We start from the raw sequence: 56277 nt of genomic DNA on the forward strand, positions 1-56277 counted from the left end.
GTTTTGGCTAACCTTTAGACCGGACAATTGTCCCGCCGCTGCAGTAAGGTAGCCAAATACCGGAGTTGAGGCAATTGCATTGCCAGGTAATTTGGACACCGAAGCTGTGGAGTGCTGCTTAGGTGTATTGAAATAGATTAATTGATTGATGTTACTGATAGAATCTTGCTCTAGAGTTTTCTCTAAAGAGACATCTTGCTGCGCATAGCTCCACAAGGGAAAACAAAAGAGCATAGCATAAGCTGTCTTAGATTTAAGCAAACTTTGTAATTCTAACATTCCTTAATTGGTTTAAAATTGGTCTTTTAAAATATGATCATCACGAATTTCGTAGCTTACATGGAAAAATAATTCCCGCTATCTTATACTTGGTGTATAATAAAATAAGGCGCGCAGGTCTACTATATTCGGTTAGTCAATACCCAAAGATATTATAGTTGTATTCGGAAAGGTTTGCTGAACTGCTTTTTTTTTAATGAAACCGTTCCCAAATTTTGGGAACGGTTTCACGGTTAGAATGATCCGTTTTGGTGTTCGCGAATCTTAAGGGATCTATTTGAAAAATCAATCTGTCGGAAGAGGAGTGAGGATAGTTGGTTGCTTAATTTTTTCCACTGTTGATTATTAAAAGATTTCTTCCTCAACATCTGAAGGCTCTGTTGGCGGTTGAAGCGGCAGCCCTTCTGCATCATTTGCTTCTTCATTTTCAGATATAGATTCATCGTCAAATTCGCTTTCATCTTCAAAACCACTTTCTTCTGGGATATCTAGATCATCTTCTTCGGCGATGGTTTCATCGTCAAATTCGCTTTCATTTTCAAAACCACTTTCTTCTGGAATATCTAGATCATCTTCTTCGGGGATGATTTTATTGTCAAATTCACTATCTTCCTCAAAACCAATTTCTTCTGGAATATCTAGATCATCTTCTTCGGCGATGATTTCATCGTCAAATTCACTATCTTCCTCAAAACCACTTTCTTCTGGGATATCCAGATCATCCTCGTTTGGGATTTCTGGATCATCCTCGGATTCATATTCGAAAAGATCTTGATTGGGATCTTGTTGCGAGATAATCGCCAATGCAATGATAGGCATACCTTGATGCTGATCGTGCGTTATTTTTTTTACGTTCATATTAAACTTGTTTTATTCGTAGGACAGCGCATAATGGACAATTGTTGATCGATTAACTACGCGATAAATGCCACTTTATACCTGAAATTGCAGCTATACGCCTTTTACATTTTTTAATGGGCAACGTGTTTCTACTTTTTGTGACCGATTTATGCGTGAATTGACGAATCCATCATCTTTGATCGAACGAAAATACTGTCCCCGCTGTTAACTTTTTAAAAATTAATTTATGTGGAGAGCGTAAGATTAAAATTCGCTAACCTGAAATTGAGTCAGTCATTAAAAAATTTATAGATAAAATGGAAAAACCGGTAAAAATGGATAGACGTAAAGCTTTGGGAACAATAGGAACCAGTGTGTTAGCTTTAGGATTAGTGGGAGGATGGCAGCCAGCTAAAGCCCAGCAAGCTGGAAATGCTATTTTACAGAATCCAAATGAAAAATACCCTAGACCACCATTTCAAAAGCAAATCCAGCCCTGGCCTGGATTGAGCAGTAAAATGAATCCAAAACCCGACCACGGCGAAGAATCATATAAAGGAAGTGGTCGATTGAATGGTCGAAAAGCTTTAATTACTGGCGGCGATTCTGGAATGGGTCGCGCTGCGGCAATCGCGTATGCGCGTGAGGGAGCCGATGTGGCTATTAACTATCTGCCGGATGAGGAGGCTGACGCCAAAGAAGTTGTTGCGTTGATCAAAGCTGCAGGGCGAAAGGCGGTGGCAATTCCAGGTGATCTTCGGGAAGAAAAGTTCTGTACGCGTCTAATACAAGAGGCTACACAACAGTTGGGTGGTTTGGATATTTTGGTCAATAACGCTGCACGGCAGCAGACAAAACCTTCCATATTGGATATTACAACTGAAGAATTTGATGCCACCATGAAGACTAACATCTATGCTCCATTTTGGCTTATTAAAGCTGCTTTACCGCATTTGAAACCCGGTTCAGTTATTATAGGGACAACATCAGTACAGGCGACAGATCCATCGGAAGATCTTTACGATTACGCGCAGACAAAAGCCGCTACAACAAACTATATACGATCTCTCGCGAAACAGCTTGGACCAAAAGGTATTCGCGTGAATGGTGTAGCTCCTGGACCTATTTGGACACCGCTACAAGTGAGCGGCGGTGCAACACAAGAAAAGCTTGTGAATTTTGGAGGGGACACGCCCATGGGACGGCCCGGACAACCAGCTGAACTAGCATCGATCTATGTTCAACTTGCCGCATCAGATGCCAGTTATGCTAACGGACAGATTTATGGAGCAGCGGGAGGAGGTGGGCAACCTTAAGCTGATCCGCTCCATTACGGAATAAACAGTTTTATCAAATATCTATCTAAGTGTTGTCTTGTGTTGCAATCGGTGATAAGCTGATTGCAACTCCTTTTGAATATACACTTTGCCGGAACTAGCTACTTATCCATCACTATTTATAATGACAAACCTTGTGCAAGATAAATTGTTCTTGATGTAAGATAAATTTTTCTTCAGAAAAGGCGATTGGATAATGTGGCCGGCTCATTAGAATACCTTTTAAATAATTGGAACATGGATCAGCTTAGCTTATTTCAAAACGAAGGATATCGTTTTCCGGAAGAGCTCCTAGAATTTGAAGCGGATTTTCTGACACTAGAGGAAGCTGATGATTTATTTCATCGATTGCTCAAGGAGGTTCGTTGGGAGCATACATCTAAGATGATGTACGATCGAACGGTATTGACCCCTAGGTTGACGGCTTGGTATGGTGATGAAGATATCAGTTACCAACTCGCTGGAAAAACAATCGCTGTAAATCAATGGCTTGAACCTTTGAAAACTCTGAAGGAAAAGATCGAGCAGCGCTTTAATTATCGATTCAATTCAGTATTGCTTAATTTATATCGCGACAACAATGATTCGGTGGCCTGGCACCGTGATCGAGATAGCGAACTAGGAGATAGGCCTGTAATTGGATCGATAAGTCTGGGCCAGGCGCGTTTTTTTGATTTTAGGAAGGCAGACGATCATAGTAAAAAGTATTCTTTGTTGCTAAGTCATGGTTCCCTGTTGCTGATGAAAGGCGATTTGCAGGAAACTTGGGAACATCGTGTCGCAAAATCAACGCAAAAAATGAAAGCTCGTATCAATTTGACTTTTCGCTTGATTGGCGATGTACATTAGGTTTTTTTAAGATCTTAATCAGTTTTTATTAGCATCCCTCTATTTTGTCCATCCCACGCTTTTCTTCCACTCTTCCATTTCTCGTTTTCTCTTCATAAAGTCTTTTGGTGGCGACTGCTTTTCATGCACCGCCTGTGTCCTTATCACTTCAGTTTGCTCTTCAAGCGTGTTTAGCCCGATTGCTTTTCGCCGTTTATTTACTTTGATCACATCATCAACTGTATGCGCACTTAGATTTCCGTTTTCGTCCCAATCAAACTGAGTTCCATAACGTTGTGGCTGGTCTTGAAATATAGCTATTCGGTCTGTCAGATAAGCTAAGTTTCTAGGGTCGGCTTTATTACTTTTTACAGCTGTCTTCAGTAGTTGGGCACTTCTCTTCATGAATTCTGGTTGTTCAATTGCGTGCTGTATAATTAACCAGGTGGCGTCGCTCGCTTCTTTTCCCACTTTTTCTGCTGTAGGATAACCGATAGTGTTCATGATTTTGTCCAGAATCTTAGCATTTTTATTGTGTAAGGTCTTCATTTCTTCATTATACCCATCGCTTAGTTTACCCTCATTAATAAGCTTATCCCTTAATGCTAAGTCTGCATTTTTCAGGTCAATTATTTTTTTCGCAATGTCTTTATATTGTGTCATAAGTACCTTTTCGTAAATGAATGTTGTGATTGAAAATTTGAAGCATATTTATCATAGTAATATACAATTCATTCACTCATCAACACTTTTTACTATAATTAGATGCAAATTACCGACGGCCGTAATCCTTTATCAAATTTAATATGTAATTGTTGTATTATCAATAAGCGTTGAAATTCTGATGATCAAGCTGTTTATAAAATTTCCATTTACCAGATCATTGGGTCTCTTCTGAGTGAAGTATCTTCTTTCGATTGAACTTTTAGTAAACCTTTTTGTTTTGTAACTTTACCAAAACACGGCTGGTATCGCTTCCGCAATTCAGTATGTGTCGGTTTGATAATGACCAAATGGATAAGATTATGATAAATATCAAGGTATGTGTTTTAATTTTCTGTTATGCATATTTTTTCGCTCACAGCAATTGTAGTGCTCAGCCTACGAAGAAAAATCATAAGGCAAGTATCCAAAGTATCGAAGGTAATTGGTTCGACAAAAAAAATAAAAGACATCTATCCATCTATCATGAACAGGGACAGGATTATTTTACCATTAACGATTGGTATGACATCGGCCGGGGTAGAGAACCAATGATTGATGCCTATAGAGCTTGGCCAAGAGGGAATAAATTGATCATGCTGCAAAGTACTACCGATCTGAGAACCCCCTATGCAGAGATTCTGCCTTCTGGGAAGTTTCTTTTGTACCGTACAAAGAAGATGAATGATGAAAAAGGACCTTTTATAGACAGCGCTTTCTTCTCTAGGTACAAATAAGGGATTTTTTACCGTTCTATTTATGTCATTAAAATTGAGAGAACGATAAATTTATCGGTATTTTGTTTAGATTTTTTAGCGGCAACTGTTGTGGAATGAGTAAGTTGGTTGAGCTCGATTCCTAGTTGTTAATTGAGCTTTTAATACCTTTTAGAATTTCCTATAGCTTGAAATACATTTTTTTATTCGGTTAATTATTAAAGACGAAGGTAGCGAAAATCTTTTCCAATTATTTCAATAAAATAACACTACATGCTCAGCTCTGAGCATTTTTACAACTGTTACTGATAAGTATCATTCTTCTAGCCGCTACTGAAGCTAATTAATGAATACTGATTTGTCGATGTAAGGTCTGAACGTCAAATAATATTAATAAAAATTGGTAGCAAATTGAGACAGAAGGACTATTGAAATTTTTGCTTTTCATGTATTTTTCCGCAATTGTAAAACTTTACATGGAATCTCCCAATATTTGAGAAAAACCTCAGATATCAAGTGAATAATTTAAAGCAGGAAGTTCCATTTTACTAAATCGAACGTCTTTGCAGTAGTTTGATAATCTAAAATGATAACTTAGGCTTAATTAATCAAAGTAAGATCGTTCATAAACAATTGCGATCAAAATAAACCAAAAAAGTACCGCATGAGATATGCTGAAAACGTTAACATTTTTAACGGTAAAGTCGACGCTCAATTAATCAAAATAAGCTCAATTATGAAAAGAATGCTATTTATTTTAATCTTGATAATATCCGCATCAGTTATTATTCAAGCGAAGGCACAAACGCAAAAAAACAACAATTATGATTTTTTTGATACTGTCGTCAACAATCACAATCAGATCTTTGGGCCTTCAGGTATTCCTTCAGCTATCGAAATGGTGCTAAAGTATTGCAAAGCGGTAGATTTTAATTTCTATGACTTGCAACTTAAATGGCAGAATAAAATAGATGGCTCTTTCCGTGATTTTGACAAAAAAGAACTATATGGAATTACTTTTTCTCAGAAATTTGTGTTGCCCCGGGATGAAAGTTTTCCAATGGATAGTCTTTTTCAAACGATAGATAATGAATTGAAATCTGGGAAAAAGGTAATTATCGCACTTCAGGTGGAAACGGGCTGGTCGATTTTTGTGGTTTATAAAAAGAGTCCGGATGGTGAATTAGTTTCATATAGCAAATACGGTAGCCATACAACGATACTCAGAAATACAAAGGAGATTGTGAAAAAGTCTAATGGAACAGAAATCATGACGTACAGCATTTCGTCTAATGAATAGAAAAATATGATCATGTCTTGCGCTATCATCAAAAATAATTTAAATTATGAAAAAGATGCTCTTTATTTTAAGTGTGTTACTATACACATCTATCGGTTTTCATTTGAAGGCTCAAACACAAAAAGATGATGATTTTGAGTTCTTTGATACTGTCGTCAATAACCACAATCAACTCTTTCAAATGTCTTGCATCCCATCTGCTGTCGAGATGATACTAAAGTATTATAAAGTGGTTGATTTTGATTTTTACGGTTTACAAAATGAATGGCAGAATAAGACTGATGGTTCTTTTCCTGATTTTGACAATAGAGAATTATACGGTATTACCTTTTCTCAAAAATTTGTTTTGCCCCGGGATGCAACCTTTCCGATCGACAGTCTTTTTCAAACGATAGATAATGAGTTGAAGTCCGAAAAAAAAGTAATTATCTCACTTCCGGCAGACGGTGGCTGGCATATGTTTGTTATATGCAAACAAACTCCGGATGGAGACTTTGTATCCTATAGCAAACTTGGAAGTCATACGCTAATCTTTAGAAATACAAAGGAGATTGTGAAAAAGTCTAATGGAACAGAAATCTTAACTTATCGCACTCCTCCGGGAATGTAGCCTTTTAGAATTCTAGAAGAAATATTTGCGTGTTTTTCATGATTTCAAAGTGGTTTTTCCTCGTGGATATATATCCGATATGGAAATTAATTTATTGTTCGTGCCAAAGTACCGCGATTTGTTCCATTTTCATTGTAGTTTTTTATGATTTAAACGTACTATTTAATTTTATAGGAGATTATACTTTAAGGAAGGGAAATTTTAGCTATCCATTTAGTAATCCGATTGTTCAAAATCCAATACGATCTTTCTTATGATAGGTTGCAAGAATTCGACCCAATTGCGGATATCTCACTAATAATAGATGTGAGTTCTTCTTAAGAAAAATTTTCTATAACACCCTGTTTGGTTTAAAACAATCAAAGATGGTAAGATTGTCCAGCCAATGTGATTCCCAAAATCCCTCAATGATTGTTTTTAAATAGGTAATACTAGGTTTAGTGGAGGATTGTGCATCTTGTTCATTTGTTATGGCAAAAATAGGGAATCCGTTTTGTTCTCCTGGGTACAATAGGTCCCTGTAACAGGATGGCTGTGTAAAGATATCAGGGTCATTTTTAATTGCCTTTTCAAAGTCAATTTCTAAAGTGATACTTTTATTCGTCTTCTGTCTGGTCATATCTATCAGTCGGCCTTTTGTTACTAAATAAATTTTCCCCTAACAAGACGCAGTAGGAGCGAATGATGTTCACTTTTTGAAAGTGCTCTTTTTTCAATTGAAATACCTGGCAAACCTTTCAGACGCTGAGCTTGTTCATTTGTTGGAAGAATCGGTAAAAACTCTTTAGCAAAATGCCGATTATCTTTAATTTATCAATAAAGGTTATATAAGGTTACCAACACTATAAAGAATTCATATTTGCACTAACCTTTACAAATTTTCGAAATCAGATATTGTCTGGAATTATTTAAAAAAATGGTATGAAAAAAGCAGCAAGTAAAAAGATTAGACCGTTGCAAAAGCAGAAGCGACCCGGATTGGAAATAAATATGGCTCCAGTTCCTGACACTTCTCCGTTAACGTATCCTGCTGAAGGAAAGTTGAAAAACAAGGTCGCGTTAATTACGGGGGGAGATAGCGGCATAGGCAAAGCTGTAGCTTTGTTATTTGCAAAGGAGGGAGCAGATATTGTTATTGCCTATCTTAATGAAACAAAAGATGCAAAACAAACCAAGAAAGAGGTTGAATCCTTCTCTAGAAAATGTACGCTGATTAAAGGTGATTTGGGAAAAGAAAATCACTGTAAAAAAGTAATTGAGTCTACGATAAGAATGCACAAAAAAGTTGATATTATTGTTAATAATGCTGGGCTTCATTGGGAAACAGAATCCATTGAAAAAATTACTACTGAACAGTTACAAAAAACTTTTCAGAATAATTTCTTTTCCTATTTCTGGATTACAAAGTATGCCATTCCTTATCTTAAAAAGGGGGCAAGCATAATTAATACATCCTCTGTGACTGCGTATAGAGGCAGTCCAAAGTTGATCGATTACTCTGCAACAAAAGGTGCAATAATTTCTTTTACACGAAGCTTGTCTGCAAATCTTATTGCTAAAGGAATAAGGGTCAATGCTGTTGCGCCAGGCCCGGTATGGACTCCATTGATAGCATCCTCATTTGACGCTAAAAAAAACTCAGAATTTGGAAGCGACTCGCCAATGAGAAGGGCAGCGATGCCAAATGAAATTGCACCAAGCTTTCTATTTCTAGCGAGCGAAGATTCAAATTTTATGAGCGGTCAAGTTTTACACCCAAATGGAGGTGAAGTGGTCAATGGTTAGCAATTGCGCTCATATTTAAGATCCTTATTTATGTTGTTTTTTGCGAGCAATGAACTATTGCAGTCCGAGGAATGTTTACGGAATAAATGTGACAATCTTGTTTAGATTTAGTTATTTGGGAGGTTATGATTGATATAAGCAAAATATTCTCGGACGGAGTTGAAAGCTCGTTTCTTGTGGAAATTGCAGCGAGAACGATAATAATGTTTCTTCTGATTTTGATCATACTCAGACTTTCAGGTAGGAGAGGTGTTCGACAGTTGACTGTTTTTGAAGTGGCGATTATTCTCAGTCTTGGATCGGCCGCAGGAGATCCGATGTTTCAGGAAGATTTGCCAATTTCCTATTCGGTTGTTGTTTTTATTTGTGTTATTGTACTTTACAAGTTCATAACCTGGCTTACCTACAAGTCTGAGGTGATCACTCATTTATTAGAGGGTAAAGTTCTACCAATAGTGAAGGACGGAGTATTTCACATCAAGCATGAAGATGATGATAATTTTTCGAGAACGGAGTTTTTTTCAGAATTCAGAAATTTAAACGTAGAACATTTAGGGCAGGTTAAAGAGGGTGTTTTAGAGATTGATGGCACATTAAGCGTTTTATTCTATGCTGATGATGACGTCAAATATGGGCTACCACTGTTCCCTTCTTCCTATAAGATGGTTGATGTATCCAACTCTGAAGGGCCGTTTGCATGTATGTATTGTGGCCATGTTGTGTTTAATTTTGATAGCGATTCTCAATCCTGTACTCGGTGTCATCGAAAGGAATGGACTAAAGCTATAAATTCAAGAAGAGTTTAGCGTTGCCAGTTTCTGTAAAAATATTCATTCTCCGCGCAGACACCTCTATCTAAAGGACATGAACACAATTCTTTTAAAAGTCTATAAAAACTAAACAGTCGCAGTTTTCCCGTGCACCCCATTCTTCCAGAACAATCGCACGGTACAGCGACAAGGAACTTCTCTTATTATATACCGGAGACGCATTTACCGACCGCTATCAAAAGCGCGACAAAATCGCGTAGGCGCGGATTGATAACCAACGATATCCGCCGCTATGCAAAAGGCCGCAATTTCCTTGACATAGCCGAATTGGGAAGCAGCTGAATTTATAGCTACATCGAAGATCGACTGCACTTACTTTGTATAGCTACTTTTAGCCAACTAAAAAACGACAGCCAATTGCGCCTGTCTTTAAAGATATTGATACATTTAAACAATTCATTAAGAAGCTGTTCTTTACTAGGCTTTACAAGGTTTCCCTAGCTGTCTTTCCCTCAGTAGGTAGGAACTTGTAGCACATGATCTAAAAATAGCATTTGTAATTATTTAGTGATAAGTTTTGATAAGTTACCATATAATACGGATAAAAGTGTTGATATTCAAAGTTTAACATATCATTAATTATTCTTTAGATAAAACATTCCAGCTAGCGTTTCTTTCATTTTATTTTCGTACATTTAAAAACCTCCCTACGTGTAGCACCTTGTAAAAGATACAAGAAGATCGTATGCAAGGACTTCACTTAAAAAATCCAACATGATTTCACCGACAAAAAAAGGAGTTGCGTTCCTTTCCACTTTTCCTCCGCGCGCCTGCGGTATTGCAACCTATACAACAGATCTTATAAATGCTATCGCGAGTAAATTTGAAGAGTCGTACCGGCTAATTCCCATACCAATTGTAGATAATAATACATCTGAAGATGATAGCCCATTGGGGAATTTCGATATTTCAAATCCTCTTTCATTCGATAATGTCCTTAAAAATATCCTGTGTGATCTGGATATTAAATTGATTTGTGTCGAACATGAGTTTGGTCTCTTCATAGGTCAGGAAGCTAAATTCATATCTTTTCTTTCGGATCTTAATGCAGCACGACTTGCCACTGTTGTGACTTTCCATACAGTGTTGCCTGCACCAGATCCCAAGATGCTAGAAAACGTATCTACTATCGCTTTTCATTGCTCGCAAATCATCGTGATGACCCAGGGATCTGCCGATATCCTTATTCATACTTATAAAATTCCTGCCAGTAAAATAACTGTAATTGCGCATGGCACCCATTTAGCCCCAGCTAAGGATAAACATGCAATTCTTGAGCATTTTAGCCTCTTGGGCAAGAAGGTCCTTAGTACATTTGGTTTGCTGGGGCCCAGCAAGAGTATAGAAACCACCCTTTATGCACTTCCATCTATTATCGAACAAAACCCAAATGTAATATTCCTTATTTTAGGAATGACACACCCCAACCTGCTGCGAATTGAAGGAGAGACGTATCGAAACGAGCTGGAGGCAATAGTTGATAAATTCGGTATTTCAGCTCATGTGCGTTTTATTAACGAATTTCTTTCAACGGAAGATTTATTAGCCTATTTATCTATAACCGACGTGTATCTTTTTACTTCAAAAGATCCGCTACAGGCCGTTAGTGGTACATTTTCTTATGCGCTGAGCTCCGGATGTCCCATTGTTTCGACACCAATCCCCCACGTCAAGGAGGTCTTAAAGGAAGATATGGGTACTATAATTGATTTTGAAGCTTCTGATCAGCTCGCAGCTGCGGTAAACCAAATATTGAATGATGAACTTAAATTAAGTAAGATCCATCATGTTAATCTTCAAAAAATGGTTCAGACTTCCTGGCAAAATGTTGCTATCGCTCATGTATATCTTTTTGAGCTTCTGATAGATAAAAAAGGAAAAATGATTTACTCCATTCCACCGCTAAATTTGGACCATATTTTTCGGATGTCCGAGGAGCGCGGTTTTGTTCAATTTGCAGATATTTCCGCTCCGGATCTGTCAAGTGGTTATGCTTTGGATGACAATGCAAGAGCGCTTATAGCCATGTTACATCACTATAGATTGCACGAATCCTACGAAGACCTCGGTCTGATACAGAAATATCTGGATTTTATAGGCCATTGTATGCAAGAGGACGGCACCTTTCTGAATTATATAGATAACTACGGTAATTTCACGATACAAAACCAACAGGAGAATCTTGAAGATGCCAACGGTCGGGCAGTTTGGGCCCTGGGCGAAGTGGTAGGGATGGCCCATCTTTTGCCGGAAAAAATATTAAAACTTGCAATAGAACTGTTGGAGCGAGCCTCCAAACATGCTTTAGTGTATTTTTCGACAAGATCGATGGCCTTCACGATTAAGGGACTGAGTTTTATGAAGGGCAAAAATTATAAGGCTATCATCGAAGTACTTGCGGATCGATTGGCAGCCATGTTTAAACATGAGAGCGCTACAGATTGGCAATGGTATGAATCTTATATGACCTATGGCAATAGTGTTATTCCCGAAGCCATGTTAATCGCCTATGAGACAACTGGGGATTGCCGCTACAGAGATATCGCCTGTAAATCTTTTGATTTCTTGTTGAGCAAGATTATTGTTGACAATGAGGTTCACGTTATTTCCAACAAAGGATGGTTACAACGGGGCCAGCCGGCAATCACAACTAGGGGCGGGGAGCAGCCAATTGACGTTGCCTATACCATTATTGCGCTAGATAGGTTTTATAAGTTCACAGGAGATGAACAATATAAGAAGAATATACGAATCGTATTTGAATGGTTTCTGGGAAGGAATCATATTCGACAGATTGTTTATAATCCTGTTACCGGTGGATGTTTTGATGGTTTGGAAGAGCACACAATCAACATCAATCAAGGCGCAGAATCCACCATAAGCTATTTAATGGCCCGGCTCAAGATGGATGATTACATAAACGAAGCTGTGAGTTAGTTTATTTTAAAATATTGATGCCTGATTGGCAATTATTATGCGTATATTTATTATTGCGATCTACTATTCATCTTAACCCATTCAGTAGATCCAATATTTATCTTTAAATTCTCCACGCGATATACCTTTCGGAAATTTTCAGTTCAACAACTAGCAGTTTGCGTACTTCAAAGAGTAAATACGATTCAGCTTAATATTATTCCTTCCGATCAATCATAGCTATTGAAAGTAAAAGGACCATCACTTTATAAAATCCATATATCATGAGTAAAGACATTAAAAAGGAAAAAAGCACCAAAGAGAAAGTGCAATCTTCTTATCAAAAGGAAAAAGATACTGTTTCTAAAGACGTAACGGATAATGTTTTCCGTAAAAAAAAGAAATAGGCAATCGGAAAGGTAGCTTATTTTTTGCACTTGCACAAGGCAGATTATTTTGAAGCGGGTATACAGTCTGGATCATTAAACCAGGCTTTGCTCGCTTTTTTGCGTCTAACCTTTGTTTTGAAAGCAATAAGAGTTTAGCCACAAAGCGATGTTTTTATACGTCTTCGTCTGAATATACACGTGAAGTATAGGTAATCACTTTTGAAGTAGAACCAAGTATGTTCGATGGACGTTCAATTCTAAAAAGCTTTAGGGCTATAAACTTTCTGAACATGGCAACAACAACTAAAAGTACCACAAGTGACAAGTCTGAAAATGGCTCCAGGAAAAAGCAATCTACAGACAGTTCAAAACAAAAAGCAACAGCTAATGCCGCAAAAGATTTAGCAGAGGTTTTTGAACACGGTCTCAAAGACATCTATTGGGCGGAGAAGGCTTTATTAAAAGCATTGCCAAAGATGGAAAAGAATGCTACTGCCGAAAAATTAAAAAAAGCGATTTCTAAACATCTTTTAGAGACTGAAAATCATGTGAAGCGCTTGGAGCAGTGTTTTGAAAGTTTGGAGTTAAAGCCTAAAGCAGAGCGATGCGCAGCGATGGCCGGACTGATCGAAGAAGGTGAACAAATTATTGAGGATACGGAGGAGGGAACCGTTAGAGATGCTGGAATTATCGCTGCTGCTCAAAAAATCGAGCATTACGAAATTGCCACCTATGGCACGCTTGCTGCGTTTGCCAAGGTTTTGAAGTATAATGCAGTCATCCAGCTTTTGCGTGAAACCCTTGAAGAAGAAAAAAAATGTGATTCTGATCTAACTTCCCTAGCAGACACCAATCTCAATGCAAAAGCTAGATAATAGCCACCAAACAATGAAGGAGATGGATCTTGCGTCTGTAAGATCCATTTTTTTTACAAATGATACTTGCTGAACGAATATTTCAAAAAAGAAAACATGAAAAAGACAATTGTAGTGTGTGATGATGATAAAGAAATACTAAATGTATTTTCCCTTGTGTTAGAAAATCAGGATACGATTGTTATAACCGTTGTAAATAGTTTAGTTTTGATGGAAGTGTTAGATAGTATAGACGCTGATATACTCTTTTTGGATATACATATGGGGGCACGGAATGGAGACCTAATACTACGTGATCTCAAGTGTTCAACTAAATATGATAAGCTGCCCGTAATCATGATGTCAGGTCATATCGACGGAAGAACAATTGCTATCGAATGTGGGGCCGAAGGATTTTTACCAAAGCCTTTTGAACTGACAGATCTGGAAAACTACATACGAAGATTCGTTTATGGAAGCGAATTTTAATGTCATGAATGGTTCTAAACTATATCCTCAACTGTCCTGAAGGTACAAGCACTGCCATTGGGGGGCATCTATTTGTTCTCCTGATTAAAAGTATTATTACACGCTTACAAATTACTTCTTCAGATTTAGCTACAAAATTACCTACGTCAGGCAGGCTACTTAAGTTTTGGAATTTTAACTTTTCTATTGTAAATAATATTAACTACATTCTCAATAAAATCTTCCTTTTTTATCCGTTCACCGTTGGTATTATAAGCAATTGAAATATCCGCTTCCTTGTTGTATATTAAAACGGCATGGGATCCTAGCGTATCCCCACCGTGTCCATAAAATATGGTCCCTTCAAAATTCCATACTGCGATTCCTCTTCCCCATTCTTCTTTTCCTACTAGAGGTTGTATTAACTCCAGCGTTTCCTCTTTAATAATATTGTAGTGGAACAAATTATTTACAAAAATATTTAAATCATATGAAGTTGCAGCAATGTCGCCCACCCCTATAACATTAAGAAAGTCAATTTCTTTATCTAATAGATGCCAAGAGTTATCACTGAAGCGATAAGGTAGATAAACGTTTTTTTGATTGGGCCGGAAAGAAACTAGATTTTTTAATCTGAGCGGTCTTATAATTTCACTGTTTACAATTTTTTGATAGGACTTTTGGTATTTTTCTTCCAGGATTTTTGCGAGTAGATAATAAGCGGAATTCGAATAAAAGACCTTTTCATCCGCTTCAAAAATTTTCCCCTGTTGTATGATCAGGTCTATGATTTGTTTATCAGTTGCTTTCTCAGTTACCCATACTTCGCCATCTTTAACAACATAACTTCCTAGTCCGCTGGTATGGCCAAGAAGATTTTTTATGGTTATTTTATCCGAATTCGGAATTTGAGGGTAGAACTTAGCAAGTCTATCTGTCAAACGTAATCTGTTATCCTCGATTAATTTAAAAATTAGAACCGCTGTAATCATTTTGGTAACAGAGCCAACCCGATACTTTGTATTCTTATTGTAAACCAATCCAGGTATATTTTTTTGACCAAAATGTCTGCTGTATACCTCTTTCCCATTTTTAAATATCGATAGACTGCCAATCCCTAAATTTTTATTTTCTATTGAATTAAAATAAGTATCAAGTTTTTCGGAATTAATATTTTGCGCAAATAGAAAGGTTGGAAGGATAGCAAATACAAGTAAAGCTAATTTATTTTTCATTATAAATCTGTTTTTCTTAAATATTCTAATGAATATCAGCTATTGGCACATATTTCAATATCATGTATCTACTTTAGGTATGATAAGTTTCCGCAAATTTCTTATTGATTTCGAAAAATGCTTTGCCATAAAATGTTATTCACCTTAAAAGTAAGGAATATATTTCATTGAAATAGACCTATCTATTATTGTTGATCAATTTGTGGTGTCTGAGTTGGATCGCTCTATCTATTTTTGGCCACCGTAATAGAACTTATTTCTTCCCTCAGGTCTTGTGATAATCTAAGGGCAGTAAAAGTAAATCAGGTAGGCAATTCAAGCCTGCTGGTTTAAATAAATTTTATAGTAATTGGATGTATAACGGGCACGATGACGTGTTTACTATAATTTTAATAAAAGACGAATATTACAACACATTAATGGTGATAAATCAGATTTCGCAGATGGTTACCATTCCTATAAAAAAAATGGTGTTTTGATCGATGGTTATGATGTTGATGGTAAGACTATAACTACCGGATCTTTTGATAAAAAAATTAATAATGAAAATGTATTATCTTTTCTATTTAGAGAAACTAAAAATCGTGTTAAATAGTTTTATAGAACATTATGGAGTCGTTTGGTGGGGTTGTTGATTAATAAACTACTCGGAATAAAACACCTGCAAATGAACCCTTCGTTGAGGTATTATCAATTTTATCTTATCGCCTTGGAAGGTATCATTTTATCAGCTTTCCATCCGATTACAGTTGGCGCTTTGCCAAATTTCTTTTTAAAGGCGTTAGAAAAATGCGACAGGGTCTCAAATCCGAGATCGAGATAGATCGCGGATGGCTTTTTGTTTTTTCTTTCAATTAAATGCCATGCTTCAATCAGTCTCTTATCCTGTAACCACCTGCGTGGAGGCATACCGAAGGTCTTTTGAAAATCCCTTTTGTATCCCGAAAGGCTTCTTCCGGTGAGTTGTGCAAATTTCTCGATCGGGACATTGAAATGAAAATTGCTCAGCATAAATTTTTCTAGATCTATCTTATGAGGTTCTGAGAAATCGAACAAAAAGTTACGCAGTGCTGGAACAGCGATCAGTATCAGCTTGATGCCTTCTTTTACCTTTAAAAGACCCATCTCATCAGTCATTTCATCACCAGCACTTCGCGCATAGGGAATCACCGACTGGAAATAACCTTTGATAAACGCATTATTGGGCAGGCATATGTTTGGAAGTCCGATGTATTTACCCTGAGCCTCTATTTTTTCCTCTAGCGCTATCTGACGCATCAGATTTTCTTGTAGCGATATGACGATAGTTTCATAGTAACCATTTGGCTCCGGGGTTTTATTCAAGGTTCCCAGCTGATTTTTGTGAATTAGCAATACTTCTCCGGCAGATATCTTTACATGTTGCTCAGCGGTTTCGACAACCATCTGGCCCGACACCTGTAGTACCAGGGTATGGTGGTTCCAGACGCATGCTTTCTCTTTCTTTTGAGAAGAAAGGTAAGAGTAGAATATCACGCCGGGAAGTATTTCTGCTGGACTTTCCATTTATCTTTGTAAGTAAGTACCACCTTTAATAGCACCTATTGCAAATGTAGTGTTTAAAATTTTCAATTCCTCTGGGCTAAATACAATTTCCATCGCGTCAATATTTTCGGGTATTCTTGATCTACGGCTCATGCTCACCAGTGGCATTATATTGTCGCCCTGTTCTTTTACCCACGCGATCGCGAGTTGTGTAGGGTTGACATTTTTACGTTGAGCAACTTCTTTTAATACTTCCACTTTTTCAAGATTATGGATTAGGTTATTACCCTGAAAACGGGAAAAGTGATTTCGATGGTCATCGGCAGAAATTGGAGCTTTCAGGTCACCGGTTAACAGTCCCTCGGCCGTATTGGCAAATGCCACTACACCAATCCCTAGTTCTTTAGCTGTAGGCAATAGCTCATCTTCGATCTGACGGTCGGCCAAAGAATAACCGATCTCCAGTGCACTGATGGGATAAACGCTGTTGGCTTTACGGAGTTGATCGGCGGTGATTTCCGATACGCCTATATGACGTACTTTTCCTTCATCTACCAGACCGGCAATCGTTCCGATAATGTCTTCTATCGGCACACTGTCGTCAATTCTAGAAGGTTGATATAAGTCGATAGTTTCAATACCCAAACGTGTCAACGAATAGTTGACAAAATTCTTGATCGCTACAGGACGAAGATCCAAGCCGATCCATTGGCCGTTGTGGAAAATAGCCCCGAATTTGACACTGATGAAAGCATCGTCCCGTCTTCCCTTAATGGCTTTCCCAATAAGCATTTCATTGTGGCCTGCGCCATAAAAATCTCCCGTATTCAGGAAGTTGATCCCGCTGTCCAATGCTTGATGGATAGTTAAAATGCTTTCGGTTTCATCGGGTATCGCGCCACCCCATATTGATGACATCCGCATACATCCCAGGCCAAGTTTTGAAACCGTGGGGCCGTTTTGGCCCAATTGAATTTTAGTGATTTCAGACATTTGATTGATTTAATGTTATTATACAAAGGTCCCGATTTAACAATCAGGTTACTTTCTTCTGGGGTTCAATTTACTTGTCTGTATGGTTCATTCATTAGTAAACTAAAGGCAATTCCTAGACTCATCCATCCAATTGTATAGTAAATACTGGTAAATCCTTCATATTTTTAAAAAAGGATATCCAGTTTGAATGTAACGTGTGGGGTCAAAAGGAAGTTGTTGTGGTGTCTGTTTTGCATGGCGATGTAATCCTGCAAATTATGATTGATCGGTTTTTGATAATGGATTTAGATTTTCGCAATGGCAAATGCTATGTAACAATACGAGCTGGTTGACAACCGTTGAACTTGCTATTATTCTTGAAGAGTTGGGCTATGAAGAATAAAAAAACCTTGAGTCTGGGAGGATCTCAAGGTTCCTAATTACTACCTATTTTTGAAAAGTACTATTAATACAATATCAAGCCCTATTTAGTTTTAAAAAAATAAAAAAAGCTGAGTTGCCATTACTGCGTACAAAATAAATGCTTAAGGAAGGCAGTCTGCAAGAATAAAAAATTGCAGTATATAACGAAAGTTAATCGATAAATCATTGAAAAATAATCTAAAAGTTTATAGTTCCCTTAATACCCTGGATTTTGGATTAGGTTAGGTTCGACTTGAAAGCTACTCTCATGGAAGGGCCAGAGGTATTGATGTGTCAAAAATTTTCTGTCTTCAATTTTAAGCACATCAGGTGTACCGTCTGTACGTTGTCGCATATGACCCAATGCAGGTTGATTAAGAACCACTTCTGCTATTTTCCATCGTAGGATATCACTATAGCGCAGGCCTTCACCGGCAAATTCGACCCTTCGCTCATTGCGAATTAAGTCGATCCATTCCTGTTGAGATTTTACCGTTAAATTGACATCCGCTATACGCATATCAAGTCCTGCACGTTGTCGAATCTGATTGATACAGCTTTTTGCTAATTCATCTACATTATTTAACATAATTTTGGCTTCCGCATAGGTCAATAATACTTCAGCATAACGAGCCAGAGGAAAGTACATATTTCCGCCCGTCCGAAATGCATCAGCTTCATCGACAAATTTCTTAAACCAATAACCAGATCGGCTGCTTCGCAAATTTTGATAATAGAACAAACTCTTTGAATCATAAATATCTATTTTCTCATTGTTGAATAGGTCGCCCTGTCCAAAAATGCTAGCAGCATAACGTGGATCTCGATTTAATTTGGGGTTGAGCTCATATTCCTGCTTACTGTGTAATGGGCATTTATCGATTGGCCGCCCTTGTAGTGTCCAATAACTATCGACCAACGACTTCAAAGGAACAACATAAGATTGTCCATTTCCAGTCTTATATTGTGGCGCAAGATGCTCAAAAGAATTTGTAGCAGAGTTATTGTGGCTTTCCATGTCAAATTTGATGATAAATTCCTTATTGGTTTTATCCGCCTGGTAATTGAATAGGCTAGCATATTGGGGGTGAAGTTGGTATTTTCCACTATCCATTATTTCCTTCGCAAGCGTTGCGGCAAGATCATAACGTCCATTATAGAGAGCGTATCGCATGATCAATGTTTTGAAGGAGTATTTGTTGAACATATAGGCGTTTGTAGTACCTTCATTTTCAGGGAGCCTGTTTGCCACATCGTTGCTCATTTCAAATAGTTTGTTCAGTATTTCAGCTTTGGGTGTTACTGGAGGCGTAGCTTCTTCAAGCGTAACCGGTACGAGGACAAAAGGCACATCACCCCAAACTTCAGTGATTCTGAAATAATGCCAGATGCGCAATGCCTCCAAGATCGCTTTATATTTTTGTCGTATCGACTCATTTTCCACATAGGGAATATCAATATTAGCGATGTAAGTATTGATCCGCCCGACGTGTTTATTATATAGTGTCCAATAATACTCCGCCAAACGTGCATTGCTTGTCATATTACCATTGGCAATGACCATATGGTGGTCTGTCTCTATTCGTGCATAGGCGTTATCGCTACGGCCATCTAACATATAAAAGAGTAGGCGGCGATCACCAGGTTCCATAAAAACATCCAAATAGCTACTGTATACTACCCGACGCAGATCTTCTTCGGTGTTGAAGAACTCGTCGAAAGATGTTGCGGTAGGATCTCGTTTATCCAGAAATTTTTCGCAGCTGCTTAACGTTGCTAGCGTAATTATCAAGGTTAAAATTTTCTTTTTCATTAGTATAGTTTTAAAAAATACTCGCACTCAGTCCAACACTGTAAGTTGCCATACGCGGATAATTTCCGTTCCCATCATTTGTTCCAGGGCTATCGACATCAATACGTTCGGGGTCAAGGCCTTCCCATTTCGTGAACGTGAACACATCTTGTGCATTCACATATATTCTAAAATTTTTTATGCTTTTACCGATTTTAGGAAATGTATAGCCAAGCTGAAGAGACTTGATGCGGAAAAAGGCTGCGTTGCTAAGCCAAACATCACTGAGTAGCGTATTGGGGCTTGGGCCTGTCCATAGGCGTGGGAAACGGCTATTCGGATTGCCGGGACTCCAATGGTTTGCTACATATTCAACGCGTGGTGCACCGAGGTCGTTACTATTTCCGTCAACGTAAACCGGATAGGCTTCTTGCCCAATCAAGCGGCCCGTGCGCTTTCCTATTCCCTGGCCCAGGGCGGAGAAATCCCAACCTTTATATCGAATATCTAGGTTTATTGCATAGTTATAATGGGGAAGGGGATCGGCCAGGTAGCTTCGGTCTTCATCGTTGATAATACCATCCTGATTTTTATCCACATAGCGGATATCCCCAGGTTTTGAATTTGGCATTTTAGCGGGAGTTGCATCTACTTCCGCTTGGGTTTGGAAATAGCCGTCAGACTGGAAACCATAATAGTTATTGATTGGGACACCTTTATACCATATCCGGTTATTATCGCCTTTAAAGATCAATCTATCGTTTTCATTGTAACCAGCTTTGAGCATTCGGTTGCGGTTGTCAAAAAGCATTCCACCGATGGTATACGAAAAATCGTCCTTTTTGTCTGACCAGCTTGCAGATAGTTCCCAACCATTATTTTCCACGGCGCCGATGTTGATTGCAGATTCAAGACTATTTGATCCCGTAAGTGGAGGAACGGCAAATTGATCATAAATAAGGTCGTATGAATTTTTATGATAAAGTTCAGCTGTAAAGGATAGTCTATTTTTAAATGCATTGACGTCTAGGCCCAAGTTCCATTGCTTCTGTTTCTCCCAGGAGAAATTTGGATTGGGAACACGTATTGTCCAGCCCCAGGTGTCTACAGATTCCTGCCAGAGGTATGGTGCTACATTTTCGTTTCCGATAAGTCCATAAGATGCTCTTACCTTAACGTTATTAATCTCGCCCGACTCAAGAATACGTTTGAAAAAATTTTCGTTATGTAAGTTCCAGGCGAAAGCTCCCGAAGGAAAAAATCCCCAGCGATGGCCAGGGGCAAACTTGCTACTTCCGTCTGAACGTCCGGTTAACTCCAAAATATAGCGGTTATTAAAAGAATAGTTTAGTTTACCGAAAAAGGAAGCTTTGCTGATTTCTCTAAAATCGGTGAAGGTATAATTCATCACTTCTGACCCTGCCGTAAGATAAATTTTGTCTTTGTGCTGGCGGAGCTCCTTGTTGAAGTTAATCAGCATCCGTGCGGTGAGCTGGCTTTCACTAACACCTTGTGAGGCATTGACATCATTTCCCCAAATTGCTGCCGGAGCGCCATTTTCATCAAAAAACTTGTAGGTCAGTCTTTTTTGTTTATTGGCCGACTTGTTAATCATGTAGGAAACGTTTCCCTCGATATTGAGATTGCTGTTGATGTTATATTTTGGACGTAAATTGATGGTACTACGATCATACATATTGTTTTTTGTACCACCATGTTTTATAGACGCGATGGGGTTGATATTGTTATGCAGAATATAGTGTTCGGGAAGTTCAGAATCATAAAAAATTTGTTGCGTTGGGTTCAACCGCCAAGCCTGTTTATAGAGGCCGTGTCCATCATCGTTTGCCAAAAGGCGATCGACCTGCAAACGGTGTGCGTAGAAGTCTGCCATTAATACAAATTTATCGGCAATGTTAATATTCGTATTGAAGCGGGCTGAAAACTTTTGAGTACCTTCAATCTTATTGAGACCATTTTCTTTGATATGGCCGAGCATTAAATTAAAAGTACCGACACCACCACCACCGGATATACTCGCGTTATTATTAATCGCTGTCGACGTTCGTTCCATGACCTGATCGAGCCAATTGACCTCCTTTAATTCTCCGGAGGCATATTGGTTGATTGTTTCTTCGGGGTAGATTGCAGGTTGCCCCTGTTGGATTAAGGTCTCGTTTCGCAATTTCATGAAATCGACAGCACCAACAAATTTCGGAAGATCAATCGGTTTGTTAACTGCAAACCAGTTGTTGGTGACGACTTTAAATTGTCCCGTCTGTCCACGTTCCGTTTCGATGATGATAACACCATTTGCACCACGGGAGCCATACATGGAGGCTGAAGCGGCATCTTTTAAGACGGTAATGCTTTTAACCTGATTCGGGTCAATGTCATGGATGCTCTGTTCCATTCCGTCGACGATGACCAAGGGATCTGCATTTTGTAAGGTACTTATTCCGCGAATGGAGATGGTACCCGGAACACTTCCCGGCATACTGTTTCCGCGCATCATTGTGACTCCTGGGATCGTTCCTGAAAAAGCATCTTGCATTTTAAAAATTGGGCGATTTTTAATTTTCTCCATATCCATTTGGGATACGGAAGATGCAATATGCTTTTTGTCTACTTCGGAAAAGCCAACGACGACAACTTCATCAAGTCCCACTTCATCAGCGTCCATGATAACATTCAGCTCCGATTTATTGTTAATCGGGATTTCAAGCTGTTTGAATCCTACTGCACTAAAAATCAGGGTTCCTTTTTTGCCATCGGGGAGTGTCAGTTGAAACTCTCCTTTCGTATTCGATGAAGTTCCAGTGTTGGAGCCTTTTAGCAAGATGCTGACTGCACTCAATAGATTTCCCTTCGTATCATGTACTTTCCCTCTTACGACTTGTTGCTGCAGGTTGGATATGCCGGATGTACTTTGTTCTGGCAGAGCAACATCGCCATTCTTACGTTTGATGACAACAGTGCCACGATGTAACATGTAATAAAAAGCGCTACTCTTGAAAATTTGATCCAAGGCCTTATCGAGTGATACATCTGTGATTTCAACCGTTGCTTTTTCATTTTTCAGCAATCCTTCTTTAAAGATAAAATGTATACCAGTCTGTTTGGTAATGCTTTCCAGCACAGTTTCAATCCTGGTATTCTGGGCATGTAAAGTAATCTGAGCGGAGCTTGAAGCATAGGCGCCCATCATTGATGTCGCCAATAAGATTCCTGTCAGTTTCATTTTTAATAAATGGTTCAGAGTTTTCCCTTTGTCAACGGGACATAAGGTCCCTTTTGAATAAAATAAATTATTCATAAATTGGTATAGAATTAATGGTTTATGATCAGTGTTAATTCAAATTTGATGCAGGAGTATTTGCCGTACTTCTGCATTTTTTTTTATTAATTTAGGTTTTTCGCTTTTTTACATACAAAGTCCTCCTCAATAAGTTTATTGGTTTACAATTAGTTATCGGTTTACAATTAGTTTATCCTTGTCAATGGTCAATTTATAACCTGTCAAATCTTTTAGTACATTACAAAGTTCCGCCAGCGTTACATCTCTTTTCATGCTACCTTCATATCGTTCATTATTTAAAGGTATCTTGCAATCGACCTGAATTCCATACCAGCGGCTTATTTCATCAAGTATCTGTTGCATATCTTTATTTTTAAAATAAAAATAACCGTCTTTGAAGGCTGTGGCTTCGGCTTTACTGGCTAAAGGAAAAGTCTTCAGTTTTTTTTCGATAATCTCCGTCTCGCTACCGGCATTCATATAGATTTCGTGTTCTTCGTTGCTGACTTTAAGCTTTCCTTCTGTCAATGACACTCTCGTATTTGCACGATAGGAATTTACATTGAAAGCAGTTCCGATCGCTTGTATATTGATATGATTTGTTTCAACGATAAAAGGCCTATGTACATCTTTCGCAACTTCAAAATAGGCTTCACCTTTTAGTATCACTCGCCGCTCTTTTTTATCAAAATTTGCTTTATAGCTGAGTTCTGAGGCAGCATTTACCCACACTTTAGTGCCATCGCTAAGAGTTAATACCATAGTAGACCGTTTGGGAACTATTAAGGTGTTACGTAGGTTTTCTGTTGAGTTCGATGCGTATACAAGTTGCCCATCTTTTAATTCGATACCCTGAGCAAAATATTGGATGGCTTTTTTTTCGGTCAATCGTATTTCTTTTCTCCCCTCAATTTTTAAAATTGCACCTGCTCTTCCGGGAAGAACATCATTTTTGTGTCCATATATCTTATCAGGAATTAAATAGCTTACCGAGTTTTCGTCCTTTTGTTTTTGCCATAACAGTGTTAGGGCAAGTATTACAGCAGCCGCTATTCCAATAATTTTGTAAGGTATTTTGTTTAAGGAGAGGTATTTCTTTTTTGGTTGTAGAACAGCCTTCTTTGCCGTGAATTTTTGCTGTGTGATTAGCCATTCTTTGTTTACATCTATTTTATGAAGATCAAATGGAGCATAAATATCAGTATGTGATAGCCGACGAGACAAGCTATCCTTTGCGCTGGGATATTTTTGTAATAGATTTTTTAACTGGTCTTCTTTGTCGGATGGTAGCTCACCATCTTTTAATAGAAGAGCAATCAGTTCTGCTAATAATATTTTGTCGGTTTTTATCATAATTCATAAGCTAAATAACTTGAAGGGTCGATATGGGTGATCGACTCATCGAAAAAAGTGGAAGATTATTTTTAAAGCGTTGTATGTTAGAGTGTAAAAAAAATATAAAGTATGCTTAGAAATTTCCTTTTGAGCAGATTTATCGCCCGCATCCGTTGTGTTTTTACCGTATTTACCGAAACATTGAGTTCCTGTGCCACCTCCTCGTACTTCATTCCGTCCAGATAGATTAAGCGGCAGACTCGTTGACAACCTTCGGGCAGTTCATTGAGTTCCCGATGAAGAGCTCCGATCAATTCTGCATTTATTAAATTATCTAGGATATCGTTTTCATCCGGTTGGTCCGTATTAAATTGGCCCCGTACACGATCAAATACCACATTTCTTCGCTTGATATTCATCGCTAAATTTTTTACAGCGCTATAAAGGAAGCTTTTGATGACGGGCTCTCCCTTTAGTAGCAAGTCCTGTCTACCCATTAGAACGACAAATGCGTCCTGCACGATGTCTTTTGCAATTTCCTCTGAGCCAACCCATGGAAACGCAAATACACTGAGTTGCAGAAAATATTTGTTAAAATAATATTCTGTGGATAACATATCGTTTGCTTTTTTATGTAAAATATAAATTTTAAAAGTGATTTAAAGAATAATATTAGAGATTTTACGTAGGTAAAACCTTTTACAATTTTGAAGGTTCATGAGTGCTGGTCCACTTGTCAGCAGCATAATTCATCGCCTTTACGAGCTGGCTCTTGGTTGAAGTGTTCTTTATTTCCTTTGCGAACCGTATTCCGATTTCATTGCTCAGCGGAAAACCGAGGATTATTTTTGAAATTTATGCATAATCATTTGGTTAGTATATATTTATACTGGTTGTATGGTACTTAACAATGTATACGTGGAAATAACCACCCTTTCGTGGAGTTATCTCAAAAACCTTAGATTCCATAGGCATGCCAGGTCATCATTTATTATAGTCGTTCAGCCTCCCGTACCCAGCTGGTAAGATGTGGTTGGCGAAGATACAATTGCGGACACTATATTGGACCGGATTGTGCATACTTCACATCAAATTGAACTAAGGTTTATAGTTTAAGAATATAAGCGTAATATTGTCAGGCTATTGGTGAAAATCCCCCAGATCACCAAAATCTGACGTGTCAGTATTGCCGGAAAGGGAATAACATCATCGGAATATGCGATACACTATCGAAACCTCCAAATCGATAATGATCTTGTCGGAAATGCAATTGGACCTGGAGTTTTGGGACGGAGAAGGCCTTTAATAATGATTTTTCTGTAATTCATTCAACGGATATAAACGTGAAAATGGATATCAGGTTCTTGCTAATGTATCAACTATAAAAATTGGCTCGTCAAAGATTTCATCATCTTCCAGATACCCAGAATAATTGGCTCCGTTAAATTCTTCTATCTCTTTATAAGCGATTTCCCGTGGCAACCATTCAAGATCTATGAATGGCATGATTACCATGGTATAAATACAATCAATACTATTTGATTCGCCCTGTTCAATATATGTTTTCGAAGAAAAAGGAATTTCATTACCTAATTTCCATGCGAGGAAAAAGTTAAAAATACTCACCCAGATCACATACACCTCTGATGCTCCAATACATACTTCAAAATTTATCCCACGATCTTCTTTAATGAAAGGCCTAAACCTCTTGATCTGATATTGTGGGAAATCGTTGTGAAACTTATCCAAAATTTTATTCACAAGATCAGGATTTTCCTGTTCGAATTTGTCACTCCGCTTATAGATATCTATTAATTTAGGAGATCCATTTTCATAGTGTTTCCAAAAGAAATCCCTATCAAAATAATTATTAATTACGCTCTTAATTTTTTCCATATATAAATTATTGACAACCTGTCATTGGAATTTCGAGACCGTGCGGCCACTCAGATTCGAAGATACTGTTACTTCTGCACATATTTCTTATCTGCTATCCCATTTTGTTATGATATATACAGGAAATATATGCTTAATTGTATTTAAGGCGATTTTATTAGTTACTTTCAGATGATAATAAGTCATGTTAGACTTTAAATGAAGTGTATTTATATAAGATTAGATTATAAAACATTACAACAATACTATAGTGAAGTTGGTGAATATGGCCGCAAACTATATTTAAAGAATGAAGCTATCCGTGCAGGCAATTGGGATTTGTACGAAACGACTTTAAAAAAAGAATTTCCTGCTGATGGTGACTAAGAGATAAGAGAAGCCAATGGTGCTGGAAAAACAGTAGGAGTAAATTTAGTTCCGATAAAGGCAATACCTCCGTTTCAATATCTCGAGACCTTCGCGAAATATAGCGTTGCGGAAATATACATTTCTTCACTGTCGATCGTCGTCGTCTAATCCTCACACCCAATATAGGATGTGTTTGCACTGGCGGGCTGGCCGCCTTGTATGTAGCAAAGAAACCTTTCCTGCAGCAGGTCGGATCCATAACAATCATACCAAACTTTTTCGTTTAAGCTTTCCATAGATTCCTATTTACGTGTTGAAAGTTGTCTTCTCAATTTAAAGACGGTATATCCGATCAAGGGAAATATGGCTGAGAGAATAATATAGATGCATTTCGCTTGAAATTGCCAATTTATATTCATTGGGAACGGAATTTCTTTGAAGAAACCAGCTATTAAAACATCATATGCTATGTAATAGGCCTCAGGAATCACCCATAGAATGGTGATACCTATATTTATGTTAAACTGATAATTTCCCGTTATGAGTATACAAAATATTAACATCAGTAGTCCAATCAATGCTGGCTAGAATATGGGGGATATCTTTCTATTTCTCTGCGCCTGTAGGTATCCTGCATAAATAAGTGCTGCAACTTGAAATCCAAATATAATCAGGTTAAAATTTAAACTCCCCGTAAAATACCTCAGCCAATCTCCGTCTGTTAAGACAACATAAAATGTCAGAGCCATAAAACTGAGATGTACAAAGAGTGGAGCGTTAATTCTCTTCATTATCTACATTACGTTTGTGAAATCTTAATGTCTTTATCGATTTAAGAAGATCCTGTTCTGTTTGCGCTTTCAGGTTTGAACCATGAAGGTTAAATCGCACTTTTGAAGGGTCTCCCCATAGGTTGCCGATATACACTCCGGTGGTTCCTTTCCCGGATATCCTAGGAAAGACGATTTTCGCTCTTTTGTTATCAATGGTATCCCATGATACATTTTGTTTTCTGTATAGATCGGCATCAATATTCATCGACATCATATCTTTAACAACAATGAAATTGGAGGAGTCTAAGTTATATTCCTCTATCATCGGTCGAGTGATAACCTGAATATTTGGTTCTGTCAATGTATTTGAATACATGCCCAGATCGAAGTAAAGCGTATCCGTGTTGTCTACAGCAATTGCTCCGACGTAACTGTCGATTCCATTTTGTTTGACCTGCTGCCATTTATAGGGAACTTCAAGCGTAAAAAGACCAAAATCCATTCTTTTTGTGCGAGATGGATCTTTGCACCTAATAGCGAGTATAGTAAGGGCAGAAATATGGAATAGTTTTATGATCAGTTTCATGCTATGGCTTATGCGTTGAATCTACAAAATCCAGCTGAAAAGTATAAGGAGTTATTGAATTAAGAAGGTTATTTATAGCTCGATAATAAGGCTGTTATTAAATCCGTTATAAACTTCATTAATATAACCATGCGGATTGCAAATGATTTCGGTGTCACCTATTGAATAACGTGGCGGATCATGTACATGGCCATGGATCCAATAGGAAGGTTGATGCTTTAAGATAAAGGCTTCCATATCCGTGACGTAGGCAGCGCTGAGCGGATCGTCCAAATACTTCATTGGCAGTGATCTTATACTTGGCGCATGGTGTGTTATTACGATACGATGTTTGGCTTGGTTGGCGTTAAGACTTTCCTCCAGCCATTGTCTCGAAGTTTGTTGGATTCTAAACGTATCAATACTTCTCAATTTGGCATAATGCTTCCCCAAGCTGATCTTCTTATAATCATTCATACGGCTTTGGCATAGCGATCCATAGAACGCAGGATTGCCCATTAAAGAAAAATCAGTCCATAGTGTGCAGCCATGGAAACAAACGTGGTCGATCTCCAAATATTCATTTTCCAGCACATGTATATTTGAATTGTTTGCAGCATCCTTAATTTTATATAGTGTCTTCGGATATGCGCCCTTGTAATACTCATGATTGCCCAGCACGTAGATGATGGGTATATCCAAAGAAAGTGATTTGAGCCAGCCGATCCCTTTTACTCCTATATCAGTATCTCCAGCCAGTACAAGTACATCCGCTACATTCAGATTGAAATCGTTGTATCCAAATTCTCTACGTAGGTCGCTAACGATGTGGATTTTCATCTTTGTCTTGTTTTGTCTCAGATTCTAATTTTAACTCACCAGCACTGAATGAGAGGGGGTATGTATAGCCGCATTTTACGGCATGTCCAATTAAAGTTGTCAGAAAGGGTATTACTTTCCTATCTATGTTTTTTTTGCTAATTAATTTAGTATTTTTTAATTTATTATTGTATATTTGCCTAATAACCAATTAATAAATATTATGGCTAGATCAAAAAAACATTTGGGTAGATATGTAGATCCACGTACCGATTTCGGTTGGAAATTTTACTTTGGTAGAGAGGACAACAAAATCTTACTAATTGAGTTTCTCAATAGTCTATTTCATGGAGAGAAGACAATTTCGGATCTAAGATATAAGCCTGTAGAACAAGATGGCGATTATGAGGAAATGCGTCGTGTTGTATTTGATTTACATTGTATTGGCAGCGATGGTGAGGTTTTCATCATTGAGATGCAGCAGCTCTTTCAAGAATTTTTTAAGGACCGCGCGGTGTATTATACCTCACGTCTCATCAATAAACAATTAGCGCGAGGTAAGAAGGGTAGTGATTATTACCTACCAGAGGTTTACTTTATTGGTATTTTGGAGTTTGACATGGATAGAAATAGAAGTTCTGGTATATCCCGTGTCACAGAGCGTCCTTATTTCTATGATGTGGCGCTGTGTGACAAATTGACCAAAGAAATATTTTATGATAAATTGGGATATAAAATGATTTCGCTTCCATTATTTAATAAACAGCCAGAAGAGCTAAAGACAGTTATGGATCAGTGGTTGTACTTACTTAAACATTTGAGTACCATGGATAGATTGCCAACATTTTTGGATAAAAGAATATTTGGTCTTATCTTTGAGATAGGAGAGATAGGTAAATTAACTGAGGAGGAACTAATGTCATACGAAGCAAGTTTAAAACATAAGCGTGATGCTGAGAGCGTATTTAATTCGGCTAAGAAATCCGGAGAAGCTTTAGGTCATGCTACAGGTCTAGCGGAAGGTCACGCTAAAGGTCTCGCTAAAGGACTAGCAGAAGGTAAAGCCAAAGGACTAGTAGAAGGTAAAGCCAAAGGACTAGCAGAAGGTAAAGCCAAAGGACTAGCAGAAGGGGAACGCAAAAAAGCTCTTGAGACTGCTAAAGCATTTAAGGAAATGGGGCTACCTATAGCTGATATTGCTAAAGGCACAGGGCTTTCAGTCGAAGAGGTCGAAAAACTCTAAGGTTCGCTATTGGGTTTCTATGTATTCAACATTGCAGATGTAACTGTTGAAATAATTGTATCTAAATTCTCTATGCAAGTATCTAATAAGATGGATTTTCATTTTAGATTATATTAGTCAATTAAATGCCAGTCGCAATAACAAAAACGAAATTGTTTTACTGTTTGAGTTCTGGCTAGCTTCCCACTATTACACCTAATGATGCTCTACCTTGAAAATTAGCGGGGTCTTTATATAGAAAACATTAATTATAAGGCTAATGAAGACAATGAATATCAGTCGAACTTTTTCTCCCTTATTGCCTATTAAAATCCGATAGATAATATTTTAAATTCTAATTCTAAGATTAGATATACCTAGTGGCTAACACTAAGTATATCATAAACCGCGCATATTTATCTGCGAATGGTAACACCGCCATCTACCGCCAGATAAGAACCTGAAATATAAGAGGCTTCGTTTGAAGACAAGAAAACAATTGCGTTAGCAATTTCTTCCGCTTGCCCGATTCGTTTCAATGGAACTGCTGCTGCTATGGCATTTTTTATATCTGGAGGCGTTTGCTGATTCATAGGTGTATCGGTCAATCCGGGAGCAACCACGTTTACTCTTACTTTTCTGTCTGCCAGTTCAGTCGCTGCGGTTCGTGCGATCGCATCGACTGCACTTTTTGTAGCTGCATAAGCACCCATTTGTGCATACCCGCTCACAGAGACTCCAGATGAGATAAGAACAACAGAAGCTCCTTCTGATAAGTGAGGGATTAATTTTTGCAAAGTAAAGAATAGTCCTTTAACATTGATGTTATAAAGGTCATCAAAAACCTCTTCGGTTGTATCTTGTAGGAAGTATTCAATATTACAGCTTCACTAAGCAGTTCAATTACCACCTTGATGACAATTGCTTATTGACCGATGATCACGTGCAGAAGTATATAGCCATTATCCAGGCGTGGGGAATTAAAGTGGATAAAGGACGATATTCGATGAAAAAGTATATAAAGGAAAAAAAACCTTGAGTCTGGGAGGATCTCAAGGCTTCCTAATTACTACCTATTTTTGAAAAGTACTATTAATACAATATCAAATCCTGTTTGGTTTTTAAAAAAATAAAAACGGCCGACTTACCGCTACTAAGTATAAAGGAATAAATATTATGAAGTCTTTTTATTAAATTACAAATCACTGCAAATTGCAGTAATGACAGGGAGTGGTGCGATAAGTCATATACTTAATACCGAGGGTTTCATTAATATTGTATTTCTATACCGGGGGTACATTCCATTCATAATTATTTATCAGAAACTAGCATTCCATATCTTAAATCAAGTTTAATATGATATTTATTATAATTATTTTAAAAATATAAAACTGCCATTATTCAATCGCTCTCAAATACAGTGCTTATTGATTAAAATTTGCTTAACAAAAGATAATTTTAAACAGAATATTTTCATTTTTTTGAAGAAATGATGGTATGATTCGTCAAATATAGGGGGATAATTCGCTTTTTGTAGATTATCAGTAATTTGTTTATGATTAAATTAATATCTTAGTTTTGAACTCAATTTAAATTATGATCTCAGTTATACACATAAAAAAATCATTTGTAAGCAATTCTTCTATTACTATTTGCGAATTATTGCTTTACTTAAATGTTAAGCATACTAGAAACCTGTAGCAAGTCAACTCTATCTGGTGGTTTGCAGATCTGTATATGTTCGTTGTCAGGAGGTATTTGCTATCCGTAATCCATATTGGGCGCTATACTTTTAGCGCCTATTTTCCAACTATTATAAAAAACATATGCGTTTACTTCATTTATTGTTATTTCTCCTAATTTCTTGTCAACTTTTATGGGGGCAAAAGAACGTCAAGCTTAAAATCCACCTTGAAGGTATACATAAAGAGGTATTTAACATCCATTTCTATGATGGTCTCGTGCAAGATTTTATTGATGCTAGTCAGAAAGATACCTTGATGCAGCTAGAGAGACTCACTTATACACCTTATCCAAGGATCTTGATTTCTTATAAAGGCAAATACTATAATTATCTTATTAACAAGCAAACTTCTACCATAAATATACATTATGATTCAAGTAAAGCGGATTTTCCATTTTATTCTGACCAAACTGATCATATTACACCGATATATGATACACTTTCAAGTCCCATTTTTCGCGAATTAAGAAGCTGTTTAAAAACTGAGCGATTGCAACTTATTGATTTATATAGCAAACATGGATCTGAAATTCGCACGAATGATTCAGTCAAGTTTGTGTTGAGGAATTTAACTAAAGAAATGAATTCAAAAACAATGGATGTATTAACGTCTTACCCAGACGATTTTTTCTCTTTTTTATATTTTAAAGAGCAAGTACTCATTCCAACACTGTTAGTCGAAGATGATTCTGAATACTATAATAATCTATTGGCTTACTATAACCGCACGTTTCCTCGCGAATTTAGACTTACCGTTGAAGGTAAACAGATAGTCAAAGATATGGAACAAAAAATTACTCCAATACTTATCAAAGAAGGTGAGATGATGCCGGATATTTATTTTAAAGATATTTATGGGGATACAATTTTTTTTAAGAATCAATGGGAAAGCTTTGTGTTACTGGATTTTTGGGCAAGTTGGTGTGGGCCTTGCCTAGAGCAAATCCCTGACATAAGACTTTTACGTAATACTTTTTCCGAGGACTTGTTGAAGATTGTAGGCATTTCAATAGATCGTGATTCAGTAAGCTTTTTAAAAAGTATCAAAGAAAATGAGATGAGCTGGGTTCACAGTTTTGATCGAGGAGGTGTACTTAGTGGTTCATTAGGTTTTACCAGTATTCCAAGGATAGTACTGCTGGATCGAAATGGTAAGATTGTGTACTATAAACATGGAGGACATATTGATATGCAGAAGATAAACGCCATACTTCGGGAAGACTAATGTCAGTTTAATCAATTTTCTGGATGGGCAGCTTGCGAACAGGTGTTCTAAGTCCTCTGTGTCTAATTCACTTAAGTTTTGTAAGCTTTAAGTATGCTAAGAGCCTGTAAAGTAACTATTTTGGTAACTTCATAAGTAGTTCCTTTGCAGGCACTTCTTGAATTTTACCATCAACTTTTACTACCAAACTCTCACCCTTTGCAGCACTTTCTTCTGCCAATTTTCGTAAAGCCTTTTGCACTCCTAAACGAATTCGTTCAGCAAGATTGATATTTTCACTATTTACCTTATCGTTCATTATGGTATTTCGATTTTAGTGTAGACCAAATTTCGCTATTTGAAACGAATTCTTCAAATTTATCACCTTGAGCAATTATTTCGGGTATTAGATCCATGGTAACACGGTGTAACTAGCGATTGTTTTTCCTGCTCCGTTGCAGCCAGAGATAATTTAGATATTTGGCATATGCTTTTGTTGTTAAAATAGCGAAAATTGATTAAATTTTAATTTCTTATTTAAAATGGGTTATTTTAGTAGCACTAGTTTATTCACTTCAAAAGCGGAAGGAGCACAAAGTTCGAGTGGGCTTTTTTAACAGCCTTACAGTGTCCCCTAAACAGTTCTACTTTCAAACTCATACCTTAGCCATATCAATTTATAATCATCTTGAAAGTTAATAGCTGTAAACATATTAATTCAGCATAAATAATGTATATTAGGCTTGGGTATTAACCTTGCCCGATTGAAAAGAAGCATGTCATGATAGTAACTAATAAAAGTAGCATGTATTTTGATTTTAATAGTTAAAAAGATGATCGCTATATTGGTCGAAAGTCTCATAGCTAATAGCAAGGAATGTATAAATCAATTTTACAAGCTTCACATTGTTTAATTCAAAAACTGACACCACAAATGAGAAATAAGATATTGACGCTATTACTTTTATTAACAGCCTTAACATCCTACGGACAAAAGAAAATGGAACAGACATTCTTCACTTGGGACAATTTTGTTAGCGGTTTTGCCAAAGAAATGGTTTCTGCCGAAGACGTTTTTAATAGTATGGTCAAGAGTGGTCTTAAAGACAATTGCTTAACAAAAATGGACTTCACTTTTATCTCAGATAAAAGCGAGAACTTACAAAAGCTTGGAGAATTTATTAAGGTACACTATCCATACACTGTTCAAGAAGTTAAGAAATACGGAAAATTGTGGGAACTAAACTGCGAGACAAATGAAATTCCAATGACAGCCGACAACTTACTTTTTTGGGGTTTGGATATGTACAAAAGAGGTTTTGAATTTGATACAAAACTTGACGCTTATGGGGGACCTTTTGACCCGAAGGGACAGAAATTTCCAGTAATTGACACAACAAAGGCGGACTATTATTTTGACAAAGGTTTAGCATGTTATAACAATGGAGATTTAAGCGGAGCAATATTTAATTGGAACATAACAATCCAAATTGACCCAAAAGACCCAAATGCTTACTATTCAAGAGCCATCGTAAAAAACGAGCTATACACTTGGAAATTGGCACTTAAAGACTACGACAAAGCCATAGAAATTGCGCCAAAATTTGCGAGTGCTTTAATAAATCGTGGTGGACTTAAAGATGAAAATGGAGATTACGACGGTGCAATCGCTGACTATGAAACGGTTTTGCAACTTGATAAATTGGAGCAGGAAGCAAAACAACAAGCATATTTTAATTTAGGGAACACTTATTTCAATATAAAAGACAAAAAGAGAGCTTGCGAAAATTGGAATAAAGCACTGGACAACGGAGCAGAATATGCAAAAGAACGAATTAATGAATACTGCAAATAGAAAAACTGCTTATAACAAGGTAGTTCTAAGAGTGGGGTTTAAAGGCTTCTATTAAAATTAGCGCAAAAATGAACGAGTGACACAGTTTGAGTTACACTCCACACTTCCCCATTTAGATGTTTTCTTAAATATCAATTCTTCAAGAATTTACTACTCCCAATTTGTCAAATGCCATTTTGCCAATTCCCAGTTATCGTCAGGATCGATTCGATAGTCAAACTGTCTAGGGGAGGAGTTAGCTGTAATAATTTATTGCAGAAAGCTATTTGAGATTTCAGGATCGTAGACTCTCCAAATTAATTCTCGAGTTTTATTCAAAGTTATTCTTGCAAGAAATAAGGCGTTAGGCCTGTCCTTATTTTTCCTTTTATTTCAATATCTAAATAATCGCCATATTTGTCAATTACTTCAACTTCACTTTTTGAAGGCATTCCATTGTCGATTAAATCCTCTAGATCTATCATAATTGATAAATGCCATGCGAAAACTATTTTTGGTTCAAATTCCTTTAATGAAGTATTGACGACGGCTACTCCAGGTAAACCATCTTGTTGAAAATTAAGCAAGGAATAGGATTCATCGAGTAATATTACTTTAAAATCTGTCATATATTTTATAACCTTAACCTTCTCTCAGTGATCATTACCTTTATAGATCCACATCGGTTCTGTTTGACCAGCTCGTTCAAAGCCATTCTTTTTATAAAAGTCGATAGCATTTCCATCAGCAGTAAGCATGTGCATATGAAAATCCTTATAGACCTCTTGCATTTTATCCATAATCAAACGCCCAACCCCTTTGCCTTGATAGGAGGGTAGCACTAGTAGATGCGGATAATAAACGACTAGATATCCATCGGAAATGGCATTCCCCAAGCCTACCAATATTGCACCATCCCAGGCAGTAACCAAAGAATGCGAATTTAAGAGTGCTTTTATCAGTAGTTCTGGTTTATCGGCCGCACTCCATTTATTGGCTGCGTAAAGTTTCAGTATGTCGTTTTCGTTCAAATCTCCGTTCAGGATAATAGTTATGTTCATATATTATTCTGCAGTTTTTGTTGGTATATCTAGCAAATGTTCTTCGCTGGTAAACATGCGGACGAGTGGAAGGAATGGTTACTATTACTCGTAAACTTTCGCACCTTTGAAAATATCAGCAAATGTTGACCACTCAGCTTTTTCAGCATCTACATTTGCCTCTGTATTATCATAATACCCTTGGATATCTTCTGCGTATAAGGCCAAAGCCTCCAGAAAGTCGGGTAAAGTTTTGTTTTCCCAAGTTTCAGGATTTTGGAGCAGATCCTTATGCAGAAGACCAAGAAATTTAATGAAGCTTTGTCTGTCTGTGACTTTTAATTCGTACAATTGATTATCCATGTATTTTTACTTAATTGATTATAACACTTTTACCAGTTTAATAAATAAATGTCCTTTATTATCAATTACTAGTCAATGTTACTTGCAATATTTTGCAATAAGACTGGGTAATGGCGAGCGAGCTTACGGCAAGCAAATTAAGCACCACCGTTATATGCTGTGCTTCCTGTCATTCTGTAGTAGGTAATAGTTTGTCAGCTAAATATTGTTTCCATTTTTTCCCAGTAAACTCTCAATTTCCGCTTTGGATTTGAGCATTCGGAAGGTCTGCAAGAATTGCTGTTAAGTCGTTCCAAACATTTTTCAATTCATCGTCCTTGTTCTCAAAATTCAAACTAAATTTTCCATTTTTTACTTTTATATGCTTGAGAAAAATACCTTCTTTTGTCGAGCTCATTCTGTCCGCAAGTTGTATATAGTAACCTTGATAGTCTGGATAAGGAACTTGCTCCGGTTGTCTTTCTTCCCCTGAATAATAACGAAACAAAATGTCGTGTCCGTATTTGCTTAATTTTTCTTTCCAAAATAATGGTCTCGGAACTTCAGAAAGATCAGCGGTCAAATATATTTCTTTCTCGCTTGTCCAAGGCTTAAATGTTGTTTTTATTAGTTCTTGTTCTTCAATTTCAAGGCTGTTTGTAACTAGTCGAAAAGTCGCAGGAGTATAGAACTCTAAGCAAATTCCATTTTCGACTTCTCGTGCTTCGATATATTCAATGTAGTTGTCGTCACCAACATTTGTGAAATCTATGTCAAAAGTCCATTCGTAAATTTTTGACGGAATGATTTTGAAAGGCAAAATGTGTCTTTCTGAATTTGCCTTATAATTTGCTTTCACATTATAACCAACAATAATTTCAAGCGGATTTTCTTTTATTGCCAAAACGTGTCCGTCTTCAAAATAGAAGTTGTCGGACAACCATTTGTCAAGGTCGTTGAATGTATGTATGGTAGTTTTTAGCATTGTATATGTAGAGCGGCGACTTTGCGAAGTAACGTAGCCATATTGAAGATACGAAAGTGGAGCTGTTTTGCCAAGTCGGTTGTGGTATGCTGTCTTTCCTCAATCTTTAATAATTGCACCTACCTTAAAAGTTTTCTGTCCTCTGTCGGGCATAACGGAATTAATTCTATTTGAAAAAAATCCTTGATTAATTCCCAGTTACTTATATTCATACTACCATTCCCGTTTTTGTCGAGGTGGTCAATAACATTTAAAGTACCAATAATTTCAAAATTGTCTCGAAACTTCATAAAGTCTTTTCGGAAAATTAAAAATCCGTATGAACCTAAAAAGTATGGCCGAGTCTCAGGATGAATTGACCACATTTTATCAAGTTCGTTATCAGAATATTTGAAGTATTCACACTTTCTATTTCCTATTCCGAAGAATTCGATTTTATTAATGTTTGAAGTCGTCGGTTTTTCGAAACTGTCGTAGGTCAATGCCGCGAAAGTAAACCATTGCGGACTTCTGTCCTTGCGCGTATTCGTACAAAGCAACATTTTATATTTATTGTCAGCGGCTTTGAATGTTAACAAGTCTCCTCGATTAATATCTGTTATTTTTGCCATAGAATGGTTTGTCTCTGCATTGCAGGTAACAACTGTTTTTGTCAAACTAATATATAAAAAGTTAATAGATTTTGGCAAGCCGATGTCATCTGCTTTTTTTTAATAAAAGTCACAGTAGAAATTCCATTCTTCTGTTTTCGCATTTTTAGCAAAATACATCGTTCCGCTATCAACTATATTCAAATTTGCTTTGTCGTCGGATGCAATTTGAAATACAAATTCAAAGTCGTTGCCAAAATATACACTTGGTTGACAAAAGCTTGGATAACCTCCAAGTTTGTGTCCATATTGATTTTCAGCTATATCATAATAACCTTCAATTATTCCCGAATCTTCAAGTTTTAATATTTCATCTTCCATTTCACTTGTTAAACCACCTCCGTCCCACACAGGATAATCTTCTTCTATTTTTGAAGGTTTTAGGGGGAATGGTTTTAGCACTGAATCAGGATTGTTTAAATCTTTAATTATTAATTTGTCTGATTTTTTATATTCTCGCAATACCCATTCATTTCCGTTGGCTGTTATATCCATTGGAAGTTCTTCTGCTATAAAAACAGTAATCACCATTGTATCAGCTAAAATATCAGGTCTAATTTCAATATCTTCTAAGCAAAGCTGAAACAAAGGAAACATTAGATTTCCATTTTTGTCTTTCGGAATTTCTTCATCTTCTTTGTATAAGTAAACTTTTCCTATCCAACTTTCAGAAATAGAATTTGTTGGCGTAAAACCTCCTGTTTTAAATTCTATAGCTTTTCTTACAATCTGTTGTTTTATTTTATTTACTTCATTCATTGTGAATCGCGTTTGGGCAATTGCAGGTAATAACTGTATTGGCGAAACTAATATACTAAAAGTTTCGCCTATCCATCCTTATATATGTATTTCCACTACCGTCCCAGACGATTAGACAATTTGTATCAAAAAATGACGCATAGTGTTTTCAGTCAGCTTAGACCGGGATAGTGGAATCTGTCCAATCTTATAAGCTTGATACGTATGAAAATATTTGTGAAGAGGCTACGCTTTCCAGTAAACAACCCTACATGCAAACAAATACCTCAGCCCTGCAATTTGTAAATCTTAAAAGTTAATAGCTGTAAGCCTATTAATTCAGCATACTAAAGCCAATTGCATATAAAAAATGGGAAACAATAAATATCTCTACTCTACACAATATTACTAATATTATTAGTAATATTGTAAAATGAAACCGCTAGAAATCTTTTGCCGAAATCGGGTAATGCACGCTCAAATTACCGTGCATGATAAAAGCATGGGCATGAAAGACTATCATCTCTATAACAAAAATGGTCTTGCTTTTTATGTTTTCAGGAAATTTCAGGGCGTGTGGCAATTGGCATACGGTGTACTTGCCGATGACATCAAGGAAGCGTGCATTGACGCCCTTATACTTCGCTTTGATACCGATGTGCCTGATTTGTTTTATCATCATGGAAAACGGCAGGTAGTGGAAGTTAGGGCCAAGGAATACAGCCTTTGGCATATTTATCTCAATAATGCTTATGTAGGGAGTATTCAATATTATAGCTTTACTAAGCAGTTCAATTACCACCTTGATGACAATTGCTTATTGACCGATGATCACGTGCAAAAGTATATAGCCATGATCAGACGCGGGGAATTAAAGTGGATAAAGGACGATATTCGATGAAAAAGGATATAAAAAGAATAAAAAACCTTGAGTCTGGGAGGATCTCAAGGTTTACAAATTACTACCTAAATTACTACCTATTTTTGAAAAGTACTGTTAATACAATATCGAATCCTGTTTGGTTTTAAAAAAAAGTATTTCTAGCTGTTGGGCACGGAGTACTAGCTGTCAAAAAGTTTTCTGTTACCGGATTTCTAACTATAGATGATCTAAGCATTAAAAAATATTTCACGTTGACAGACCAGGTTTGGATGATTTGGAGTACTCGTCAGGCTAACAATAATATTCGATGAAGTGAAATAGCATTATAAAATCAATTTTTTATCAGTTGGCAAGTTTTGAACAACAATCATCTATCGCTGTGTATTGATAAATCCCAGGAGCTATTTTACAGACGTCCATTTGTACGCGATCACCCGGTATTGGTCGGTTATAACGAGTCTGTCTTTTACGATAGTATCGCTTAAGTTTTAAATACTGTTTCTATTTAAATCTCCAAGCATCATTTTATAATTTGGTTAATATTAAGGTAGTTAATATCCCTAATGATTCAAAAAGGGATTGCTTCCTACCTGAAATAGCTCACATTTTTCTCTAATTTAAATAAATTAGTCCTACTTTGCACCAATAATAGACCTGAATTCCTCTTCAGAATAATTTTCTATAATACCGTGTTTGGTTTTCAGATAATCAAAGATAGCAAGATTGTCCAGCCCATGTGATTCCCGAAGTCCATCAATAATTGTTTTTAAATAGGAAATGCTAGGTTTAGTCGAGGATTGTGAATCCTGTTCATTTGTTATTGTGAAAATAGGATAACCATTATGTTCACCCAAGTATAATAGATTACCATACCATGAAGGCTGTTTAAAAATATAAGAGCCCTTTTCTATAGCCTTTCCAAAGTCAATTTCTAAGTTGATGCTTGTATTGGTCTCCTGTCTAGCAATATCTATCAATTGGCTTTTTGTTATCAAATATATTCGTCCATAAGTAGATGCAATAGGAGTAAATGTAGTTCTGATAAAAGCAATACCCCCGTTCCAATTTTTCGAGACTTTCGCAAAATAAAGTTCAGCGGAGATATACATTTGTTCACTGTCGATCGGAAGCGTTTTATCATTACATCCATTGTAAGTTGTGTTTGCACCAGCGGGCTGGCCTCCCTTTATATAGCAAAGAAACCTTTCTTGCAGCATGTTGGAGCCGTAACATGCATACCAAACTTTTTCGTTCAGATTATTCATTTTTTAGTGTTTTTGACTTCTTTCAGATGCCAGCGCAATTCCTCAGGAACTAATGCAAAGGCATAGCTAGAGATCCCAAAATCTTTTGAGAATAGTTCCCTATCATTTTGCCAAACTGTTATTTGATCCCAATAAGCCAGGAAGAAATCTCCTTCCTGAATAAAGTCCATCCAACCATCTGCTTTAATTGATGCTTGTTTGTCGATCAATATGATACCCGAGTAATTTTCTAGACTACTATCCAGAAACATTCCATCATGGCCTTCAATACATGATTCTGACCAGTCAAAGTCAAATTCAAAGCTCATACTCAACAAACTATTCAATTCATCAACAAGCTGGATTTGCACTAGTTTCCTTAATTTTGGCCCCATAGAACTTGAAAATCCATATTTACTCCAATTATCTTCCATAGATTCCTATTTATGTGTTGAGCGTACTCTTTTCAATTTAAATATAGTATATCCGATCGAGGGAGATATGGCTGAGAGAATAATATAAATGCATTTGGCTTGGAATCCCCAATTTATATTCAATGGGAGTGGCATTTCCTTGATGAGATGAGCTATTAAAACATCATATGCTATGTAATAAGCCTCAGGAATTAGCCGTAAAATAGTGATACCTATATTTGTGTTAAACTGATAATTTCCTGTTATGAGTATACAAAAAATTAATATCAGTAGTCCAATCAATGCTGGCCAGAATATGGAGAAAATCTTTCTATTTCTTTGCGCCTTTAGGTATCCTGCATAAATAAGTGCTGCAACCTGCAATCCAAAGATAATCAGATTGAAATTTAAATTCTTCGTAAAATACCTCAGCCAATCACCGTCTGTTAATAGTGCATAAAATGTCAAAACCATAAAACTGAGATGTACAAATAGGGGAGCGTCAATTCTCTTCATTATCCATATTACGTTTGTGGAATCTCAATGTCTTTATCGATTTAAGAAGATCCTGTTCTGTTTGCGCTTTCAGGTTTGAACCATGAAGGTTAAATCGGACTTTTGAAGAGTCTCCCCATAGGCTGCCGATGTACACTCCGGTGTTTCCTTTTCCGGATATTCTCGGAAATACGATTTTCGCTCTTCTGTTATCGATAATATCCCAGGATACATTTTGTTTTCTGTAAAGATCAGCATCGAGATCCAAATCCAATATCGGCATATCTTTTACAATAATATAGTCCGAAGAGTCCGTTGCACTTTCCTCCATCATCTGTCTGGTAATGACTTCTATGTTATGCTCTGTCAAACTATTGGAATACATCCCCAGATCGAAGTAAAGCGTATCGTTGTTGTCTACAGCAATTGCGCCGACATAACTGTCGATTCCGTTTTGTTTGACTTGTTGCCATTTATAGGGAACCTCAAGTGTAAATAGACCAAAATCCATTGTCTTTGTGCGAGATGGATCCTTGCAACCAGTAACGAGGATAGTAAGGGCAGAAATGTGGAATAGTTTTATGAACTGTATCATGCTATGGCTTATACGTTGAATTTACAAAATTAGCATGGACTATCCATCTATGGCTAGTATTTTTTATTATTAAATCGTAAACGGGTGGAGTGGAAGTGCCAAATTAATCATTAGCTTCGTGCAACATGATTTTCTTTTTAGATATAGACGGTGTCATGGTACATGCCAATCCACATAGGTATGTAGAGCAGGCAACTGATGACTTCTATGTATTCAGTAGTGCTGCTGTAGAGATATTTAATACAATATTCATTGCAGAGGAAGATCAGGTGATCCTCTCCACCTCGCACCGTTCTAGATATACAATAGCAAAATGGAAAAAGATATTTCTTGATAGGGATATTCGAATTGATTCACTTCAACTGTTGGATAATACTGAACAACATTTGATTGATCACTATACGCGAAAGATTGAAGACTATACTCAATAGGTAATTTCCTATTAATAGTTGTCGTATTGATTATAAGTCAATCAGAGAAAAACTGGAAAGCTGGATAATCTTTCAATTTGATAAAGTCAAATCTGTAGTAACAATTCCAATAGCTTATTATTCTACTTCGGATCGCCCTTTCATATAATGTGTTTTCAGTAAAGAATTCTTTGATCCAACTCTTTTGCTGCGGGGTAATGCATGCAATAATGGTCAAATGGATTTCCATAACATACTCACCTAATAACTGCACTACATATGGAATGCTTTCCGAGGGAAAAAGATTCATTAGTTTCGCTATTGCTATTTCACGAATGTACCCATCATGATGACGGGTCATGAGACCTAGTTCCTCAAAATCCTTCATCGTTTCAACGTCATTTTTCGTTGTGGATCTATATATCCGATATGGAAATTGATTAACTTTTCCCTGCCATAGGACGTGGATTTGTTCCATTCTCATTGTTGTTTTTTGTTCATATCTCTATAACAAGGTTCTTATTAAACCCATTATACGGTTCATTGATATAGCCGTGTGGATTGCATATAATTTCAGTGTTACCGATTTTATAATTTACGGGAGTATGTATATGACCATGAATCCAGTAGGAGGGTTGATGCTTTAAGATAAAGGCTTCCATATCCGAGACGTAGGCGGCGCTGATCGGATCGTCCAAATACTTCTTTGGTAAGGATCGCATGCTCGGAGCATGATGCGTCACTACGATGTTATGTTTTGCTTCGCTGACACTAAGACTTTCCATCAGCCATTGTCTCGAAGTTTGGTGGATTCTAAACGTATCGATGCTTCTTAATTTTACATAATTGTCACCTAATCTGATCTTCTTATAATCATTCATACGGCTTTGACATAGCGATCCATATGCAGCAGGATTGCCCTTTAACGAAAAATCAGTCCAGAGTGTGCAGCCATGGAAACAAACGAGGTTGATCTCCAAAGATTCATTTTCCAGCACATGGATGTTTGAATTGCTTGCAGCGTCTTTGATTTTATATAGTGTTTTCGGATATGCGCCCTTATAATACTCATGATTTCCCAGCACATAGATGATCGGTATATCCAATGAAAGTGATTTGAGCCAGCTGATCCCTTTTACCCCTAGATCCGTACCTCCAGCCAATACAAGTACGTCTGATAATTTCAGATTGATATCGTTGTATCCAAATTCTCTATGCAGGTCGCTAATAATATGGATTTTCATCTTTGTCTTTTTGTATATCCTTATCTAATTTTATTTCACCATTACTAAATGACAGGGGATATGTATAGCCGCATTTTACCGCACATCCATTTTGATATCCCGGTTTCCATGGACTTGATTTTCGAATCAATGTTATTAATGCTTCACCGGTTTGATAACCAATATCTTTGGTTATCCGAAAATTACTGAGCCGTCAATCTTTCTCAATCGTAAAATTGATCATCAGTTTGCCGTTTACTTTTGCTTTCTTGGCTGCCGTTGGTATCTTATAATTTTTAACAATCCAATTTTTAAATCCGTTTGTGCCATAAAGTGGCTCAGGAAATATTTCAATCATGTGAGGAGGAATATCCGCGATTGAGTCATCCAAAACAAGGGACTGACCGAAAGCCTGCGATAACAGGCCTATTGATAAAATACATGTAAATGATAACTTACGAACCGATAAAATCCCCATTTTATTAATATATAATTCAGTAGCTAATTTACATATCTAATTTGTATCTTGATGCAACATGATTAATCTAGTTATAAGGAAAGTATTGAACAATTATGTCACTTTCATAAACGATTTCAAATATCAGTTCTCTCCAAATATGGATGAATTTGAACAAAAGAGCAGTCGAAATCGCTCGGGACAAATTGGTGGATTCAATTACCAGTTTCATGGTGCGGGCTGCCGTTTAGAGAAAGACGGTATAGTATGTGAATTTGACTTTATGCCAACCAATGAATATCCCATAAAATTTTCTTTATGGAAAATGAGCGAATTTATTTTGACCAACAAGGTATATGGAATAGATAAATTAGAGGAATCGGAATTACATGAGGTACTACATACACTGGTTGAAGATGGGACTCTTGTCAAATTGGTATTAGGTGGCGTGATTTCGGAAATATACCAAATTTAACGCAAAATTCTATTTTCGGATATACTCCTTAGGTATAGGATGTTTTTTCAGAAAATCAATAGCATCTTCGTTTTTTTTCTTAAAAAATGAAGATGTATTATAAATATTTTGGCGATCTTGAGCCGTCATATCATGATTATTTTTATCTTTTTTATTCGTATTTGTGCTCATGTTTTAAACCTCCTGATACAAAGTTCGTTATTATTTTTTAAATATAAAAAACGCATCATAATTTTTACCTCTCTCAAAGGATTCCCACTTGTCTTTATAATAGGCTTTCACTTCAAATATTTCTTGAATATCTTCCCAGAATTCCGCTATTCCCATTTGATACAATCTCGTTCTGGATGCCGTACTACCTTTTGCCATTACGATGACTTGAGGATGTTTATGAATAAAGTCTAAGACAGCTCTAGCTACAGTAGTAAGGACCTTTTTTGTATCTAAATTATTTGATGTTGTTAGATCACTTATCTCTTTTGTACTAGGATCAAAATCTCCAAATCCAAGATTATATACGTTTTCCTCAATACTGATCTGTTGAAACTGAATTACTTTTCTTATGTTACCTTTTGGGCCTATACTGAAAAATTCGTAATAGTGTATGTCAGGCGTTTTTTCAAAACTATAATACTCCTCATGCATAAAAAATTGGTTATTTATCCAAATAGGTTTGATAATCCTGTTACTCTGGACTGGTACAAAAATACACAATTTCTCGAAAGCTAAAAACACGCAACTTTATTCATCATAAAAGTTTCCGCTTTGCGTCCTCAAATTCGGCTTGTGTAAGTATTCTTTTTTCCATCAATCCATGTAATCGCTCTATTTCAGTAGCAGCATCCTTTTGGGGAATGGGGGAGTTAGGCACATAATTATAAACGATGGGCTGCGAAAAATATATACGGTTATATTTCAAATCAAAACTCTCTTTATTCATGGAGAGAAAAACGATAAAGTCAATCAAAGCGATAAATGCGGGTATAAGCGTCCAGCAGAAAAGGAGATAAAGGAAGCATAATCCGGTCTGCCCTAGGTAAAATCTATGTGCACCAAATCCTCCAAGGAAATGAAAATGTATTATCTTTTCGATTTAGGGAAACTAAATGTGTAATAATCTTGAAGTTAATAGCTGTAAGCCTATCAATTCAGCATACCAATTCCAAAGTTCCAATAGCTGCCAACGTTGACATCGGTACCACTGTCTTTATCGAAATAGGCGCGAGCAATGTCAATTTCTTTGGCGGTCGCTCTACCAGCTATGAGAAGAAGATGCAGGAAATGTACAATCGTTTCATAGAAACGCTCAAGCAACATGTCCACGCAATTCGTTCTGATGCTATTATCGCGCTATGAGAGGCTTCACTCATCCAACTGCATATAAAAAATGAGAAACCCTAAATATCTTTGCCATATACAATATTACTAATATTATTAGTAATATTGTAAAATGAAGCCACTAGAGATCTTTTGCCGAAATCGGGTAATGCACGCTCAAATTACCGTGCACGATAAAAGCATGGGCATGAAAGACTATCATCTCTATAACAAAAATGGTCTTGCTTTTTATGTTTTCAGGAAATTTCAGGGCGTGTGGCAATTGGCATACGGTGTACTTGCCGATGATATCAAGGAAGCGTGCATTGACGCGCTTATACTTCGCTTTGATACGGATGTGCCTGAGTTGTTTTATCACCATGGAAAACGCCAGGTAGTGGAAGTTCGGGCCAAGGAATACAGCCTTTGGCATATTTATCTCAATAATGCTTATGTAGGAAGTATTCAATATTATAGCTTCACTAAGCAGTTCAATTACCACCTTGATGACAATTGCTTATTGACCGATGATCACGTGCAAAAGTATATAGCCATGATCCAGCGTGGGGAATTAAAGTGGATAAAGGACGATATTCGATGAAAAAGGATATAAAAAGAATAAAAAAACCTTGAGTCTGGGAGGGGCGAATCCTGTTTGGTTTAATAAAAAATTATTCCTTGATGTTGAGAATGAAGAATTAGCTGTCTAGAAGTTTTCTGTTACTGGATTTTTAACGATAGATGATCTAAGCATTAAAAAATATTTCACGTTGACAGACCAGGTTTGGATGATGTGGAGTACTCGTGAGACTGGCAATAATATTATGCTCAATTGCAGAACAAAAGACAGCTCTTGGTCATATCAAACACAGCAGAGACTGCTCTCATGAGGTTCAAGCTTTCATCATTAAAAGCAACAAAGGGCTTATTTCCGAAATAGATAAACAAATTGCCCAATGCCTGGCGGAGATCAAACGACTTGTAGATCTTGAAAAAAATTGTGGATCAAGACAATTTATACAGGGTTCGGGACTATTTAATGCATAATAAAATTCATTTGCATGAACGATTACAAGAAATCAATTTATTATTGATGAATTACTTTGAAGACAATCCTATATGATAGGATTGTTATTTGTTAGATAAAATACTCTCCATTTTAATCGTTTAAGGCAGTAGCTATGCAAGGTCTCTAATAACGTTAACCTATTGTTTCCATAAATTGGCCTAAATTATTGGTGGAAGGTATAATAATCTATGTGAAATGATCACTCGTTTACTAGCCATTATTGGGGGAAATTTATCTATTGCTTAAGAGCAGACAACTCACCCAATCTCCTTGCCAACCTTTCCCGTTCACCGCTACCCGTGGTCGAAAAACAAAGTAGGGGCAGACCGTACTTTTCCAGTATGGCATCTTTCATCGCGTCGCGTTCCGATTGTTTTCCTTCGACGGCGTGATAAGCATAACCATCCACTTCGATCGCCAGAACCGGATTCTTGCCAAGTTTGTTGTAGATCAGAAAATCAAGGTGCGTCATGTGATGACCTGCATATTTTGCTTCTGCAGGCGTCATGAGTGAATAGTCGTCAATCAGGCTCCGCAATGGAAAATGGAGAAGCACATCGTATTTTGAAAACCTGTCATCAGTTAATACCGAACGCACCAGCGTATACATCAAATTTTCACTATCAAATACCGATTTGATACGTTTCTGCGACAATATCCTTCGTCGCTTTTCCTCATAGCCTTTGTATAGGTAATCAAAGATCGAATGCAGCTTACTCTGGATGATCGTGAAGTTATTGTATTCAATGTAACGAATCAGATCTGCAATATTGCTTTCATTTTCAGCATCGTTGCCATGTACCAATAGGATCAGCTGATCTTTAGCGCGGGAGATGGCCACATTTAGCCGGTTAGGGTTATCTGTAAACTCGGAGATTTCATTGTCGACCGTTGAAAGAATAATCACATCACTTTCCCGACCCTGAAATTTATCAACCGTATCAGCTATAATCTCCGTACCCGCAAATGTTCCCTGCAAGGCATTTGTCTGATTACGATAAGGCGTCACTATACCCAGGTCAACCGAAGCAAGCTGCTGCTGCGGAATGATCTCCTGTAGGATAACATCGATCTGCCGTTGGTTCATACGTGCCCGCGCATGGTTACCGGCCACTGTCCGGTAGACCAGTAGCGGTTCGCGCTCTGACGTTGGCTCAGATAGGATAATGAGCTGATCGTTGTAGAATTTACGGTTACAGAATTCAATGATCTTTGGATGGCAACGGTAATGTTCTTTCAGCAGTGTTTTATGGACATCAGGGAACAACTGTGTGATGGATGCAAGTAAACTGTTTTTCGCATAATGATAAGGCTCAGACAGCTTGAATGCATGGAAGATTGCATCTGTCTTTTGGGCTATTGTCGCATCTACTACATTCGGCAGCTGCTTGAGGTCACCGACAATAACGGCACGTTTGGCGCATGATAGGGCCAATGCACCTGTCGCCAGATCCACCTGCGAAGACTCATCAATGATTACATAGTCATAGGTCGTATGCTCAGCCAGGCACCTGCGCAGCGAGTATGTAGTGCTCATGATGACAGGGTAGTCTTCGATGAAACTTGTGGACTTACCACGCAGATCAGCCTCCTGATATATCGGACGATCCTTATGCTGATACCTGTTGTAAAGTACATTTTTAAAAAGCCGCATCGCGATTCCCGTATACTCACGCATCTTTGCGTCAAAGGAGAAATTGTGTAAATCCTTTTCCAATGATCCGATACGAGATGCCAGTTCAGCAATCTTGGTTCGATAATAAGCCGATTGAGCGATCCTGATCATGTCCCAATGCGATAGGGTATAAAAGCCCTTATCTTTGATGCGGTACCTGAAACGATAGATTAGTTTCTTCCACCAGTTAAACTGTTTGCCAGTATGTTCCTGATCGGAGACGGAATTCCAGAGTGCCAGTAGCCGATCTGATGAGAGGTTACTATTCAGTTTAAAGTCTGCTATTGATTTCACAGTATTCAGAAAATGCTGCTGTTCCGTTTGTATGTTTTCAATAAGGAGTTTCAGCGTGGCCAGCTCATTCTTCTGTGCTAGTTTTTCGGTGAGCTGTAACAGGAGCTCGCTATTCTGTTGTTTCAGTTGAGTGAATACTTTGTCATTTAACTGAAACTTGGATAGGTCAGGAATGTCCGATTGCGATTCTATAAATTCTCTTTTATTCTGGTTGCTTCCCAGTAAAGCAGCGATAAAGGAGAGCCCATTCTTATGCAATTTTTCATACACATTTTTCGTTGCCGAGTTATTGCTTGACACCACAGCTACACTTTGACCACGCATGATAGCGTTGGCGATTATATTTAGGATTGTCTGTGTTTTATCTGTACCAGGAGGGCCCTCGATAATACTCAGTGGGTTGGCAAAGGCATTATTTACTGCCTGTTTTTGACTTAGGTTGAATCCAAAAGGAAAGATTTCAACAGGAGCGAGAAGATCACAATTTTTGGGTTGTGTTTAATCCAGATAGTTAGAGAGGACGGCATACTCAGGGATAAATGATATTCTGTCGTAGCTATCCGATAGAATGTTTTTTCCTTCATCGGATTTAAGTCCAACGGCATCTGCAATCGCTTTTAGATAGTTGAAAGTTGTCCGGGCTTTTTCGCTCTGCAAAGCAGATTTGATGATCTGAACTTTATCTTTATTGTACGTATATTTTTTATTACTGCTTTTAAATGCCACAATACATTTCTCGCCCACAAAAGAATAGGACTGGATATCGCTTGTCTTGTCCCTTCCATCGATATAGATGGCTTCTTTCTGTGAGAATATATTTGAATTGTGCATTAGTTAGTAATTTATATTGAAGTCTAATTTATATTGAAGTCTAATTTATAAATTTACCCTTTAACTGCCTCAACCATTTTTGGCGGATATTTTCAGCACAATTACTCCCATTAGCTCAAAATTATACAAAAGCCCATTATGCTATAATATATCTGATTTTAAGAATGTCAAAATCAATATTTTAAAATAGAAGGATCTATGAATATAAATGGGTAGGTAGCGACTAGTCCTAGTTGATCATAAATTTTAAGATCCCCTGTATTTGTGATCAATAATTTTTGATCAGGAATATTAAGGTCAATATAGGCTTCGCCATTATATGCAATTTCGGTATATGGTACAATAGACTCGCTATTTAATTCTAAAGACTCCTTGTCTATGTCACAGGGACCAAAATAAAGTTTATTATCCTTCAAAACCACTTTTTGGCCTATTCGTAATTTATAGTTTTTTGAGCTATGAGAATCTAGCCAAACACCAACTAAACGCCCACAATTTTCATTATCTAAATCACTTTTGAGATTTTTTGTGATTTCATTATCTGTATTAGGAATTACTTTTTTTTTAGCCACTCCATTAATACAACTTATTAGCGTTAAAATGTTTAAAACAAATAATGTCACTATAATAATAATCTTTGTCATACTTTTATAGATTGCCCAATCAATTACACATGCTTCTGTCAACATAAGTCTTGTTGCCATTGGAGTTAATATAATAACAGCCTCCACGAGGGCCACGGATATAATTTCTGGAAGATGAACTACTTTTAGATTTATTTGTTTTGCGCGGCGAAGGGGAGGAGCTCGTACTTTTAAATTGATTGATATTTGATGATGTAGATTTGTCTTTTACATATTCCCAGGTTCCGTCGCTTTTTAATAATACCGTTTTTCCATCCGTCGTTGTTGCATATTTGTTTTGCGCACTTAGAGATAACGTCAGGATTGATAATATAGCGAATAGTATTTTTTTCATCATGTTGGTATATTAAACTGAGCTAAATGCTTCAATAGGTTTATAATGAGGACTTATAAGATTAAAATAGTAAATAGCAATTAGCTAAAACAATATCAATCCTACTAGTTCCTAAAGCATTGAATTTAATTTATCGTTGTCCCACTCAAAGAAGAAATCGCTACCATTAATTTCAACTTTCATCAAAAATGAATTAATGTCTAATCTAAACGGAATATTACAATAACCACTATACTCAGTGTTTGGGAATATTGTGTTCATCTTTATATAGCCATTTTGAATAGACGTAAGCCGATCAACCTGTTTTGCTTTCAAACTTTCTAAGTTTTGGCGGGCGTATTGAGCGGCTATATAAGCGTTGCCACCATTAAATACTGTCGAATTTGATTTTGTATTTATGGAACCTGTCATGGACGTAGAACTAGTTCCAGCGTACATATTATTTCCGAAAAATCCATAATTAAGAGAGCGACCATTTGCAGTTACATATGTGTTCGAGTTTGAAGATATAAAAGAATAACCAGCTGCAACAGCTGCGAGCCCCTCAGATAGCCCATTCCAAAACATCTCACTCTTTTGGATTTTCTTGACCATTGAAAGGTATTTTTTATAGTCAAAAATTGGAGCAGTAAAGAATTTGGATTTCACTTCATATTGAGCATATATTTTGGATGGATCTAACAATATATCTTTCTTGTTGTAATTTTGTACAAAAATCTGTGGCTGAAAAAATTTCCCATAGTTTTCTTCAATGGCCAATTTAATCGCGATAATCATTCCTTTGTATGCATACCGTAGTACGGGGGAGCCTTCATTGTAGAAGATGTAAAATTCTCTCGAAGGTGTTTTACTGATGAATGCATCAACATTTAAAAACTCTGTTGATTGTGAACTATCGACCTTTAAATGAGGAAAATTGAATTTCTTAATCGTTGCGCTTTGGACAGCAAAGGCATCGTTAACATTATCTATTTTTTCAAATTCAAGTGAAAAATTTAATTTTTCACCAGAATCGTTGAATAAATGTTTCTTTTCATCCAACGGGAGATTGTAGCTATTCAATAATTTTTTTGCCTTTCCGTTGGAAATAAGTTGTATATCCTCAGATCCATTTAATTCTAGAGATGTAATGCTTGTGTATGAAAAATGAATGACAGTACTATAATCGTATTGATCAATTTGTTCGATGATCAATTCGGGATAATTGCTATTATCGTAGTCTATCTTATTATATTGTGCTTTCGTAGAAAAATAGCTTGATAAGCTAATCCCTAACAATAGCATGCTTCTTAAACATACTTTTCCGAAATTCATTTTTTTCTAAGGTTAATATTAAAAACAAAGGTAGCGAAAAATCCTCTTTGCTTCTTCAAATAATAAATCAGCACATATCATTTTCGTTAAGTCGCGATAAGTTTTTAAATTTGCTATATGCAATCCGATCTCACATACGACAAAGCGAACTTGCGAGAATTGGCTTCTTTGGTGTCTCATGCGTCATTCAAGAAGCTTTCAAGCAGTACCAATCAGTCTTCTTATATCAGGAAGATGAAAAAGTATGTAGGTTGGAATGAGATGGTTGAAAATAAACCCAACCAATTAGGCGATTTAATCGCACATTCTTATCAGATCCTTGAACAAAATTATAGGCACGAATATATCTACAAGAATAAGTTGCTCAATGAGTATGTCTTGAAAAACTATTCCTTAGATGACACCATTCTACTCAATGAGTTTCGTGTTGGTCAGTCCATTGCAGATACGGTGCTTGTCAACGGAACGAATAAGGTTTTTGAAATAAAGACCGAGCTGGATTCCCCCGAACGCTTAGAAAGTCAGTTGAACGATTATTACCGAGCTTTTACCGAGGTTTATCTATTTACGCACGTTTCCTTGCTAAACAAATATCTTCGGGTACTTCCTGCTTACGTAGGCGTATTGATCTATACAGAAGAGGGAGAGGTTTCTGAATATCGTGCTGCTGTCAAATACACAGCTTGTCTTGATGCCAGCTATATGATGTCGTCCTTGCGAAAACCTGAATATAGCCGGCTTATAAAAGAACTGGTAGGGTTTTTACCTGACGTAACACCAGTATTTTATTATCGAGCATGTCTGGAAATATTAACGGAGTTGCCAGTAGAAGAAGTCCAAGCAATGTATTGTCATATCTTAAAAAGTCGTATTGATCCACAAACCAATTTATACATGACTCTTGGCGATGTACCTTCATTCGTTAACTTCTCTTTTTATCAGGCGAAATACAATAAAAAGTCGTATCTTACTTTGATTAATAATCTAAGTAAGAACCTATTATTATAATGCGCTTATGTATTTCCCGTATCTCCGAGGTAAGCAATTTGAGTTAATTGCATTACGTGAACCTGTAGGGCTTCCATTAAACCCAGAGAAGATCATTCCTATTATTGAACCGGTAAAGAAGAATACCTCATCGCTAAGGACAGCACTTAAAGCTTTAAGCGGGCTAATATCCGTGTACAGTTGGTGGTAAATACTGAGCATGGAGAATTAAAAGGTGACAGTGAATCCATTTCTACTTAACACGGGTTTCTTTGCACGAGTCCATTAGTATCGGACGATTTACGTTAAAGGCTCAATTTGCAGGTCATTTCCTTAAAAAATATTGAAGATTACGGACCATTTGAAATTCAGGATCGTGGATTTGATATTGAGGAGTTTATGTTGGTCCGATCTTATTTGTTAAAACTCGAAGAAGAGTTGTCAAAACCCGTTCGGAAGCAAGATGTAAACCTTGATTACTTGCCTACCCAATATCTTTTTGAGTATATTAAATCATTAGGATTTCATGCGGTAGAATATCGAAGCGCAATGAAGACCAGAGGCTATAACTTGGCAGTTTTTAATGATACTGACTTAGTTTGTACGGAAGTGAAACATTATCATGTGAAAGGCTTGAAATATAATTGGTAACATGCTTATGTTTAATTTTTTAAACTAGATTTTTATGTGTACGGTTTCCCGTAAATAGTCCTTCTTTCAAACCAATACTTTAGACTTACAGTTTGTAATCATAGCTATAATATCCCATCCATGTTAAATTGAATAAAAAACGATAAAGATGAAAAAAGCAGCAATTTTATTTATGATGGTTTTAATCACAGGATGTGTTTTCTCCCAATCTAAGGATAATAGAAATGAATCAGGTAGACACCTTAAGCCAGCTGGGTTAAATAAATTTTATGGTACCTGGAAGTATGAGGGGCAGGATGAAGTGTTTACTATAGTTTTAGTAAAAGAAGAGTATTTTAATAAAATTAATGGTGATAAGTTAGATTTCGCAGTTGGTTACCATTCTTATAAAAAGGATGGTGCGTTGATCGATGGTTATGACGTTGGTGGTAAGAATACCATAACTACCGGATCTTTTGATAAAAAAATAGATAATGAAAATGTATTATCTTTTCGATTTAGGGAAACTAAAAATCATGTTAATGCCCGAGGAACATTGACTTATGTCAAAGGAAATCCTGATAGACTAGTTTTGAAACTTATATTAGCGGAAGGTGGGGGAATGATAAGTATAGATGGTAAAGGTGGTCAATATAAACTTCACGTTCCGAATAATATTGAGTTGAAAAGAGTTAAATAGAAAAAATTGGTTTATAATGCATTCGATTGATATTTAGATAAGTACAAGTTAGTGCTAATTTAATTGCTTATCTATGTAATTTATAGAGAAGCAATTTTTTAATCTAAAGTAAGCTTAAAGAAACCGTTTAAAGTGGTTGGCCAACTTTGATATTTGCCTTAGCCCTAGGATTTGTAAAAATCTTGAAAGTTAATAGCAGTAAACGTATTAATTCGGCATACCACGACCAATTTCAGCCTTCCAGTTGCACCATTTTGCTCCCTGCTCCGAGAAAACCAATAATGAAACTTCGCCTCTTTGATCCCCCTTGAACCACAGTACTGCTTCTTCCTCATAGCGCTCTGCTGCCAATCTGCCATCATCGACAGGATCTGATCTCTTTTTCCCTTTGAACTCATTAAACAAAACTCGGAATTATAAAACGTTCATAAAATATGCACTTGGTTGGGCGGATACTTATATACTTGGGAAAATTGAGTATAATATATTGAAAGGATCAAAATATAAGACTTATTATTCCCTCAAATATGCTGGCGATCTGTTGTTTTTGAAAAAGAAATTTCCGATGATAGACAAATTTGTCCTAAGTAATAGATTCGCTAATAATATTGAAGTCCCTAAGAAGGAAAGAAATTTTGTTTTAGTCGTAGAACCATTGTCCACTTCGATCAAACCGTTTTCGCATACAGGACCAGTTTTTAGCGGTTTCCGACACTCATTTTTACTAAAATTTGTCAAACGTTTAAATACGCAGTATAAGGAAATAATAGTTCCTTCAGGAGATTCAATTTAATTATTCAGGCCATAGTCAATAAAGACGGTACTCTTGGAAAAAAAATGCTTTTGCATGGAAATGAAGATGATCAATTGTAGCGATACCTATGTGAAAATTATGAAGCATATTAAGCCGAGGATAGTGTTGACCATTAACGTCGCTTGTTTCTTCCATACAAATCCTGGGGCAATCCTTTCACGAGTGTTATTGAGATTTTTGTACGCTTAAATCCTGATAAAAACATTTACTTTTGATGGTAGTGGTAGAGAAAGGGAGTTGCGTATTAAAGATTATATAGAAGATCCAAATGATCCGTTACAAGTATTTTAATGTTATTACAGGGTATTATGAAGTATAATAAGCAATTTTTGAGTAAACAGAGTCAATAAACTTAAAATTTAAATTAATATGAGAAGAGAACTTAAAATAGCTTTTGACGAGCTCGAAAAAGAATTACTGGTGATACCTCCGGATGATTTATTCCGTTTTATAGGCGGTTTTATTACCGGATCTAGTTTAATTGGAAGTTCTGGACTTTCAGCCCATGCGTCGCTTGATGAAGTGGTAGACTACTTGAAGGATAAAGGAATGAAATTTTTAGTAGACATTGCCTCTACATTGGACAAAGTGAAAAAGCACCTGTCCTTTTAGAAGTCGAACAAAAGAGCTTATTATAGACATAAAAAAAAATCACAATATGCGCACACTAGCCATTGCACTATTTTCAGTGGTATTTATTTTCTCTTTTAACTCTTGCACTTCCATATCGCCCAGATATTTAGCACAGAATGCTGCGGTACATAGCGTTTCGAAGGTAGGCTTAAAAGAGACATACATTTTTGATAATTATCCCCAGAAGATAATTGGCCATAATCATAGCAGTCAGCAGAAGAGTGCAGCCTATAATGAATACTGT

Annotated in this window: 65 protein-coding genes (1 of these 65 cut by a window edge); 25 read left to right on the forward strand and 40 right to left on the reverse strand. The window is 36.8% G+C overall.

The annotated features are described in order from the left end of the window. Together B2107_RS05065 and B2107_RS05070 are read right to left on the reverse strand one after the other, a co-directional pair. Nucleotides 1-279, reverse strand: the 5' portion of a protein-coding gene (locus B2107_RS05065; protein ID WP_293953738.1) for a SusC/RagA family TonB-linked outer membrane protein. 2532 nt of this gene lie to the left of the window's left edge; only the first 279 of its 2811 coding nucleotides appear in the window; the start codon lies at nucleotides 277-279; the stop codon falls past the left edge of the window. 345 nt (nucleotides 280-624) lie between these two features. Beyond that, on the reverse strand, nucleotides 625-1137 hold the full coding sequence (locus B2107_RS05070; RefSeq protein ID WP_293953740.1) for a hypothetical protein: 513 nt from the start codon (nucleotides 1135-1137) through the stop codon (nucleotides 625-627). A 317-nt stretch (nucleotides 1138-1454) separates the two neighbouring features. Between B2107_RS05070 and B2107_RS05075 the strand changes: the two genes are divergently transcribed. Together B2107_RS05075 and B2107_RS05080 are read left to right on the forward strand one after the other, a co-directional pair. Then, nucleotides 1455-2435 carry an SDR family oxidoreductase gene (locus B2107_RS05075; protein WP_293953742.1) on the forward strand — a complete coding sequence of 327 codons (981 nt, stop codon included), beginning with the start codon at nucleotides 1455-1457 and terminating at the stop codon, nucleotides 2433-2435. Nucleotides 2436-2693: 258 nt separating this feature from the next. Continuing rightward, nucleotides 2694-3305, forward strand: coding sequence for an alpha-ketoglutarate-dependent dioxygenase AlkB family protein (locus B2107_RS05080; protein WP_293953743.1), 612 nt, complete (start codon nucleotides 2694-2696; stop codon nucleotides 3303-3305). A 39-nt stretch (nucleotides 3306-3344) separates the two neighbouring features. On the opposite strand, the gene B2107_RS05085 is transcribed toward B2107_RS05080, so the two are convergent. Then, nucleotides 3345-3947: a DUF6624 domain-containing protein gene (locus B2107_RS05085; protein WP_293953745.1), complete on the reverse strand. Its 603-nt coding sequence runs from the start codon at nucleotides 3945-3947 to the stop codon at nucleotides 3345-3347. A gap of 362 nt (nucleotides 3948-4309) precedes the next feature. Here B2107_RS05085 and B2107_RS05090 point away from each other — a divergent pair, with 362 nt between their 5' ends. From B2107_RS05090 to B2107_RS05100, 3 genes are all read left to right on the forward strand, one after another. Further along, on the forward strand, nucleotides 4310-4723 hold the full coding sequence (locus B2107_RS05090; protein WP_293953746.1) for a hypothetical protein: 414 nt from the start codon (nucleotides 4310-4312) through the stop codon (nucleotides 4721-4723). Nucleotides 4724-5438: 715 nt separating this feature from the next. After that, the gene (locus tag B2107_RS05095) at nucleotides 5439-6002 is read left to right on the forward strand and encodes a hypothetical protein (protein WP_293953748.1); all 564 of its coding nucleotides are present in this window, start codon (nucleotides 5439-5441) and stop codon (nucleotides 6000-6002) included. A gap of 46 nt (nucleotides 6003-6048) precedes the next feature. Further along, nucleotides 6049-6612, forward strand: coding sequence for a hypothetical protein (locus B2107_RS05100; RefSeq protein WP_293953750.1), 564 nt, complete (start codon nucleotides 6049-6051; stop codon nucleotides 6610-6612). A 331-nt stretch (nucleotides 6613-6943) separates the two neighbouring features. On the opposite strand, the gene B2107_RS05105 is transcribed toward B2107_RS05100, so the two are convergent. Further along, nucleotides 6944-7231 (reverse strand): hypothetical protein, encoded by a 288-nt coding sequence (locus B2107_RS05105; protein WP_293953752.1) that lies wholly within the window; start codon nucleotides 7229-7231, stop codon nucleotides 6944-6946. Nucleotides 7232-7533: 302 nt separating this feature from the next. On the opposite strand from B2107_RS05105, the gene B2107_RS05110 reads away from it, so the two are divergent. The 6 genes from B2107_RS05110 to B2107_RS05135 all read left to right on the forward strand — a co-directional run bounded on the left by B2107_RS05110 (nucleotide 7534) and on the right by B2107_RS05135 (nucleotide 13875). Continuing rightward, entirely contained in the window at nucleotides 7534-8397 is an 864-nt protein-coding gene (locus tag B2107_RS05110) for an SDR family oxidoreductase (protein WP_293953753.1), read from the forward strand. Nucleotides 8398-8615: 218 nt separating this feature from the next. Beyond that, complete coding sequence (locus tag B2107_RS05115; RefSeq protein WP_293953755.1) at nucleotides 8616-9203, forward strand: DUF421 domain-containing protein; 588 nt, start codon at nucleotides 8616-8618, stop codon at nucleotides 9201-9203. Between the two features lie 738 nt (nucleotides 9204-9941). Next, a complete protein-coding gene (locus B2107_RS05120) occupies nucleotides 9942-12164 on the forward strand; it encodes a glycosyltransferase (RefSeq protein ID WP_293953757.1) in 2223 nt (740 codons plus the stop codon). Nucleotides 12165-12427: 263 nt separating this feature from the next. After that, nucleotides 12428-12550: a hypothetical protein gene (locus tag B2107_RS05125; protein WP_293953759.1), complete on the forward strand. Its 123-nt coding sequence runs from the start codon at nucleotides 12428-12430 to the stop codon at nucleotides 12548-12550. Between the two features lie 272 nt (nucleotides 12551-12822). Next, the gene (locus tag B2107_RS05130; RefSeq protein WP_293953761.1) at nucleotides 12823-13407 is read left to right on the forward strand and encodes a ferritin-like domain-containing protein; all 585 of its coding nucleotides are present in this window, start codon (nucleotides 12823-12825) and stop codon (nucleotides 13405-13407) included. 96 nt (nucleotides 13408-13503) lie between these two features. Then, nucleotides 13504-13875, forward strand: a complete 372-nt coding sequence (locus tag B2107_RS05135) for a response regulator (RefSeq protein WP_293953763.1) — start codon at nucleotides 13504-13506, stop codon at nucleotides 13873-13875. 155 nt (nucleotides 13876-14030) lie between these two features. Here B2107_RS05135 and B2107_RS05140 read toward each other — a convergent pair whose 3' ends face one another. The 8 genes from B2107_RS05140 to B2107_RS05175 form a co-directional block, all read right to left on the reverse strand. Beyond that, nucleotides 14031-15089, reverse strand: coding sequence for a serine hydrolase domain-containing protein (locus B2107_RS05140; protein ID WP_293953765.1), 1059 nt, complete (start codon nucleotides 15087-15089; stop codon nucleotides 14031-14033). Between the two features lie 696 nt (nucleotides 15090-15785). Then, complete coding sequence (locus tag B2107_RS05145; RefSeq protein WP_293953767.1) at nucleotides 15786-16634, reverse strand: helix-turn-helix domain-containing protein; 849 nt, start codon at nucleotides 16632-16634, stop codon at nucleotides 15786-15788. Continuing rightward, nucleotides 16635-17606 carry an aldo/keto reductase gene (locus B2107_RS05150; RefSeq protein WP_293953769.1) on the reverse strand — a complete coding sequence of 324 codons (972 nt, stop codon included), beginning with the start codon at nucleotides 17604-17606 and terminating at the stop codon, nucleotides 16635-16637. 622 nt (nucleotides 17607-18228) lie between these two features. Continuing rightward, a complete protein-coding gene (locus B2107_RS05155) occupies nucleotides 18229-19824 on the reverse strand; it encodes a RagB/SusD family nutrient uptake outer membrane protein (protein WP_293953771.1) in 1596 nt (531 codons plus the stop codon). A gap of 10 nt (nucleotides 19825-19834) precedes the next feature. Further along, nucleotides 19835-23119: a SusC/RagA family TonB-linked outer membrane protein gene (locus B2107_RS05160; RefSeq protein WP_293953773.1), complete on the reverse strand. Its 3285-nt coding sequence runs from the start codon at nucleotides 23117-23119 to the stop codon at nucleotides 19835-19837. A 153-nt stretch (nucleotides 23120-23272) separates the two neighbouring features. Further along, on the reverse strand, nucleotides 23273-24454 hold the full coding sequence (locus tag B2107_RS05165) for a FecR family protein (RefSeq protein ID WP_293953775.1): 1182 nt from the start codon (nucleotides 24452-24454) through the stop codon (nucleotides 23273-23275). A gap of 86 nt (nucleotides 24455-24540) precedes the next feature. Next, nucleotides 24541-25053: a sigma-70 family RNA polymerase sigma factor gene (locus B2107_RS05170; RefSeq protein WP_293953777.1), complete on the reverse strand. Its 513-nt coding sequence runs from the start codon at nucleotides 25051-25053 to the stop codon at nucleotides 24541-24543. A gap of 739 nt (nucleotides 25054-25792) precedes the next feature. Further along, nucleotides 25793-26332, reverse strand: coding sequence for a hypothetical protein (locus B2107_RS05175; protein WP_293953779.1), 540 nt, complete (start codon nucleotides 26330-26332; stop codon nucleotides 25793-25795). A gap of 198 nt (nucleotides 26333-26530) precedes the next feature. Here B2107_RS05175 and B2107_RS05180 point away from each other — a divergent pair, with 198 nt between their 5' ends. Further along, a complete protein-coding gene (locus B2107_RS05180; protein WP_293953781.1) occupies nucleotides 26531-26698 on the forward strand; it encodes a hypothetical protein in 168 nt (55 codons plus the stop codon). Between the two features lie 566 nt (nucleotides 26699-27264). Here B2107_RS05180 and B2107_RS05185 read toward each other — a convergent pair. From B2107_RS05185 to B2107_RS05195, 3 genes are all read right to left on the reverse strand, one after another. Next, nucleotides 27265-27471 (reverse strand): hypothetical protein, encoded by a 207-nt coding sequence (locus B2107_RS05185; RefSeq protein WP_293953782.1) that lies wholly within the window; start codon nucleotides 27469-27471, stop codon nucleotides 27265-27267. Next, entirely contained in the window at nucleotides 27458-27955 is a 498-nt protein-coding gene (locus tag B2107_RS05190; protein ID WP_293953784.1) for a hypothetical protein, read from the reverse strand. Before B2107_RS05190 ends, B2107_RS05185 begins: the two co-directional genes overlap by 14 nt. 156 nt (nucleotides 27956-28111) lie before the next feature. After that, entirely contained in the window at nucleotides 28112-28858 is a 747-nt protein-coding gene (locus tag B2107_RS05195; RefSeq protein WP_293953786.1) for a metallophosphoesterase, read from the reverse strand. Between the two features lie 202 nt (nucleotides 28859-29060). Here B2107_RS05195 and B2107_RS05200 point away from each other — a divergent pair, with 202 nt between their 5' ends. Beyond that, nucleotides 29061-30080, forward strand: coding sequence for an Rpn family recombination-promoting nuclease/putative transposase (locus B2107_RS05200; RefSeq protein WP_293953788.1), 1020 nt, complete (start codon nucleotides 29061-29063; stop codon nucleotides 30078-30080). Between the two features lie 395 nt (nucleotides 30081-30475). On the opposite strand, the gene B2107_RS05205 is transcribed toward B2107_RS05200, so the two are convergent. After that, nucleotides 30476-30937: an SDR family NAD(P)-dependent oxidoreductase gene (locus tag B2107_RS05205; protein ID WP_293954075.1), complete on the reverse strand. Its 462-nt coding sequence runs from the start codon at nucleotides 30935-30937 to the stop codon at nucleotides 30476-30478. Nucleotides 30938-31885: 948 nt separating this feature from the next. On the opposite strand from B2107_RS05205, the gene B2107_RS05210 reads away from it, so the two are divergent. Continuing rightward, nucleotides 31886-33028 (forward strand): TlpA family protein disulfide reductase, encoded by a 1143-nt coding sequence (locus B2107_RS05210; RefSeq protein ID WP_293953790.1) that lies wholly within the window; start codon nucleotides 31886-31888, stop codon nucleotides 33026-33028. A gap of 115 nt (nucleotides 33029-33143) precedes the next feature. On the opposite strand, the gene B2107_RS05215 is transcribed toward B2107_RS05210, so the two are convergent. After that, on the reverse strand, nucleotides 33144-33326 hold the full coding sequence (locus tag B2107_RS05215) for a hypothetical protein (protein ID WP_293887902.1): 183 nt from the start codon (nucleotides 33324-33326) through the stop codon (nucleotides 33144-33146). Nucleotides 33327-33884: 558 nt separating this feature from the next. Between B2107_RS05215 and B2107_RS05220 the strand changes: the two genes are divergently transcribed. Beyond that, complete coding sequence (locus B2107_RS05220) at nucleotides 33885-34862, forward strand: tetratricopeptide repeat protein (RefSeq protein ID WP_293953792.1); 978 nt, start codon at nucleotides 33885-33887, stop codon at nucleotides 34860-34862. A 320-nt stretch (nucleotides 34863-35182) separates the two neighbouring features. Here the strand turns inward: B2107_RS05220 and B2107_RS05225 are convergent, their stop codons facing one another. From B2107_RS05225 to B2107_RS05250, 6 genes are all read right to left on the reverse strand, one after another. Next, entirely contained in the window at nucleotides 35183-35470 is a 288-nt protein-coding gene (locus B2107_RS05225) for a hypothetical protein (RefSeq protein ID WP_293953794.1), read from the reverse strand. A gap of 24 nt (nucleotides 35471-35494) precedes the next feature. Beyond that, a complete protein-coding gene (locus B2107_RS05230) occupies nucleotides 35495-35902 on the reverse strand; it encodes a GNAT family N-acetyltransferase (RefSeq protein ID WP_293953796.1) in 408 nt (135 codons plus the stop codon). A gap of 84 nt (nucleotides 35903-35986) precedes the next feature. Continuing rightward, nucleotides 35987-36244, reverse strand: a complete 258-nt coding sequence (locus B2107_RS05235; RefSeq protein ID WP_293953798.1) for a DUF7660 family protein — start codon at nucleotides 36242-36244, stop codon at nucleotides 35987-35989. Between the two features lie 232 nt (nucleotides 36245-36476). Next, a complete protein-coding gene (locus B2107_RS05240) occupies nucleotides 36477-37127 on the reverse strand; it encodes a hypothetical protein (protein ID WP_293953800.1) in 651 nt (216 codons plus the stop codon). A gap of 200 nt (nucleotides 37128-37327) precedes the next feature. Beyond that, nucleotides 37328-37819: a hypothetical protein gene (locus B2107_RS05245; protein ID WP_293953802.1), complete on the reverse strand. Its 492-nt coding sequence runs from the start codon at nucleotides 37817-37819 to the stop codon at nucleotides 37328-37330. A 99-nt stretch (nucleotides 37820-37918) separates the two neighbouring features. Beyond that, nucleotides 37919-38617: a DUF1963 domain-containing protein gene (locus B2107_RS05250; protein ID WP_293953804.1), complete on the reverse strand. Its 699-nt coding sequence runs from the start codon at nucleotides 38615-38617 to the stop codon at nucleotides 37919-37921. A 487-nt stretch (nucleotides 38618-39104) separates the two neighbouring features. Here B2107_RS05250 and B2107_RS05255 point away from each other — a divergent pair, with 487 nt between their 5' ends. Beyond that, nucleotides 39105-39497, forward strand: coding sequence for a hypothetical protein (locus tag B2107_RS05255; RefSeq protein WP_293953805.1), 393 nt, complete (start codon nucleotides 39105-39107; stop codon nucleotides 39495-39497). Nucleotides 39498-40111: 614 nt separating this feature from the next. On the opposite strand, the gene B2107_RS05260 is transcribed toward B2107_RS05255, so the two are convergent. Genes B2107_RS05260 through B2107_RS05275 form a run of 4 tightly spaced genes read right to left on the reverse strand, consistent with a single transcriptional unit; the run spans nucleotide 40112 to nucleotide 42226 of the window. After that, complete coding sequence (locus B2107_RS05260; protein WP_293953806.1) at nucleotides 40112-40744, reverse strand: hypothetical protein; 633 nt, start codon at nucleotides 40742-40744, stop codon at nucleotides 40112-40114. Further along, on the reverse strand, nucleotides 40741-41157 hold the full coding sequence (locus B2107_RS05265) for a hypothetical protein (RefSeq protein WP_293953807.1): 417 nt from the start codon (nucleotides 41155-41157) through the stop codon (nucleotides 40741-40743). The genes B2107_RS05260 and B2107_RS05265 overlap by 4 nt, the downstream gene beginning before the upstream one ends. A gap of 6 nt (nucleotides 41158-41163) precedes the next feature. Then, a complete protein-coding gene (locus tag B2107_RS05270; RefSeq protein ID WP_293953808.1) occupies nucleotides 41164-41652 on the reverse strand; it encodes a hypothetical protein in 489 nt (162 codons plus the stop codon). Beyond that, nucleotides 41639-42226: a hypothetical protein gene (locus tag B2107_RS05275; protein ID WP_293953809.1), complete on the reverse strand. Its 588-nt coding sequence runs from the start codon at nucleotides 42224-42226 to the stop codon at nucleotides 41639-41641. The genes B2107_RS05270 and B2107_RS05275 overlap by 14 nt, the downstream gene beginning before the upstream one ends. A 125-nt stretch (nucleotides 42227-42351) precedes the next feature. On the opposite strand from B2107_RS05275, the gene B2107_RS05280 reads away from it, so the two are divergent. Next, nucleotides 42352-42657, forward strand: a complete 306-nt coding sequence (locus tag B2107_RS05280; RefSeq protein WP_293953810.1) for an HAD domain-containing protein — start codon at nucleotides 42352-42354, stop codon at nucleotides 42655-42657. A gap of 37 nt (nucleotides 42658-42694) precedes the next feature. Here the strand turns inward: B2107_RS05280 and B2107_RS05285 are convergent, their stop codons facing one another. The 3 genes from B2107_RS05285 to B2107_RS05295 all read right to left on the reverse strand — a co-directional run bounded on the left by B2107_RS05285 (nucleotide 42695) and on the right by B2107_RS05295 (nucleotide 44337). Beyond that, nucleotides 42695-43114 carry a hypothetical protein gene (locus B2107_RS05285; protein ID WP_293953811.1) on the reverse strand — a complete coding sequence of 140 codons (420 nt, stop codon included), beginning with the start codon at nucleotides 43112-43114 and terminating at the stop codon, nucleotides 42695-42697. 19 nt (nucleotides 43115-43133) lie between these two features. Continuing rightward, a complete protein-coding gene (locus tag B2107_RS05290; protein ID WP_293953812.1) occupies nucleotides 43134-43880 on the reverse strand; it encodes a metallophosphoesterase in 747 nt (248 codons plus the stop codon). Nucleotides 43881-44073: 193 nt separating this feature from the next. Next, nucleotides 44074-44337: a hypothetical protein gene (locus tag B2107_RS05295; RefSeq protein WP_293953813.1), complete on the reverse strand. Its 264-nt coding sequence runs from the start codon at nucleotides 44335-44337 to the stop codon at nucleotides 44074-44076. A 58-nt stretch (nucleotides 44338-44395) separates the two neighbouring features. Here B2107_RS05295 and B2107_RS05300 point away from each other — a divergent pair, with 58 nt between their 5' ends. Then, complete coding sequence (locus B2107_RS05300; protein WP_293953814.1) at nucleotides 44396-44791, forward strand: DUF6896 domain-containing protein; 396 nt, start codon at nucleotides 44396-44398, stop codon at nucleotides 44789-44791. A gap of 9 nt (nucleotides 44792-44800) precedes the next feature. On the opposite strand, the gene B2107_RS05305 is transcribed toward B2107_RS05300, so the two are convergent. From B2107_RS05305 to B2107_RS21885, 3 genes are all read right to left on the reverse strand, one after another. Then, the gene (locus B2107_RS05305; RefSeq protein ID WP_209581852.1) at nucleotides 44801-44962 is read right to left on the reverse strand and encodes a hypothetical protein; all 162 of its coding nucleotides are present in this window, start codon (nucleotides 44960-44962) and stop codon (nucleotides 44801-44803) included. A 30-nt stretch (nucleotides 44963-44992) separates the two neighbouring features. Further along, nucleotides 44993-45436 (reverse strand): DUF6934 family protein, encoded by a 444-nt coding sequence (locus B2107_RS05310; protein WP_293953815.1) that lies wholly within the window; start codon nucleotides 45434-45436, stop codon nucleotides 44993-44995. A 103-nt stretch (nucleotides 45437-45539) separates the two neighbouring features. Next, nucleotides 45540-45884, reverse strand: coding sequence for an NINE protein (locus tag B2107_RS21885; protein ID WP_409529650.1), 345 nt, complete (start codon nucleotides 45882-45884; stop codon nucleotides 45540-45542). A gap of 26 nt (nucleotides 45885-45910) precedes the next feature. Between B2107_RS21885 and B2107_RS05315 the strand changes: the two genes are divergently transcribed. Together B2107_RS05315 and B2107_RS05320 are read left to right on the forward strand one after the other, a co-directional pair. Then, nucleotides 45911-46147 (forward strand): heavy metal-binding domain-containing protein, encoded by a 237-nt coding sequence (locus tag B2107_RS05315; RefSeq protein WP_293953816.1) that lies wholly within the window; start codon nucleotides 45911-45913, stop codon nucleotides 46145-46147. Nucleotides 46148-46241: 94 nt separating this feature from the next. Further along, entirely contained in the window at nucleotides 46242-46709 is a 468-nt protein-coding gene (locus B2107_RS05320) for a hypothetical protein (protein ID WP_293953817.1), read from the forward strand. Between the two features lie 703 nt (nucleotides 46710-47412). Here B2107_RS05320 and B2107_RS05325 read toward each other — a convergent pair. From B2107_RS05325 to B2107_RS05345, 5 genes are all read right to left on the reverse strand, one after another. Next, nucleotides 47413-49605 (reverse strand): AAA domain-containing protein, encoded by a 2193-nt coding sequence (locus tag B2107_RS05325; protein ID WP_293954077.1) that lies wholly within the window; start codon nucleotides 49603-49605, stop codon nucleotides 47413-47415. Between the two features lie 39 nt (nucleotides 49606-49644). Further along, on the reverse strand, nucleotides 49645-49977 hold the full coding sequence (locus B2107_RS05330) for a hypothetical protein (RefSeq protein WP_293953818.1): 333 nt from the start codon (nucleotides 49975-49977) through the stop codon (nucleotides 49645-49647). 173 nt (nucleotides 49978-50150) lie between these two features. Continuing rightward, a complete protein-coding gene (locus tag B2107_RS05335) occupies nucleotides 50151-50681 on the reverse strand; it encodes a hypothetical protein (protein ID WP_293953819.1) in 531 nt (176 codons plus the stop codon). Further along, nucleotides 50641-50958, reverse strand: coding sequence for a hypothetical protein (locus tag B2107_RS05340; protein ID WP_293879047.1), 318 nt, complete (start codon nucleotides 50956-50958; stop codon nucleotides 50641-50643). Before B2107_RS05340 ends, B2107_RS05335 begins: the two co-directional genes overlap by 41 nt. A 108-nt stretch (nucleotides 50959-51066) precedes the next feature. Beyond that, a complete protein-coding gene (locus B2107_RS05345; protein WP_293953820.1) occupies nucleotides 51067-52269 on the reverse strand; it encodes a hypothetical protein in 1203 nt (400 codons plus the stop codon). 117 nt (nucleotides 52270-52386) lie between these two features. Between B2107_RS05345 and B2107_RS05350 the strand changes: the two genes are divergently transcribed. The 4 genes from B2107_RS05350 (at nucleotide 52387) to B2107_RS05365 (ending at nucleotide 54586) form a co-directional block, all read left to right on the forward strand. Beyond that, the gene (locus B2107_RS05350) at nucleotides 52387-53277 is read left to right on the forward strand and encodes a sce7726 family protein (protein WP_293953821.1); all 891 of its coding nucleotides are present in this window, start codon (nucleotides 52387-52389) and stop codon (nucleotides 53275-53277) included. A 7-nt stretch (nucleotides 53278-53284) separates the two neighbouring features. Beyond that, nucleotides 53285-53467: a sce7725 family protein gene (locus B2107_RS05355; protein WP_293953822.1), complete on the forward strand. Its 183-nt coding sequence runs from the start codon at nucleotides 53285-53287 to the stop codon at nucleotides 53465-53467. Nucleotides 53468-53574: 107 nt separating this feature from the next. Beyond that, a complete protein-coding gene (locus tag B2107_RS05360; RefSeq protein WP_293953823.1) occupies nucleotides 53575-53907 on the forward strand; it encodes an RES family NAD+ phosphorylase in 333 nt (110 codons plus the stop codon). 148 nt (nucleotides 53908-54055) lie between these two features. After that, a complete protein-coding gene (locus tag B2107_RS05365) occupies nucleotides 54056-54586 on the forward strand; it encodes a DUF6705 family protein (protein ID WP_293953824.1) in 531 nt (176 codons plus the stop codon). Between the two features lie 164 nt (nucleotides 54587-54750). On the opposite strand, the gene tnpA is transcribed toward B2107_RS05365, so the two are convergent. Further along, a complete protein-coding gene (gene tnpA / locus B2107_RS05370) occupies nucleotides 54751-54984 on the reverse strand; it encodes an IS66 family insertion sequence element accessory protein TnpA (protein ID WP_409529649.1) in 234 nt (77 codons plus the stop codon). A 785-nt stretch (nucleotides 54985-55769) separates the two neighbouring features. Between tnpA and B2107_RS05375 the strand changes: the two genes are divergently transcribed. Beyond that, a complete protein-coding gene (locus B2107_RS05375; protein ID WP_293953826.1) occupies nucleotides 55770-56012 on the forward strand; it encodes a hypothetical protein in 243 nt (80 codons plus the stop codon). Between the two features lie 39 nt (nucleotides 56013-56051). Here the strand turns inward: B2107_RS05375 and B2107_RS05380 are convergent, their stop codons facing one another. Next, on the reverse strand, nucleotides 56052-56198 hold the full coding sequence (locus tag B2107_RS05380; RefSeq protein WP_293953827.1) for a hypothetical protein: 147 nt from the start codon (nucleotides 56196-56198) through the stop codon (nucleotides 56052-56054). Between the last annotated feature and the right edge of the window lie 79 nt (nucleotides 56199-56277).

The organism is Sphingobacterium sp. UBA7855 (assembly GCA_002500745.1).
GTDB lineage: Bacteria > Bacteroidota > Bacteroidia > Sphingobacteriales > Sphingobacteriaceae > Sphingobacterium.

What these genes read in the sequence shown, in the direction of transcription:
- B2107_RS05180 (WP_293953781.1), top strand. Translation starts at nt 26,531, where the DNA reads ATGAAGTGTATTTATATAAGATTAGATTATAAAACATTACAACAATAC.
- B2107_RS05090 (WP_293953746.1), top strand. Translation starts at nt 4,310, where the DNA reads ATGATAAATATCAAGGTATGTGTTTTAATTTTCTGTTATGCATATTTT.
- B2107_RS05275 (WP_293953809.1), bottom strand. Translation starts at nt 42,226, where the DNA reads ATGATACAGTTCATAAAACTATTCCACATTTCTGCCCTTACTATCCTC.
- B2107_RS05140 (WP_293953765.1), bottom strand. Translation starts at nt 15,089, where the DNA reads ATGAAAAATAAATTAGCTTTACTTGTATTTGCTATCCTTCCAACCTTT.
- B2107_RS05220 (WP_293953792.1), top strand. Translation starts at nt 33,885, where the DNA reads ATGTATAAATCAATTTTACAAGCTTCACATTGTTTAATTCAAAAACTG.
- B2107_RS05270 (WP_293953808.1), bottom strand. Translation starts at nt 41,652, where the DNA reads ATGAAGAGAATTGACGCTCCCCTATTTGTACATCTCAGTTTTATGGTT.
- B2107_RS05300 (WP_293953814.1), top strand. Translation starts at nt 44,396, where the DNA reads ATGATTAATCTAGTTATAAGGAAAGTATTGAACAATTATGTCACTTTC.
- B2107_RS05255 (WP_293953805.1), top strand. Translation starts at nt 39,105, where the DNA reads ATGAAAGACTATCATCTCTATAACAAAAATGGTCTTGCTTTTTATGTT.
- B2107_RS05260 (WP_293953806.1), bottom strand. Translation starts at nt 40,744, where the DNA reads ATGAATAATCTGAACGAAAAAGTTTGGTATGCATGTTACGGCTCCAAC.
- B2107_RS05165 (WP_293953775.1), bottom strand. Translation starts at nt 24,454, where the DNA reads ATGATAAAAACCGACAAAATATTATTAGCAGAACTGATTGCTCTTCTA.
- B2107_RS05135 (WP_293953763.1), top strand. Translation starts at nt 13,504, where the DNA reads ATGAAAAAGACAATTGTAGTGTGTGATGATGATAAAGAAATACTAAAT.
- B2107_RS05295 (WP_293953813.1), bottom strand. Translation starts at nt 44,337, where the DNA reads ATGGGGATTTTATCGGTTCGTAAGTTATCATTTACATGTATTTTATCA.
- B2107_RS05130 (WP_293953761.1), top strand. Translation starts at nt 12,823, where the DNA reads ATGGCAACAACAACTAAAAGTACCACAAGTGACAAGTCTGAAAATGGC.
- B2107_RS05245 (WP_293953802.1), bottom strand. Translation starts at nt 37,819, where the DNA reads ATGGCAAAAATAACAGATATTAATCGAGGAGACTTGTTAACATTCAAA.
- B2107_RS05365 (WP_293953824.1), top strand. Translation starts at nt 54,056, where the DNA reads ATGAAAAAAGCAGCAATTTTATTTATGATGGTTTTAATCACAGGATGT.
- B2107_RS05100 (WP_293953750.1), top strand. Translation starts at nt 6,049, where the DNA reads ATGAAAAAGATGCTCTTTATTTTAAGTGTGTTACTATACACATCTATC.
- B2107_RS05310 (WP_293953815.1), bottom strand. Translation starts at nt 45,436, where the DNA reads ATGCATGAGGAGTATTATAGTTTTGAAAAAACGCCTGACATACACTAT.
- B2107_RS05175 (WP_293953779.1), bottom strand. Translation starts at nt 26,332, where the DNA reads ATGGAAAAAATTAAGAGCGTAATTAATAATTATTTTGATAGGGATTTC.
- B2107_RS05345 (WP_293953820.1), bottom strand. Translation starts at nt 52,269, where the DNA reads ATGAATTTCGGAAAAGTATGTTTAAGAAGCATGCTATTGTTAGGGATT.
- B2107_RS05290 (WP_293953812.1), bottom strand. Translation starts at nt 43,880, where the DNA reads ATGAAAATCCATATTATTAGCGACCTGCATAGAGAATTTGGATACAAC.
- B2107_RS05085 (WP_293953745.1), bottom strand. Translation starts at nt 3,947, where the DNA reads ATGACACAATATAAAGACATTGCGAAAAAAATAATTGACCTGAAAAAT.
- B2107_RS05280 (WP_293953810.1), top strand. Translation starts at nt 42,352, where the DNA reads ATGATTTTCTTTTTAGATATAGACGGTGTCATGGTACATGCCAATCCA.
- B2107_RS05350 (WP_293953821.1), top strand. Translation starts at nt 52,387, where the DNA reads ATGCAATCCGATCTCACATACGACAAAGCGAACTTGCGAGAATTGGCT.
- B2107_RS05225 (WP_293953794.1), bottom strand. Translation starts at nt 35,470, where the DNA reads ATGACAGATTTTAAAGTAATATTACTCGATGAATCCTATTCCTTGCTT.
- B2107_RS05265 (WP_293953807.1), bottom strand. Translation starts at nt 41,157, where the DNA reads ATGGAAGATAATTGGAGTAAATATGGATTTTCAAGTTCTATGGGGCCA.
- B2107_RS05380 (WP_293953827.1), bottom strand. Translation starts at nt 56,198, where the DNA reads ATGTATGTCTCTTTTAAGCCTACCTTCGAAACGCTATGTACCGCAGCA.
- B2107_RS05095 (WP_293953748.1), top strand. Translation starts at nt 5,439, where the DNA reads ATGAAAAGAATGCTATTTATTTTAATCTTGATAATATCCGCATCAGTT.
- B2107_RS05120 (WP_293953757.1), top strand. Translation starts at nt 9,942, where the DNA reads ATGATTTCACCGACAAAAAAAGGAGTTGCGTTCCTTTCCACTTTTCCT.
- B2107_RS05190 (WP_293953784.1), bottom strand. Translation starts at nt 27,955, where the DNA reads ATGGATTTTGGTCTTTTTACGCTTGAAGTTCCCTATAAATGGCAGCAG.
- B2107_RS05215 (WP_293887902.1), bottom strand. Translation starts at nt 33,326, where the DNA reads ATGAACGATAAGGTAAATAGTGAAAATATCAATCTTGCTGAACGAATT.
- B2107_RS05330 (WP_293953818.1), bottom strand. Translation starts at nt 49,977, where the DNA reads ATGCACAATTCAAATATATTCTCACAGAAAGAAGCCATCTATATCGAT.
- B2107_RS05125 (WP_293953759.1), top strand. Translation starts at nt 12,428, where the DNA reads ATGAGTAAAGACATTAAAAAGGAAAAAAGCACCAAAGAGAAAGTGCAA.
- B2107_RS05195 (WP_293953786.1), bottom strand. Translation starts at nt 28,858, where the DNA reads ATGAAAATCCACATCGTTAGCGACCTACGTAGAGAATTTGGATACAAC.
- B2107_RS05335 (WP_293953819.1), bottom strand. Translation starts at nt 50,681, where the DNA reads ATGGCAACAAGACTTATGTTGACAGAAGCATGTGTAATTGATTGGGCA.
- B2107_RS05080 (WP_293953743.1), top strand. Translation starts at nt 2,694, where the DNA reads ATGGATCAGCTTAGCTTATTTCAAAACGAAGGATATCGTTTTCCGGAA.
- B2107_RS05150 (WP_293953769.1), bottom strand. Translation starts at nt 17,606, where the DNA reads ATGTCTGAAATCACTAAAATTCAATTGGGCCAAAACGGCCCCACGGTT.
- B2107_RS05285 (WP_293953811.1), bottom strand. Translation starts at nt 43,114, where the DNA reads ATGGAACAAATCCACGTCCTATGGCAGGGAAAAGTTAATCAATTTCCA.
- B2107_RS05235 (WP_293953798.1), bottom strand. Translation starts at nt 36,244, where the DNA reads ATGGATAATCAATTGTACGAATTAAAAGTCACAGACAGACAAAGCTTC.
- tnpA (WP_409529649.1), bottom strand. Translation starts at nt 54,984, where the DNA reads ATGAGTTCAAAGGGAAAAAGAGATCAGATCCTGTCGATGATGGCAGAT.
- B2107_RS05075 (WP_293953742.1), top strand. Translation starts at nt 1,455, where the DNA reads ATGGATAGACGTAAAGCTTTGGGAACAATAGGAACCAGTGTGTTAGCT.
- B2107_RS05340 (WP_293879047.1), bottom strand. Translation starts at nt 50,958, where the DNA reads ATGATGAAAAAAATACTATTCGCTATATTATCAATCCTGACGTTATCT.
- B2107_RS05320 (WP_293953817.1), top strand. Translation starts at nt 46,242, where the DNA reads ATGAAGCCACTAGAGATCTTTTGCCGAAATCGGGTAATGCACGCTCAA.
- B2107_RS05375 (WP_293953826.1), top strand. Translation starts at nt 55,770, where the DNA reads ATGAGAAGAGAACTTAAAATAGCTTTTGACGAGCTCGAAAAAGAATTA.
- B2107_RS05170 (WP_293953777.1), bottom strand. Translation starts at nt 25,053, where the DNA reads ATGTTATCCACAGAATATTATTTTAACAAATATTTTCTGCAACTCAGT.
- B2107_RS05070 (WP_293953740.1), bottom strand. Translation starts at nt 1,137, where the DNA reads ATGAACGTAAAAAAAATAACGCACGATCAGCATCAAGGTATGCCTATC.
- B2107_RS05185 (WP_293953782.1), bottom strand. Translation starts at nt 27,471, where the DNA reads ATGAAGAGAATTAACGCTCCACTCTTTGTACATCTCAGTTTTATGGCT.
- B2107_RS05210 (WP_293953790.1), top strand. Translation starts at nt 31,886, where the DNA reads ATGCGTTTACTTCATTTATTGTTATTTCTCCTAATTTCTTGTCAACTT.
- B2107_RS05250 (WP_293953804.1), bottom strand. Translation starts at nt 38,617, where the DNA reads ATGAATGAAGTAAATAAAATAAAACAACAGATTGTAAGAAAAGCTATA.
- B2107_RS05105 (WP_293953752.1), bottom strand. Translation starts at nt 7,231, where the DNA reads ATGACCAGACAGAAGACGAATAAAAGTATCACTTTAGAAATTGACTTT.
- B2107_RS05200 (WP_293953788.1), top strand. Translation starts at nt 29,061, where the DNA reads ATGGCTAGATCAAAAAAACATTTGGGTAGATATGTAGATCCACGTACC.
- B2107_RS05145 (WP_293953767.1), bottom strand. Translation starts at nt 16,634, where the DNA reads ATGGAAAGTCCAGCAGAAATACTTCCCGGCGTGATATTCTACTCTTAC.
- B2107_RS05160 (WP_293953773.1), bottom strand. Translation starts at nt 23,119, where the DNA reads ATGAATAATTTATTTTATTCAAAAGGGACCTTATGTCCCGTTGACAAA.
- B2107_RS05305 (WP_209581852.1), bottom strand. Translation starts at nt 44,962, where the DNA reads ATGAGCACAAATACGAATAAAAAAGATAAAAATAATCATGATATGACG.
- B2107_RS05155 (WP_293953771.1), bottom strand. Translation starts at nt 19,824, where the DNA reads ATGAAAAAGAAAATTTTAACCTTGATAATTACGCTAGCAACGTTAAGC.
- B2107_RS05355 (WP_293953822.1), top strand. Translation starts at nt 53,285, where the DNA reads ATGTATTTCCCGTATCTCCGAGGTAAGCAATTTGAGTTAATTGCATTA.
- B2107_RS05230 (WP_293953796.1), bottom strand. Translation starts at nt 35,902, where the DNA reads ATGAACATAACTATTATCCTGAACGGAGATTTGAACGAAAACGACATA.
- B2107_RS05110 (WP_293953753.1), top strand. Translation starts at nt 7,534, where the DNA reads ATGAAAAAAGCAGCAAGTAAAAAGATTAGACCGTTGCAAAAGCAGAAG.